This window comes from Deltaproteobacteria bacterium, assembly GCA_013151915.1.
In the GTDB taxonomy this organism is placed as follows: domain Bacteria; phylum BMS3Abin14; class BMS3Abin14; order BMS3Abin14; family BMS3Abin14; genus BMS3ABIN14.
Map to the genome: position 1 here is coordinate 1 of JAADHJ010000024.1, position 46,534 is coordinate 46,534.

The 46,534-nt window shown below is 54.8% G+C and carries 47 protein-coding genes and 1 tRNA gene; 40 read left to right on the top strand and 8 right to left on the bottom strand.

All coding sequences use genetic code 11. The features are described from left to right. The 4 genes from GXP52_05215 to GXP52_05230 all read left to right on the top strand — a co-directional run. Positions 1-374 (top strand): hypothetical protein (locus GXP52_05215; protein ID NOY86681.1); only part of this gene is annotated, 374 nt, incomplete at its 5' end. A 12-nt stretch (positions 375-386) separates the two neighbouring features. After that, positions 387-2,237 carry a HAMP domain-containing protein gene (locus tag GXP52_05220; protein NOY86682.1) on the top strand — a complete coding sequence of 617 codons (1,851 nt, stop codon included), beginning with the start codon at positions 387-389 and terminating at the stop codon, positions 2,235-2,237. A 193-nt stretch (positions 2,238-2,430) separates the two neighbouring features. Next, positions 2,431-2,808, top strand: coding sequence for a response regulator (locus GXP52_05225; protein NOY86683.1), 378 nt, complete (start codon positions 2,431-2,433; stop codon positions 2,806-2,808). Positions 2,809-2,953: 145 nt separating this feature from the next. Next, positions 2,954-3,667: a hypothetical protein gene (locus GXP52_05230; GenBank protein NOY86684.1), complete on the top strand. Its 714-nt coding sequence runs from the start codon at positions 2,954-2,956 to the stop codon at positions 3,665-3,667. 25 nt (positions 3,668-3,692) lie between these two features. On the opposite strand, the gene GXP52_05235 is transcribed toward GXP52_05230, so the two are convergent. From GXP52_05235 to dnaA, 7 genes are all read right to left on the bottom strand, one after another. Next, complete coding sequence (locus GXP52_05235; GenBank protein ID NOY86685.1) at positions 3,693-4,547, bottom strand: tetratricopeptide repeat protein; 855 nt, start codon at positions 4,545-4,547, stop codon at positions 3,693-3,695. Between the two features lies 1 nt (position 4,548). Beyond that, positions 4,549-6,993: a DNA gyrase subunit A gene (gene gyrA / locus GXP52_05240; GenBank protein NOY86686.1), complete on the bottom strand. Its 2,445-nt coding sequence runs from the start codon at positions 6,991-6,993 to the stop codon at positions 4,549-4,551. A 74-nt stretch (positions 6,994-7,067) separates the two neighbouring features. Continuing rightward, a complete protein-coding gene (gyrB, locus tag GXP52_05245) occupies positions 7,068-9,452 on the bottom strand; it encodes a DNA topoisomerase (ATP-hydrolyzing) subunit B (GenBank protein NOY86687.1) in 2,385 nt (794 codons plus the stop codon). Positions 9,453-9,671: 219 nt separating this feature from the next. After that, complete coding sequence (locus GXP52_05250; protein NOY86688.1) at positions 9,672-10,799, bottom strand: DNA replication/repair protein RecF; 1,128 nt, start codon at positions 10,797-10,799, stop codon at positions 9,672-9,674. 3 nt (positions 10,800-10,802) lie between these two features. Continuing rightward, positions 10,803-11,921: a DNA polymerase III subunit beta gene (dnaN, locus tag GXP52_05255; GenBank protein ID NOY86689.1), complete on the bottom strand. Its 1,119-nt coding sequence runs from the start codon at positions 11,919-11,921 to the stop codon at positions 10,803-10,805. 425 nt (positions 11,922-12,346) lie between these two features. Beyond that, positions 12,347-12,649: a hypothetical protein gene (locus GXP52_05260; GenBank protein ID NOY86690.1), complete on the bottom strand. Its 303-nt coding sequence runs from the start codon at positions 12,647-12,649 to the stop codon at positions 12,347-12,349. Between the two features lie 343 nt (positions 12,650-12,992). Further along, the gene (gene dnaA / locus GXP52_05265) at positions 12,993-14,399 is read right to left on the bottom strand and encodes a chromosomal replication initiator protein DnaA (GenBank protein NOY86691.1); all 1,407 of its coding nucleotides are present in this window, start codon (positions 14,397-14,399) and stop codon (positions 12,993-12,995) included. A 510-nt stretch (positions 14,400-14,909) separates the two neighbouring features. On the opposite strand from dnaA, the gene rpmH reads away from it, so the two are divergent. The 23 genes from rpmH to GXP52_05380 all read left to right on the top strand — a co-directional run bounded on the left by rpmH (position 14,910) and on the right by GXP52_05380 (position 33,635). Then, positions 14,910-15,044: a 50S ribosomal protein L34 gene (gene rpmH, locus GXP52_05270; protein ID NOY86692.1), complete on the top strand. Its 135-nt coding sequence runs from the start codon at positions 14,910-14,912 to the stop codon at positions 15,042-15,044. Between the two features lie 35 nt (positions 15,045-15,079). Continuing rightward, positions 15,080-15,415 (top strand): ribonuclease P protein component, encoded by a 336-nt coding sequence (gene rnpA / locus GXP52_05275; GenBank protein NOY86693.1) that lies wholly within the window; start codon positions 15,080-15,082, stop codon positions 15,413-15,415. Next, the gene (gene yidD, locus GXP52_05280; protein ID NOY86694.1) at positions 15,412-15,669 is read left to right on the top strand and encodes a membrane protein insertion efficiency factor YidD; all 258 of its coding nucleotides are present in this window, start codon (positions 15,412-15,414) and stop codon (positions 15,667-15,669) included. Before rnpA ends, yidD begins: the two co-directional genes overlap by 4 nt. A 23-nt stretch (positions 15,670-15,692) precedes the next feature. After that, positions 15,693-17,474: a membrane protein insertase YidC gene (gene yidC, locus GXP52_05285; GenBank protein ID NOY86695.1), complete on the top strand. Its 1,782-nt coding sequence runs from the start codon at positions 15,693-15,695 to the stop codon at positions 17,472-17,474. Between the two features lie 134 nt (positions 17,475-17,608). Continuing rightward, positions 17,609-18,976: a tRNA uridine-5-carboxymethylaminomethyl(34) synthesis GTPase MnmE gene (gene mnmE, locus GXP52_05290; protein NOY86696.1), complete on the top strand. Its 1,368-nt coding sequence runs from the start codon at positions 17,609-17,611 to the stop codon at positions 18,974-18,976. Between the two features lie 345 nt (positions 18,977-19,321). Then, positions 19,322-21,205, top strand: a complete 1,884-nt coding sequence (gene mnmG, locus GXP52_05295; GenBank protein NOY86697.1) for a tRNA uridine-5-carboxymethylaminomethyl(34) synthesis enzyme MnmG — start codon at positions 19,322-19,324, stop codon at positions 21,203-21,205. 51 nt (positions 21,206-21,256) lie between these two features. Next, complete coding sequence (gene rsmG, locus GXP52_05300) at positions 21,257-21,901, top strand: 16S rRNA (guanine(527)-N(7))-methyltransferase RsmG (GenBank protein NOY86698.1); 645 nt, start codon at positions 21,257-21,259, stop codon at positions 21,899-21,901. 639 nt (positions 21,902-22,540) lie between these two features. Beyond that, positions 22,541-23,299 (top strand): ParA family protein, encoded by a 759-nt coding sequence (locus tag GXP52_05305; protein NOY86699.1) that lies wholly within the window; start codon positions 22,541-22,543, stop codon positions 23,297-23,299. A 156-nt stretch (positions 23,300-23,455) separates the two neighbouring features. Next, positions 23,456-24,313 (top strand): ParB/RepB/Spo0J family partition protein, encoded by an 858-nt coding sequence (locus GXP52_05310; protein ID NOY86700.1) that lies wholly within the window; start codon positions 23,456-23,458, stop codon positions 24,311-24,313. Between the two features lie 56 nt (positions 24,314-24,369). Continuing rightward, positions 24,370-24,807, top strand: coding sequence for a polymer-forming cytoskeletal protein (locus tag GXP52_05315; protein NOY86701.1), 438 nt, complete (start codon positions 24,370-24,372; stop codon positions 24,805-24,807). A gap of 55 nt (positions 24,808-24,862) precedes the next feature. Next, entirely contained in the window at positions 24,863-25,246 is a 384-nt protein-coding gene (locus GXP52_05320) for an ATP synthase subunit I (GenBank protein NOY86702.1), read from the top strand. Position 25,247: 1 nt separating this feature from the next. Further along, positions 25,248-25,919 carry a F0F1 ATP synthase subunit A gene (gene atpB, locus GXP52_05325; protein ID NOY86703.1) on the top strand — a complete coding sequence of 224 codons (672 nt, stop codon included), beginning with the start codon at positions 25,248-25,250 and terminating at the stop codon, positions 25,917-25,919. Positions 25,920-26,012: 93 nt separating this feature from the next. Next, positions 26,013-26,756, top strand: a complete 744-nt coding sequence (locus tag GXP52_05330; protein NOY86704.1) for an ATP synthase F0 subunit C — start codon at positions 26,013-26,015, stop codon at positions 26,754-26,756. 116 nt (positions 26,757-26,872) lie between these two features. Beyond that, positions 26,873-27,130 carry an ATP synthase F0 subunit C gene (atpE, locus tag GXP52_05335; GenBank protein NOY86705.1) on the top strand — a complete coding sequence of 86 codons (258 nt, stop codon included), beginning with the start codon at positions 26,873-26,875 and terminating at the stop codon, positions 27,128-27,130. 116 nt (positions 27,131-27,246) lie between these two features. Next, positions 27,247-27,684 (top strand): ATP synthase F0 subunit B, encoded by a 438-nt coding sequence (locus GXP52_05340; GenBank protein ID NOY86706.1) that lies wholly within the window; start codon positions 27,247-27,249, stop codon positions 27,682-27,684. Further along, positions 27,684-28,274: a F0F1 ATP synthase subunit B gene (gene atpF, locus GXP52_05345; protein ID NOY86707.1), complete on the top strand. Its 591-nt coding sequence runs from the start codon at positions 27,684-27,686 to the stop codon at positions 28,272-28,274. The genes GXP52_05340 and atpF overlap by 1 nt, the downstream gene beginning before the upstream one ends. Beyond that, the gene (gene atpH / locus GXP52_05350) at positions 28,271-28,816 is read left to right on the top strand and encodes an ATP synthase F1 subunit delta (GenBank protein ID NOY86708.1); all 546 of its coding nucleotides are present in this window, start codon (positions 28,271-28,273) and stop codon (positions 28,814-28,816) included. The genes atpF and atpH overlap by 4 nt, the downstream gene beginning before the upstream one ends. A gap of 5 nt (positions 28,817-28,821) precedes the next feature. Then, on the top strand, positions 28,822-30,339 hold the full coding sequence (locus tag GXP52_05355) for a F0F1 ATP synthase subunit alpha (GenBank protein ID NOY86709.1): 1,518 nt from the start codon (positions 28,822-28,824) through the stop codon (positions 30,337-30,339). 15 nt (positions 30,340-30,354) lie between these two features. Then, the gene (atpG, locus tag GXP52_05360) at positions 30,355-31,212 is read left to right on the top strand and encodes an ATP synthase F1 subunit gamma (protein ID NOY86710.1); all 858 of its coding nucleotides are present in this window, start codon (positions 30,355-30,357) and stop codon (positions 31,210-31,212) included. A gap of 47 nt (positions 31,213-31,259) precedes the next feature. After that, positions 31,260-32,699, top strand: a complete 1,440-nt coding sequence (gene atpD / locus GXP52_05365; GenBank protein ID NOY86711.1) for a F0F1 ATP synthase subunit beta — start codon at positions 31,260-31,262, stop codon at positions 32,697-32,699. Positions 32,700-32,708: 9 nt separating this feature from the next. Continuing rightward, complete coding sequence (locus GXP52_05370; GenBank protein NOY86712.1) at positions 32,709-33,125, top strand: F0F1 ATP synthase subunit epsilon; 417 nt, start codon at positions 32,709-32,711, stop codon at positions 33,123-33,125. A 149-nt stretch (positions 33,126-33,274) separates the two neighbouring features. Then, positions 33,275-33,351, top strand: a tRNA-Pro gene (locus GXP52_05375). Between the two features lie 41 nt (positions 33,352-33,392). Beyond that, entirely contained in the window at positions 33,393-33,635 is a 243-nt protein-coding gene (locus GXP52_05380; protein ID NOY86713.1) for a hypothetical protein, read from the top strand. A gap of 21 nt (positions 33,636-33,656) precedes the next feature. Here the strand turns inward: GXP52_05380 and GXP52_05385 are convergent, their stop codons facing one another. Continuing rightward, positions 33,657-34,211, bottom strand: coding sequence for a biotin transporter BioY (locus tag GXP52_05385; GenBank protein ID NOY86714.1), 555 nt, complete (start codon positions 34,209-34,211; stop codon positions 33,657-33,659). A 143-nt stretch (positions 34,212-34,354) separates the two neighbouring features. On the opposite strand from GXP52_05385, the gene GXP52_05390 reads away from it, so the two are divergent. The 13 genes from GXP52_05390 to hisB all read left to right on the top strand — a co-directional run bounded on the left by GXP52_05390 (position 34,355) and on the right by hisB (position 46,510). After that, positions 34,355-34,969 carry a dephospho-CoA kinase gene (locus tag GXP52_05390; GenBank protein NOY86715.1) on the top strand — a complete coding sequence of 205 codons (615 nt, stop codon included), beginning with the start codon at positions 34,355-34,357 and terminating at the stop codon, positions 34,967-34,969. Between the two features lie 150 nt (positions 34,970-35,119). Next, positions 35,120-36,100: a sensor domain-containing diguanylate cyclase gene (locus tag GXP52_05395; protein NOY86716.1), complete on the top strand. Its 981-nt coding sequence runs from the start codon at positions 35,120-35,122 to the stop codon at positions 36,098-36,100. A 318-nt stretch (positions 36,101-36,418) separates the two neighbouring features. Beyond that, on the top strand, positions 36,419-37,672 hold the full coding sequence (locus GXP52_05400) for a transcription termination factor Rho (protein NOY86717.1): 1,254 nt from the start codon (positions 36,419-36,421) through the stop codon (positions 37,670-37,672). 95 nt (positions 37,673-37,767) lie between these two features. Next, on the top strand, positions 37,768-37,968 hold the full coding sequence (gene rpmE, locus GXP52_05405; protein NOY86718.1) for a 50S ribosomal protein L31: 201 nt from the start codon (positions 37,768-37,770) through the stop codon (positions 37,966-37,968). A 12-nt stretch (positions 37,969-37,980) separates the two neighbouring features. Then, the gene (locus GXP52_05410; GenBank protein ID NOY86719.1) at positions 37,981-38,706 is read left to right on the top strand and encodes an FAD-dependent thymidylate synthase; all 726 of its coding nucleotides are present in this window, start codon (positions 37,981-37,983) and stop codon (positions 38,704-38,706) included. A gap of 57 nt (positions 38,707-38,763) precedes the next feature. Then, positions 38,764-39,660: a DUF1385 domain-containing protein gene (locus GXP52_05415; protein NOY86720.1), complete on the top strand. Its 897-nt coding sequence runs from the start codon at positions 38,764-38,766 to the stop codon at positions 39,658-39,660. Between the two features lie 8 nt (positions 39,661-39,668). Further along, positions 39,669-40,742 (top strand): peptide chain release factor 1, encoded by a 1,074-nt coding sequence (prfA, locus tag GXP52_05420; GenBank protein NOY86721.1) that lies wholly within the window; start codon positions 39,669-39,671, stop codon positions 40,740-40,742. Further along, positions 40,743-41,645, top strand: coding sequence for a peptide chain release factor N(5)-glutamine methyltransferase (gene prmC / locus GXP52_05425; protein ID NOY86722.1), 903 nt, complete (start codon positions 40,743-40,745; stop codon positions 41,643-41,645). It begins immediately after the preceding gene. Between the two features lie 4 nt (positions 41,646-41,649). Next, the gene (murA, locus tag GXP52_05430) at positions 41,650-42,894 is read left to right on the top strand and encodes a UDP-N-acetylglucosamine 1-carboxyvinyltransferase (GenBank protein ID NOY86723.1); all 1,245 of its coding nucleotides are present in this window, start codon (positions 41,650-41,652) and stop codon (positions 42,892-42,894) included. Further along, the gene (locus tag GXP52_05435; protein NOY86724.1) at positions 42,887-43,528 is read left to right on the top strand and encodes an ATP phosphoribosyltransferase; all 642 of its coding nucleotides are present in this window, start codon (positions 42,887-42,889) and stop codon (positions 43,526-43,528) included. The genes murA and GXP52_05435 overlap by 8 nt, the downstream gene beginning before the upstream one ends. After that, positions 43,525-44,838, top strand: a complete 1,314-nt coding sequence (gene hisD, locus GXP52_05440) for a histidinol dehydrogenase (GenBank protein ID NOY86725.1) — start codon at positions 43,525-43,527, stop codon at positions 44,836-44,838. Before GXP52_05435 ends, hisD begins: the two co-directional genes overlap by 4 nt. Next, on the top strand, positions 44,835-45,920 hold the full coding sequence (hisC, locus tag GXP52_05445) for a histidinol-phosphate transaminase (protein NOY86726.1): 1,086 nt from the start codon (positions 44,835-44,837) through the stop codon (positions 45,918-45,920). Before hisD ends, hisC begins: the two co-directional genes overlap by 4 nt. Further along, positions 45,917-46,510 carry an imidazoleglycerol-phosphate dehydratase HisB gene (hisB, locus tag GXP52_05450; protein NOY86727.1) on the top strand — a complete coding sequence of 198 codons (594 nt, stop codon included), beginning with the start codon at positions 45,917-45,919 and terminating at the stop codon, positions 46,508-46,510. Before hisC ends, hisB begins: the two co-directional genes overlap by 4 nt. Positions 46,511-46,534: the final 24 nt, after the last annotated feature.

The window sequence follows — 46,534 nt, forward strand, 5'->3', positions numbered from 1 at the left end:
GGGACGAGTTTTCCAGGGGTCTGGAGGAAAAACGCTATCCCTTCTTCCGGTATGCCTGGTACGCCGACGTCCCGGACCCCGATGACTTCCTTTCCCCCCTTTTCGAGACCGGGGGGAAGGCGAACTTCACCGGGTTCAGCGATCCGGAGGTTGACCGCCTGCTGGATGGGGCTAGAAGCGAGACCGATCCGACAAGCCGCTCGAGGATGTACCGAAAGGCCGAAAGGATCATCCTTGAAAAGGCGCCCGTCATCCCCGTCCTCGATATCGCCACCCAGGTCGCCTTTCAGGGCTACGTGAGCGGTATCGATCTGCCCGCCATCGGGACACCCTATCTACCCCTCCGCCAGGTCAGGGTTTCGCCCGGTTCCTGAGGGTCATCCGCGATGCGGCGCACCACCCTCCGGAGAAGGCTGACCCTTCTTTTCGGGCTGACCATAGCCGGGATCGTGTTCATCATCGGGTGGTTCGTAGCCCACCAGGGACGAAAGATACTGATCGAACAGTCCCGCCGAACGGCCGTCGAGCTGGCACACAGCATTTCCGCCTCCTCTTCCAATGATTTCGTCAACTATAACTACGTGGCCCTGGAGCAGAAGGCCGAAGCGGCCTCCCGCAACCCGGACATCGCCTATGTCATCCTCTACGACAAGGAGGGCAAGGTGGCCGCCTTTACCGGGCAGGGTGAGCCCGGGGCGCATGAGAGGGCTGCTCCTTTGAGCAAGGAACTTCGCTCCGCCGAGGGCCCGGTCGTGGGGGGGACCCTTATCAAGGGGTACGAGGGACCGGGGTTGGACATCATCATGCCCGTGACGCTCCCCGGGGCAGCGCAGATATGGGGTACTGTCCGGCTGGGGTTCAGATTGGACAACGTCTTCAACCAGATTCGCCAGGCTAACATGGTGATCTTTTTTCTGGGGCTGTCCGGGATTCTCGCCGGCTGGTTCATCTCGGCCATGTTCACCCGCAGGATCACCGTCCCCCTCGGAAGCCTGGTGGAGGCCACCGTCCAGGTGTCTGAAGGAAACTTCGACACGCGCATCGAGACCAGGACAGGGGATGAGATTCAAAACCTGGCCGATAATTTCAACTGGATGGTGGAAAGGCTCCTGGAGCAGCGCGAAGGCCTGGAGAGGAACCTGAAGGAAATCCGAAGCCTCAAAGACTTCAGCGACCTTGTCCTTCTTTCCATAACCAACGGGCTGATTACCCTGGACGCCGGTGGGAAGATCACATCTTTCAACCGGGAAAGCGAGGAACTCCTTGGAACGAAGGATTCGCAGGTCATCGGCAGAAGCCCAATGGAAGTCTGGGGCCCGGATAACCCGCTCACCGGAATGCTGCGCGGCGGCACGGTGGACCAGAACACAGTTCAGGGAAGGGAAATCCGATGGGAGGCGGAGGACGGCACATTCAGGATCCTGGAGGTTTCCACAGCGCACATACAGGAACCCGACGGGCCATCCGTCGGGCTGTTGGCCCTCATGCAGGACCTTACGGAGAAAAAATCCCTGGAAGAAAAGGTACGGAGGGCCGACAGGCTCGCCGCGCTGGGAACCTTTGCAGCCGGACTGGCCCACGAGATCAGGAACCCCTTGACGGCGGTCCGGGCATTTGTCCAGATGTTTCCGGCGAAATACCAGAGCGCGGTTTTTCGCGGCAAGTTCAACCGCATCGTTCCGAGGGAGCTTGACCGTGTAAACGAACTCCTTGAAAATCTGCTGGACCTTGTCCGAAGGCCAAGGATGCAGCTCGTGCCCATGGATATCTTTCCCTGTGTGGAACAGGTCCTGGAGACCCTCGAACCGGAGATTCAGGCCGCGGGCATCGATGTTCGGCCCCTCGGCGGGGCCGCGTCCCTGATGGTGATTGCCGATGAATCCTACCTTACCCGCGCCATTTATAATGTGATCCTCAACGCCGTACAGGCTATGCCCCATGGCGGAAGGTTGACGATAGAGGTCATCAGGGAAGAGGAGGACGGGAAGACTCCAATCATCGCACTGCGGATATCGGATACCGGGATCGGGATACCCATGAATGATGTCCAGGAGGTCTTCAACCCGTTCTTCACCAGCAAGGAAAAGGGGACGGGGCTCGGCCTTGCGGTTACCAACAAGATCATTGAGGATCAAAACGGATCCATTGAGGTTGCCAGTGAACGCGGAGTCGGAACCACCTTCACCATTTCACTTCCTGAAGCCAAGGTTGATCAGGTCAGCCGTTTCCGGCCCTGATGCAGGCCTGAAACTGCCCACGTTCGTAGGCAGTCGTTTCGCCCGATTCGACTGTATCAATCCTAACACATTGAATTTAAAGAAGTTTTAGTAATTCCCCGGACTGGCGCGGAATTTGCTGAATTCAGGCAGACAACGGTTTGTCCGCTCTTTGTAATAACAACCTAACCTTAAGGATGAATTCCGGGAGGAAATGATGCGGGGAAAAAACCAGGCTGTACTAGTTGTAGACGATTGCCAGGGCATTTTAGATACGCTCGAAACGATACTTGGCGACGATTTCCAGGTCATGGTGGCTCTGAATGCCACCCGGGCGATGAAAATCCTCAGCCATGTTACACCGGCCATGATCTTTCTGGACTGTATGATGCCGGGATTCAACGGATTCCAGCTCCTTCGAGAGATCAAACAGATGTCCATAGAGTCAAAGATCGTGGTGATTACAGCCTCCATTTTCGATGAGATCCTCGAGGAGATCGACTGGCTTGGTGTCGATGGGTTGGTGCAAAAGCCATTTGATGTTTCCCAGATAATAGATGTCACCGAAAAACTTATGCTTCGTGCCTCGTAGGTTATTCAAGATGCAACATGATAGACATCCTACAGTATGGAAACCTCGGCCGGAAAGATGGCCCTGGCCGAATGCCCACAGACCGGTGCAAACTGCACATCCTGATGTGCATCCACAACCCCGGTGTTTTTCAGGAGATTCTACCTTGAAGAGAGTGCTTGTAATTGAGGGTGACGGCTATAATCGAAGGTATATGGGACAGGTTATCGAACGGCTGGGATATCTAAGCCTGCTCCGCGGCGATGTTGAATCGGGGCTCCGCCTTCTTCGGCTGGACATGCAGGACGCCGTTATCTGCGGCGACCATCTGGGCGAAAAGGATTCCATCCAACTGTGCCGAACCATAAAAGACGATCCCAAGTTCAGAAAATTACCGGTCCATATAGTCTCAAGTCAAACCGACGAGTTTTTCCGGAGCGCCGCCATCGCGGCCGGCGCCTACTCGGTAATGATGTGGCCCCTTTCAATCAGATCCTTTTTCAAAAACCTGGAAGGTTCCCTCTTTAAAAACCGCCGCCAGCATCTGCGATCGATTATGAATTTCCCGGTCCTGGTAACACCCGAATATCACACAGTCAGACAAGCGCCCCAACGCCTGGAAACCCACGATTTCGGTGTCGGGGGCATGTACATCAAAACCCCCGACCCCTTTCCAAACGGAGGCCCCGTTAACATGAGGTTCTCCTTGCCCTCATCCGGGTCAAAACTAATTATGAACGGCGTTGTGGCACGCGCCAACATCCAACGGGAAAACAATATCCCCCCAGGCATGGGGATCATGTTCCAGGGGATCAATGACGATCATCGCTCCCTGTTTTCCGTTTTCGTGGAGAGATATCTCGCCAGGGGAACCTTTTGACGAAACAGAAAGCTGCTTTCCGTTTCTACCTCTTCCTCGCCTTCAGCCTGTCCCTCACCCTTTCGATCCGCCAGGAGATTGCTTCCTTGTTGTCGTATTTATCGAAAATCTCCTGGTAAAGGGCCAGGGCCTCCTTCAGCTTTTCCTCCTCCTCCAGGGTCGAGGCCAGCCCGAACTCGGCATCCGTGATGTGTTTTCCCGCGGGGTAGCGGGCCATGTATGTACGCCATGCCCGCTCGGCCTCCTTAGCCTTTCCCTGCGTCTGAAGAACGGCGGCAATCTGGAAATAGGCGTCATCAACGAGGGGGCTCGCCGGATATTGGTCTATGAGGATCCTGTATTCCAGGAGCGATTGGTCAAAGTTGAGAAGCTCAAAATAGCATGCCGCTATTTGAAACTGATATTTGTCGTCATCCACTACCGTATCGAAATCGGAGATAAGTTTCTGATATTGGACAATGGCCAGTTGACAATTATCCAGCTTCTGCTTGAAAATCTCGGCAAGCGCCAGCCTGCTTTCCAAGGATCTTTTTCCATCCGGAAACCGGTCCAGCAGTTCACGGTAGTCGCTGACGGCATCCTGGTAGCGGCTCTGGTACACCTGATAGATAGTACCCCTCTGATAAAGGGCCTCCTCGACAAGCTCGCTTTTGGGGTATCGAACCAGGAACTGGGTAAGGTATTCCACCGCGGCACCGTCCAGCCCTTGATCCAGCGCCGCCATGGCTTCTTTGAAGAGAGCCTCTTCCCTGGACCGGGAGGAACACGATGAAAACCCGAACAGCAGGATTATCGCCAGAACAAGGAAAACCAGTAATGTTGTTTTCGACCCGGTATCCCATGGGATGCTTTTCATGTCCCGCACCGGCCCTTCTTTCAAACTACTCCTCGCCCTCCTGAACCAGCGCGATCGACACCACCTTTTCACCCGTGTCGGACATATCCATAAGCTTCACTCCCTGGGAGTTTCGGCCGTAAATGGAAATTCCTTTCACGGGGATCCTGATGAGACGCCCGGCATCCGTGATAGCCATGATCTCCTCCTCGGACCCAACCTGCAAAATCCCCACAAGGCCGCCGCCCTTTTCGGTTACTTTCACCGCACGCACCCCTTTGCCTCCCCTATGGATGGCGTTGAAATCCTTCATAGGCGTACGCTTACCATAACCTGTCTCGGTAACCGTGAGAAGGAATGCGGCGTCGTTGACCAGTTCCATGCCTACAACGCGGTCGCCCGGCTCCAGGTTGATTCCTCTCATGCCCCGTGCGGTGCGTCCCATCGCCCGGACATCATTCTCGTGGAACCGGATTCCCCTCCCTTTCCTGGTGGCCATCAGGATGTGGCGTACGCCATCGGTGATAACGGTGGAGATGAGCCGATCTCCCTGGTCCAGAGCAAGGGCGATTATGCCCGGAGCCCGGGGGTTTGAAAAGGCGGAAAGAGCGGTCTTTTTCACGACCCCTTTTTCGGTAACCATAAGAACATAGTGGTCTTCCGAAAATTCCCTGACCGAAAGATATGCGGTGACGACCTCTCCTTTTTCCAGGTTCAGCAGGTTCACCATGGCCTTTCCCCTCGCGGCCCTGCCCAGCTGGGGCACCTGGTGAACCTTGCGCCAGTGGAGTCTTCCACGGTCTGTGAAGAAAAGGATATAGCTGTGGGTCGATGCCACGAAGATATTCTCGGCAAAATCCTGATCCCTCATGGACAACCCCGTTAATCCCTTCCCCCCGCGATGCTGGCTCCTGTAAAGACCGATGGAGCTCCTCTTGATGTATCCGGCGTGGGAAACGGTGACAAGCATTTCCTCATCCAGGATAAGATCCTCTAACGACAGATCTTCAGTGTCGGCTACGATTTCGGTGCGTCGTTCATCACCGAAGCGGTCCCGTATTTCCTCGAGTTCCTCGATGATAACCGCGAGCAGTATGCTTTCATCGGCCAGGATGCCGCGGAGGCGGGCGATCTCGACGTTTATGTCGCGCAGCTCATGGTCGATCTTTTCCCTCTCCAGACCGGTGAGACGGGACAGGCGCATTTCCAGGATGGCGTTGGACTGACGCTCGCTGAGACCGAACCGGGTAATAAGGCCGGTACGGGCCGCGGGAACATCAGCGGACTTTTTAATAAGGTCCACCACCTCGTCTATGTTGTCCAGGGCGATCTTGAGCCCTTCAAGGATATGGGCCCTCTCCTCGGCCCTGGTAAGGAGGAACTGTGTGCGTCGGGTGACGACCTCTACCCTGAAATCGATGAAATAACCCAGCATCTGTGGGAGACTGCACAGGACCGGCCGGTTACGATGGATGGCCAGCATTTGAACGGCGAAGGTGGTTTTCATCTGGGTCATGGAGTACAATTGGTTGAGTATTACCTCGGCGATCTCGTCACGCTTAAGCTCCAGAACAATTCTCATCCCTTCCCGGTCCGATTCGTCCCTCAGATCCGAGATCCCTTCGATTTTCCTATCCTTGACCAGTTCGGCGATCTTCTCCACCAGCCTGGCCTTGTTGACCTGGTAGGGCAGCTCGGTGATGACGATCCTGGTCTTGCCTTTTTCCCGATACTCAACAAGGGAGCGGGCCCTCATCTGGATGTGCCCCCGGCCCGTGGTGTACGTATTTCGGATGCCACTGGTTCCGTAGATGAACCCCGCGGTGGGGAAATCCGGACCAGGAAGAATCTCCATGAGTTCCTCAACCGGGGCATCCGGATTCTTAATGAGGTGGATGCATGCAGTGGTGACTTCCGCCAGGTTGTGCGGCGGGATATTGGTGGCCATTCCAACCGCGATGCCCGACGAACCGTTTACCAGAAGGCCCGGGAAGCGGGCCGGGAAAACCAGGGGTTCGGCAAGTGTCTCGTCGTAGTTTGGTCCGAAATCCACGGTGTCCTTGTCGATGTCAGCAATTAGTTCGCCGGCCAGCCGTGTCATGCGCACCTCTGTATACCGCATGGCGGCGGCAGCATCGCCGTCAATGGATCCGAAGTTCCCCTGTCCATCCACCATGGGGTATCTCAAAGAGAATACCTGGGCCATGCGAACGATGGTGTCGTAAACGGCCGTGTCGCCGTGGGGATGGAACTTGCCGATAACATCACCGACAATACGGGCCGACTTCTTGTAGGACTTGTTGTAGTTGTTGCCCAGCTCGTGCATGGCGAACAGGGTTCGTCGATGAACCGGCTTGAGACCGTCACGGATATCCGGAAGCGCTCGACCCACGATCACGCTCATGGCGTAGTCGAGATACGAGGTTTTCATCTCCTCCTCGATATTCACATTTTTAATCGGCGCGTCTACCTGTTGGATTAGCTCGCTCATTTCACTCCCGGTAATGGTCCAGTTTGACAACCTCGTAAAAAGTCTTTTCGAGCTATTTCACGAGTCCATCCTGCTTATATATCAAGATTTTTTGCGCTCAGGGCGTTTTTGTCGATGAACTCCCGGCGTGGTTCGACCGCATCTCCCATGAGAATTGAAAATATATCGTCGGCGCTCACCACATCCTCAATGGACACCCTTAAAAGGGACCGGTTCTTCGGGTCCATGGTGGTCTCCCACAGCTGTTCCGGATTCATCTCTCCCAGGCCTTTATAACGCTGGATGTTGACGCCTTTCCGGCCCCTGGTCATGATGAATCTTACCAGATCATCGATTCGCGATGTGCGGAGGAGTTCCTTCTCTTTTTCGTCCTTATCGGTCCCGGTCACTACCAGCTCCGTACCAATAATCTTCAACCCTTTTGCCAGACGCTTCATCTCCTGGGTCTTCGGTCTTTTCAGGAGATCCGGGTTGATCTCGGTAACCCAACGGGAGCCGTTTTTTCTGGAGGTCACCTTGGCAACGGTGCAGGAATGTTCTTCATCCTCTATCATCTGAACGTCAACGGGTTCGGCCTCCGGGAACACCGTTTTCAGATAGGCAATGATGTTGTCCATGGCCCGTCTCATGACATCCGGGTCCCTGAGAGTCTGAATGTCCACACCCTCAAGAGTCAACGCCAAAACCACCCTCGGATCAACATGACGCTGCTCGAACCGTTCCATCAACTCGACAAATCGAGCCGCGCTGGTAAAAACCGCCCCGAGTTTGGCGTTTTCGTAGGATTCACCGGTTGAAGGCAGGGTCAACCGCAGGTCCTGCACCCCCATTTCCATGAGGTGGGCATTTAATTCCTTCTCATCCTGAAGGTATTTTTCCTCCCGGCCTTTTTTGATCCGGTAAAGCGGTGGTTGGGCGATGTACAGGAAACCTCTATCTAAAAGCCCCGGCATCTGACGGTAAAAGAAGGTCAACAGAAGAGTGCGGATGTGGGATCCATCCACGTCCGCGTCGGTCATGATGATGATCTTGTGGTAGCGCAGCTTTTCCAGGTCCACGTCACTGCCCACCCCCGACCCGAGGGCCGTTATGATGGTACGGATCTCCTGGTTGCTTAACACCTTGTCGAAGCGGGCCTTCTCCACGTTGAGGATCTTGCCCCGAAGGGGGAGGATGGCCTGGATATGACGATCCCTGCCCTGTTTGGCTGATCCACCTGCTGAATCACCCTCCACCAGGAAAAGTTCGGCAATGGCCGGATCTTTCGCCTGGCAATCGGCCAATTTACCGGGAAGGTTCGCCACATCCAGGGCGCCTTTTCGCCTTGTTAACTCCTTGGCCCTTCGGGCGGCTTCCCTTGCACGGGCCGCTTCGGTCCCTTTAAATACAATCTTCCGGGCCACCGTGGGGTTCTCCTCCATGAAAACCCCCAGTTTATCGTTTACCATGGTTTCAACCAGACCCTTGATTTCGCTGTTTCCAAGCTTGGTCTTTGTCTGACCCTCGAACTGTGGTTCGGGAAGCTTGACCGATATTACAGCGGTAAGTCCCTCTCGGATATCATCACCCGAAAGGGTGGTCTTGATATTTTTCAGGAGATTGTTTGCCGTGGCATAGGCGTTGACCGTCCGCGTAAGCGCCGCCTTGAACCCTACCAGATGACTACCCCCTTCGTGGGTGTTGATGTTGTTGGCGAAGGAGAAGAGGTTTTCGGAGTAACCGTCGTTGTACTGGAATGCAATATCTACGGTTACATCGTCCCTTTCCCCATAGATTGCCACCGGTTTTTTGTGGATGGTGGATCGATTCCGGTTCAGGTGCTGGACAAACGATACGATGCCCCCCTTGTAGTGAAATTCGTTCTTCTTGTTGGTACGTTCGTCCTCGATGCTTATGAAAACCCCGGCGTTGAGAAAGGATAGTTCACGGAGACGCCTGGAAAGGGTATCGAACGAAAAATCGATATCCTCAAAGATATCCGCATCGGGCAGAAAAGTGACTTTGGTTCCCCTCTTCCGGGTTTTGCCCACCTCCTCCAGCTTCCTGATGGGCTTACCCCGAACGTAGGACTGCTGGTATACTTTTCCGTCCATCCAGATCTCCAGGTCAAGCTTCTCGGACAGGGCGTTGACCACCGATATCCCCACACCGTGAAGGCCGCCGGAAACCTTATATGCCGAGTTTTCGAATTTGCCCCCCGCATGCAAAGTGGTCATAACAACCTCGGCGGCGGATTTCTTGCCTTTTTTATGCCAGCCCACCGGAATCCCGCGTCCGTTGTCCTCTACCACTATGCTGTTATCAACCCTGATGGTGACCAACACCCTATCGCAGTAGCCGGCCATGGCCTCGTCAATACTGTTGTCCACCGCCTCGTAGACCAGATGATGGAGTCCCTCGGCGGAGGTATTGCCGATATACATCGCCGGCCGCCGTCGAACCGCTTCAAGCCCCTCCATGACCTTGATTTCTTCCGCGGTATATCTCTGATCAGAGGTTTTTTTGTGCCCCTGGGGGGGGGTTCCTTTTCCTGTTTCGTCAGCCAAAAACAGTTCCTCCAGACGGTTTGGTTATACTTTCGAACATCGAAGAACGCTCAAGTGTTGATGACTTCGCAAAAAGTCATCAATGCGTTCACTTACGGGGCGCCCAAATCAATGACTTGCAGCGCAAGCTGTTTACATCAGTTGCGTCACACTCCCATTGTCCACGCTAAACACGGACCCCTCCTCCCTGTTTAAAAACCTGGATTCCTCAGATGTCGTGGTAATGATAAACTGCGCACCCGTCTCCCTGATCAGCTTCCCGAGGTCTTCCCTTCGCGCCGGGTCGAGTTCGGATGCCACATCATCAAGAAGAATAAGCGGCCAGACACCCCTTGTCCGCTTGATCACCTTGGCCAGGGCCAGTTTGAACGCCAGGACCGCAACCCTTTTCTGGCCCTGGGATCCGTAGCGTCCAAGATCAAAACCGCTCCCTTCCTTTTTTCCCCGTTGGGCAACAAACAGGATGTTGTCCCTGTGGGGGCCCACGATGGTATGGCCCGTTTCCCGTTCGCGCCGGTTCACTTCTTCCAGTTTATGAAGTATCGACAGGACGATTTCCTGCTTCTTCGCGTCCGGTTCCGTAATATCAATCGACGGAATATACCTGAGGGATAACTCGCCATCAAATCCAAAAGCCCGCCCCAGCTTTTCCATCACCGGATTAATGTCCGAGAGAAGATCCAGCCTGCCTTTAACGAGGGCGGCGCCGGCCTTTGCGAAAGAACTGTTCCAGCTCTCCAGCTCTTCATCCGACACGCTCCGTCTGCGCAGGAGTGCGTTCCGATGCCGGAGGACTTTAAGGTATTGTCTGTACTCCCTGACATAGGTCGGCCGGGTTTCGAAAACAGCCCGGTCGATAACCTTCCTTCTTCTGGATGGGGATCCGCTCACGATCCCCACATCTTCCGGGATGAAACTTACGACGGCCACCTCCCTGAGATACTCCTCCGGGGAGGGGATTTTCCTGTCATCGAGGAACTGTACCCGTCCTTGCGGGGTCAACGCGAAGGAGACTGTGGCGGTAACTTCACCGTATCGTATCCCTCCGGCCACCCTGCATGTTGTGCTTCCATATCGAATCATCTCGGACCGGGTGGCGGATCGGAAGGATTTAAGCGTTCCAAGGTAAGCGATGGCCTCGAGAATGTTCGTCTTGCCCTGTCCGTTCTTTCCAATGAGCAGGTTGTATCGTGAATCAAGATCAATCCGCTGCCCATCTAAGTTCCGAAATGATTTCAGATCCGTCCAGAGTAGCCTCATATTTCAGAGGCGCATGGGCATTATGACCGCTACGTAGCTTATATCGTCTTTCTGTAATATCCTGCAGGGGCTCAGATTGTCCTTGAGATCGATCTGGATCTCGTCCTCGCTCATGGAGGAAAGGGTATCCAACATGTAACGCGCGTTAAAAGTAGCCTCGATGTCATTTCCGTCATAGGCAATGGGGACGGATTCCGTTGCGGCGCCCAGGTCCGGATTATTGGTGTGAACCGTAAGGCTTTGGCCGGAGAAGGAGAATCCAACGGCTCGAGATCTTTCGGACGAGAGAATGGAGACCCTCTTTATGGCTGACATGAGAATCTCCCGCTCTATGATTGCTGTCCCCGTTTTATCGGTTGGGATAACCTGCTGATAGTTGGGGAAGGACATGTCGATAAGTCTGGTTGTCAGAACAATGGAGTCCTTTCTGAAAACACCGTGCTGCTTTTGAAAATCCAGCTCGATGGATTCATCCCCTTCATCGAGGAGCCGGCGGACTTCAATGAGGGATTTGCGCGGAATGACAACGCTCTCACCGGGTCGAATATCCCCCTTCGCCGTTTTTTCGATCAAGGCCAGCCGGTGCCCGTCGGTGGCCACCATGCGAACAATGTTGTTCCCCTCCGTTTCCTCCATTTCAAACAACACCCCGGTGAGATTGTACCGTGTTTCGTCGGTGGACGCGGCGTAGATGGTCCTTTTTATCATCTCCTTGAGTTCCGACGCATCAAGAGTGAGAAATGTGCTCTCATCATAGGACGGAAGATTGGGAAAATCCTGGGCTGACAGGCCTTTAAGCTCGAAAGATGAGTTTCCGCAGGTGATCTCCGACACATTTTCTTCATTAACACGGAAATTGATATTCGCCTCGGCCGGCAATTCCTTGATAATCTCGAAGAGCTTCCTGGCGGAGATGGTTATTGCCCCCTCGCTTTTAATGGAAGCGTCAAGATGGCCGCTGATGCCGACTTCCATGTCGGTGGCCAGCAGCTTCAACCTTTCTCCGGTTCCATCCAGCAGCACGTTGCTGAGGATAGGCACGGTATTTTTCCTCTCCACGATGCTTTGAACACGGGATAATCCCAGCAGAAAAGATTCCCTGTTAATAGAGAATGCAAGCACCTGAAACCTCCTCTTCCTGATAGGCTGCCTTTCCCCCTTGCCGCGCGGCTGAACATTTCTGCGTGAACAGCCCGCCATTCAAGGATAATAAGGGAAATCTCGACAGCCGGTGTTTATACAAACCGGCTAAGGACAATGCCCTGTCCGGTTTTCCGAAAAAACATAAAAAACTACCCAACATTTTACACACAAAAAGCTTTAGCGTAAAGCAACACTTAACACTTGTTTTATATAAAACGAGGAAAAAACGTTCAATGTTCAAAGTTCAACGGAATGAAGAAAGTTCAAGGTTCAACGTTCAACGTTCAAAGCCCATTTACCACAGCGGTGTCCTGAGCCTGTCGAAGGGCATGACCGCTCGAAGGTCACACCACCCTTCGACGCACTCCGCTTGCTCAGGACAGGTAGGGTTACACAGGGTAAAATCAAAGATCAGTAGTTTTAAACCTTATCCTAATCTCACCTCTTTTAAACCCTGTTTTTAAACCCATCTGTGGAGCAGCCTTTAAGCGGCTGCACTGTGGTGAAATAACGCGCCCTGTCGCGGCAAGCTGCTCCTTAAACTCGAAAGATTTCTGATTTTTTCCGTGTCCTCCAGCAACGCGCTTTCTCGCGGCGAGCTGCTCTTTAACCCAAAGTTTTAAGGTTTTATCCGCTTCCGGTGTTTGCCTTATCCCTTCCATCCCCTTCATCCCTGTTAAATCAGAATTTTCGCTGCGGCTCCCCATGGTCGCCACACGGGCTATGGCGGACAGGTCGTATAAGTTTCAGCTTCCGCTCTTCCCCTCTGGACTCTGGACTGATTTTACCCCCGTTGAACGTTGAACGTGCTTTGCCCCACAACCTGTAACGTATTACTATAATGTTTCTTTAAAGATATAATTCAGTAGAAGCATAAGAAGGACCTGTGATTTTGTGGAATGTTCCCATAACCTCTTACACCTGCAAGGTAATCCATGGGGAATGATTGGGGGAAGGATCTGTGGAAAACTGTCTTCGGTCCACAGGTGAATGAGCGGGAGGAAGTAAAAAGCTCTTTATCAACAGAGCTGTCAACAGGAAATACGGCCTTTATGTGTTTCCCTCGATGTCTCTTGTGAGGTTCTCGATGGTCTGTACGTAATCGGAGTCCGTTTCCATAATATTGTGTATTTTGTGAATGGCGTGCAGGACAGTGGTGTGGTCCCGCCCACCGAAGTACCGCCCGATTTCAGGCAATGAAAGATCGGTCAATTTTCGAATGAGATACATAGCGGTATGTCTGGGGAGAATAAGGGTTTTATTCTTTTTCTTGGCTTTCAGGTCGCTGATCTTGACGTTGTAGAAAACGCTCACCTTTTTCTGTATGTCCTCCACAGTGATAACCTTGTTCTTCTGATCAAGAAAGTTTTTCAGGGCTTCCCTGGTAAGTTCCATTGAAATGTTTTTTGTTTTCCTGATGGTGGCAAAGGCGATTACCCTCAGGAGATACCCCTCTAGTTCCCTTATGTTGGAGGTCGTATTCTCGGCCAGGAAAAGGGCAACCTCCTGGGGGATGGAGACCTGAAACTGCTCGCCCTTCTTCTCAAGGATAGCCACTTTTGTCTCAAGATCAGGAGGCTGGATATCCGCCACAAGGCCCCACTCGAACCGTGAACGCAGGCGTTCCTCGAGATCGGGGATTTCCCGCGGATATTTGTCGGAGGACACTACAATCTGCTTGTGAGAGTCGAAAAGGGTATTAAATGTGTGGAAAAACTCCTCCTGTGTGCGCTCCTTACCGGCAATAAACTGAATATCGTCAACCAGGAGGATGTCCATGGTACGGTATGTTTCCCTGAACTGGGGCATTCTATCGAAGCGAAGGGAGTTGATAAGCTCGTTCATGAACCTTTCGGAGGACATGTAACACAAACGAAGCTCGGGATTGCGTTCCTGAGCCAGGTGCCCGATGGCATGCATGAGATGGGTCTTTCCAAGGCCCACACCACCATAAATAAAAAGCGGATTGTATGATCGTGCCGGGTTTTCCGCCACCGCAAGAGCCGCGGCACGGGCAAACTGGTTGGAGGATCCCACCACAAAGGAATCGAAATTGTATTTTGGATTAAGGCCGCCATTGGGCATGGATCCCGACCTTAAACTTGCATCCACCTCCTTTTTATGAGCCCCTCTCGCGGATGTCGGCGCGCTCGCGGCGGAAGCCTTATTTTTTGAAACGGGGTGCTTCTTCCCGGGAGGTTTCGGGGCAGGCGCCTCATTAACGAGAATCCGCACGGACATCTTTTTGTCTGTAAGGCCCCGGATGGTCGCATTAAGGGTGTCAATATAATGGTCTTCAATCCAGTCCCGGATGAAAGAATGAGGGGTCTCTAAGAAGAGATGTTCATCATCCAGACTAACAGGCGAAAGAGGCTCAAACCAGGTGTTAAAGATCTGCGTGTTGACCTCGTCACGAAGGGAGATAAGAATTTTTTTCCAGAGCTCGGTTGCCTGCATTTTTCGTTACTTTACCTTGGGTTATGTACAGTCCAAACTATGTTTGAAATTTTTTTGTTTACACACAGGCTTATCCACACCTGTGGAAAACCGGAATAATCACGTAAAAACAATACGTTAGGTACCAAACAGCACATAATTGAAACCGTTTTTTGCGGGACCTGTTGAATTGTGGAATGGAAAGATAATAATCCGTTTTCCCGGTAACTTACCCCATGAAAGCTCCGGTGGAAAAGGAATAAAATTTCGAAACGAAACCGACGCCCGACATCCAAGGAAAAACGGGCCGACCCCCATCCGGCGATCCGTCCTACAGGGCAATGTTTCATATATCAGAAGGTTACTGTTTTATTCAAGGGAAATTGTCCATCGAGGTAGGCTGCCGAATGTCAAAAAGACGGAAAACGGCTTGAATGTAGGATGGTTCTTTGTTATATAGTCACGTTCCGTAAGAAAAGATCAACGCAATTATCAGCCTGAGCCGGCTCGTAGGCTGAAGGAGGGTATACCTTGAAGAGAACCTATCAGCCCAGCAATCTTTCAAGGAAGCGAACCCACGGGTTTCGGGTTCGCATGAGTACAAAGGGCGGCCGCCTGATCCTTAAAAGAAGACGGGCCAGGGGAAGAAAACGCCTGACCGTCTGAAAAATTATCCGTCGGTTCTCAGGTTTCCCCGGTCCATACGCGTCCGTTCCCGAGCAGATTATTTAAGGATTCAAAGGAAGGGCCGCGGATGTAGAGGGCGATATCTGATTCTACTGAACAGCACCAATAACCTGCCAATCTCACGTTTCGGGGTAACCGTATCAAGAAAGATCGGAAATGCCGTTGCGAGAAACCGTTTAAAGAGGAGGATCCGGGAAATCCAGAGGTTGAACAGGCACCGCATACTTCCCGGGCACGATATTATCGTAATCGCCAGGATCCCCGCCGGACAGGCCGAATATGTTGAGATAGAAGACGAGTTTATGAAACTGGCTTTGAAATCGGGCCTTCTCGTTAAGGCCGAACCATGAAGCGCTTTCTCCTGACCCTCCTCCTTTTCTACAGGCGCTGGATTTCACCCGGCATCCCGTCCTCATGCCGCTTTGTGCCTACCTGTTCCACCTATGCAATGGAGGCGATAGAGAAACGCGGGATTATGCGGGGGTGTATTCTGATCCTTTGGCGGCTTGTCCGTTGCCATCCCCTGTGCCGGGGAGGATATGACCCCGTTCCACCCGGGAAAAACAGGGAAACCGAGCGGGTTTTTATCCCTGAAGGCCAATAACTGATCGGAGATTAGATAATTTCATGGAAGATGATCACGGAAAACGGCTGATAATAGCCCTCGTAATTTCGATGGCTTTTTTATTGGTCTACCAGAAGTACTTCGCTCCCACGCCTCAATTGATTGAGCAGGGGACGAAGAAGGCGGCAAATGGGACCGTGGAACCCCATAATACCCCCCCCATCGAGGCTTTTGCCAACTCTTCAGCAAGGGCCGCATCAACGGTCCCATCCTTCGCGACAACAGAAAAAGTACCGGTACTGGCCGCCCGGAAGGAAACCGTCCTCACGGTCAGGACCCCTCTTTACACCGTAAGGCTTACCAACAGGGGCGGGGTTTTTAAGAGTTTTACCCTCGCAAAATTCCTGGAGGTACAAAAGGACCCCAAATCCAACGTTGAGATAATTCATGCGCCTGCCAAGGGCGATCTTCCTCTGGGCGCTGAATTTACGGGTGCGGGAGGCCCCCTGGGATTCGGGACGGCCCTGTTCGTGGTTGAGGGAGAAGACATGGTGCTCCCCGAAGGCGGCACGGGGGATATTACGTTCCGATACAGGACGCCGGAGGGGCTGGAGATGATCAAGACCTTCTCCTTCTCCGGGGATTCATACGCGGTGAAGGTGAATATAAAGGTTCTTAATCAGAGCCATGGACCCCTGGGGGGCCGATTGTCCCTTTCCTGGGCTCCCGGACTGGGCCCTGTTCCGGTTCAGGCCACCACCGGCAGCAAGCTTAAAAAACTGAGTTCCAGACGCTACGGCTACCAAGGGGCAATGGCCCTCGTCGGCGGCAAGACCCGCAAGTTCCCTGGGAAGAAGATTGAGGGCACCGAACGCTTCGATTTTCTGCCCCAGTGGATAGCCAGCATGGATATGTACTTTACGGCCGCAATCCTTCCCAACGATGGGGAAGATGGGGCTTTCGTAAAAAAGCATGAAGACGGCCGTGTAGAAATTGGGCTCTGGGCCCAGGTCCGCCTTGACCCGGGCAAGGGGCAGGAAACGGATGCCACCGTCTACATCGGACCCAAGGAAATGGCGACCCTCAAGGCCGTCGATCCATCACTTACCAAAACCATCGGTCTTGGAATATTCGGGATTATCGCCAAGCCTCTTCTGGACATGCTCAATTTCTTTAATAAATATGTCCATAATTACGGGGTATCCATTATATTCCTGACCATTCTGATTAAGATTTTCTTCATTCCCTTTTCCACTGCCAGCCACAGATCCATGAGCAAGATGTCAAAGCTTCAGCCCAAGATCAACGCCTTGAGGAGCAAGCATAAGAAGGACAAGGAGAGACTTAACCAGGAAATCATGGCCCTTTACCGTGAAAACAAGGTCAATCCTGCCGGCGGGTGCCTCCCCATCCTGGTTCAGATCCCCGTTTTCTTCGCCCTCTACAGGGCACTTCTCGGTGCCATCGAACTCAGGCATGCCCCCTTCATCTTTTGGATAACCGATCTGTCGGCAAAGGATCCCTACTACGTCACACCGATTTTGATGGGTGTGACGATGTTCCTGCAGCAGAAGATGACGCCCACCACCGGTGATCCCAGACAGGCAAAGATAATGATGTTTATGCCCGTTGCCTTCACCGCCCTTTTTGTCAATCTCCCCTCCGGGCTGGTTCTTTACTGGACGGTCAACAACATCCTGACCATCGGGCACCAATATTTCCTGAACAAAAGTTCCAAGGAAACGGAAACCGAAGCCGAAGCGATCCAGGCCAAGGAAAAAGGCAAGAAGGAAAAAGGCAAGAAGGGGAAAGGCAGGAAGGGAAAAGGGGTAGAAAAGGAATAGGGATAAGCTCCTGGTACCTTGTGCTTAGTGCCTGGGAATCAGTGTTTTTTACCAGGAAACAGAAACTGGTTAGTTAAAGGAATTAAGGGGTAAGGGCAAAGGGATAATTTGAAAGCCCTGAGCCGTTGTAACCGGTGCAAAATTCAGAGACAATAGCCGCCATATCCACCCCGCCCGGCCTGGGGGGGGTGGGAATGGTCCGCATTTCAGGTCCACAGTCCCTTGAAACCGCAAGACGTATCTTTTTGCCTGCTGCAACCTGGCGCCATTTTCCACCGACCCCCGGGAAAGCCGTTGTCGGCCGTGTCCACCCCCCGGACCGCCCCAGTGAACCTATCGATCAGGCTGTATTTCTTTTCTTTCAGGCACCCCGTTCCTATACCGGAGAGGACACGGTGGAGCTGACGACCCACGGAAGCCCTCTTGTCATGAGGGCCCTGCTGGAGGCATGTCTCGCGGCGGGCGCCAGGCTGGCCGAAGCCGGTGAATTTACACGAAGGGCATTTCTCAATGGCCGGATGGACCTTTCGCAGGCCGAAGCAGTAGCCTCCCTGATTCATGCGCGGACTGACGAAGCCCGCATGGTCATGTATAATCAGGTCGCAGGATCCATGGGGAAGGCCTTGGGAAGCCTCCGTGAGATCCTCCTGCAGGTCAAGGTTGTCTTGGAGTCGGCACTGGATTTTTCGGAGGATATCGAGGAACCGGAACTGGTCAGGATACCGGAACTCCTGGATTCCGGAGTCCGGATGACAACTGCTCTGTTGACGACCGCAAGCAGAGGGATCGCCATGGAGGCCGGTGTCTCGGTGGTAATTGCGGGCACACCGAATGTCGGAAAATCCAGCCTGCTCAACAGCCTCCTGAAAGAGGACCGGGCCATTGTTCACGAGGCGGCCGGGACCACACGGGACTTCATTGAAGGACATATGGACATCAAAGGGGTTCCTGTTGTGATAGTGGATACGGCTGGTGTTCGTATGGATGCGGATGGCGCCGAGGTTGAGGGAGTCCTCCGGGCGAGAAGGATGATTGAACGTGCCGACCTGCTGTTGTTGGTGGTGGATTCCTCCAGGGGGCTTGGTCGGGGGGACCTGTCCCTGCTCCAAGAGACCGGAGCCGCCACCCGGATCGTAGTTGCCAACAAGCTGGATCTCCCCCCCGTTGCTGAGGGTCTGCCGGAAGAAACGGTTCGTGTTTCCGCATTGACGGGGGAAGGGCTGGATCTCCTTAAGGGGGCCATTTATGAAACCTGTTTCGGGGACAAGACCGCTCCACAAATGGACGGGGCCGTCGTCATCTCCGTCCGGCAGGCCGAAGCGCTCAGGGGAACTCAGCGAAGCTGCCGCAGGGCCCTTGAGGCTTTGGCTGATGATGTTGGTCTCGAATGTGTGGCGGTGGATGTGGATGAGGCCCTTATGCACCTGGGCTATCTCACCGGTACCGTGACCACGGAAGATGTTCTCGATGAGATTTTCTCCAGGTTCTGTGTCGGGAAATGATTAAAGAACGTTCAATGCCCAACGTCCAAAAGCAGGCGATAGGCAACAAGTCCAGAGTCCAGGGTCCAGAGGGGAAAAGCGGAGGCGGGGACACGGGGAGGATAAGCACAAGGCCTGTCATCGCGCCTGTCCCGCCATAGCTCGAAGAGCGCCGGCGGAAGCTGAAACTTATACGACCTGTCCGCCATAGCCCGTGTGGCGACCATGGGGAGCCGCAGCGAAAATGCTGATTTAACCTAGACCCTGCTTCCAGGACTCTGGACTTTCAGCTCTGAGTTCTGGGCTTCCCTGTCATGAGCCTGCCGAAGAAAGCGAGTGTTTCACGTGAAACAATCCGTGCAACAGATTTCAAGACACCGAGACCCTACGCACTTTGATGTCATTGTGGTAGGGGGCGGACATGCGGGATGCGAGGCGGCAATGGCCTCCGCCCGCATGGGTATGACCACCCTCCTGTTTACCATCTCCATCGATCAGCTTGCCCATATGTCCTGCAATCCAGCCATAGGGGGCCTTGCCAAAGGTCATCTGGTCCGGGAGATCGACGCGCTGGGGGGGATCATGGCCCAGGCAATAGACGCGACCGGGATCCAGTTTCGGCTGCTCAACACCAGAAAAGGGCCTGCCGTCCGGTCGTCCAGGGCTCAGGCCGACATGTACCTTTACAAGGGCTGGGTCAGACAGGTCCTGGAATCACAGGATGGACTCCATATCAAGCAGGGAATGATGGAGGGGTTCCTGACGGAAGAATCGTCCGGCATGCCTCAAATCATCGGTGTGTACACCCAGGCCGGCCAGGAATTCACCTCCGGCGCAGTGGTTGTGGCGTCAGGCACCTTCCTGAACGGGCTGATTCACATCGGGCAAACCCGCTACCCGGCAGGACGGGCAGGGGAATTCCCCTCAGTCTCTCTCTCCGCGGCACTAAGTGCCCTCGGGCTGACAATGGGAAGGCTTAAAACGGGCACTACCCCCCGTCTCGATGCCAAGACCATCGATTTTTCCCGGACCAAACCCCAATATGGCGACCCGGAACCGAAACCGTTTTCCTTTAAAACCCTGTCCGTCGACCGGGAACAGGTCCCCTGCTGGATCACCCGTACTACCGAAAGGACCCACGAGGCTATCAGGGCAGGCCTGGACAGGTCCCCTCTTTATTCGGGCGTCATCAAGGGGATCGGGCCACGGTACTGCCCAAGTATCGAGGATAAGGTGGTCCGCTTTTCCGATCGGTCAGGCCACCTTGTCTTTCTGGAACCTGAAGGGTTGGCAACCAGGGAATATTATCCCAACGGGGTATCAACCAGCCTCCCGGTTGACATCCAGATACGCATGCTTCGGACGATTCCCGGGCTCGATGAGGTTCAGATCATGCGGCCGGGATATGCCATTGAATATGATTTTGTCTATCCTACGCAACTGGGGCCGGATCTCCAGGTCAAGTCGGTTCGGGGACTGTTCCTCGCCGGACAGATCAACGGTACATCCGGATATGAAGAGGCAGCCGGGCAGGGGATGCTTGCCGGCATAAACGCAGCCCTGATGGTGAGGAAAGAGCCGCCGCTGATCATTGGAAGGGATGAAGCCTACCTTGGGGTTCTCGTGGACGATCTTGTGACGAAAGGGGTGACGGAGCCCTATCGGCTTTTTACCTCCAGGGCTGAACACCGTCTGCTCCTCCGGGAGGATAACGCTGATCTTCGCCTCATGGAAAAGGGACACCGGATCGGTCTCATCACGGAGGAGGCAATAGACCTGGTCCGCGAGAAGGCCGAAATGGTCTCCGAAGGACTCAAAGACCTGGAAAGACACAGAGTCACGGTTGATATGGGAAAATCCCACCCCCGAGGAACACCCCTCTTGAAGGTGCTCCGTCAAACCGGTGTTGCATACGACGACCTGCAGATGTACGATCCGACATTCATCCCTATCACCAACAAAGGTGCGGCTCAGCAGATTGAGATACAGGTTAAATATGCAGGTTATATCCATCGCCAGGAGGCCATTGTCGAGAAGGTCAGGCGGCTTGAGGCCATGGCCATACCTCAGGACCTTGACTATGAAACCCTCGTCGCCCTTTCCAGGGAAGTCCGGGATCGGTTGAAGGCGGTGCTGCCCCACAATCTCGGCCAGGCCTCAAGGATCCCCGGGGTTACACCGGCGGCCGTTTCGGCCCTAATGATGTATATCGAGGGGAAGGGGCGAAGGGAAAAGGTAGGGCGGGAGTGAAGGAAAATCACCGAAAAAACTGAAAAAAGTGTCCTCAAAGGCACCATTCCATTGGACCATGACCAATTTCTTGAGGCGTTTGTCACGGGCGCAGCTCTTATCCCGATTGATCTGAACCTATCGGCATTGGACCTTTTCTACCGTTATTATACAGAGCTCGTTCGTTGGAACAGGCGCGTTAACCTCGTTTCCCGCAGGCAGCACGACTGGATAGGGACCCACTTTCTCGATTCCCTCGCCCCACTTGGGATGGGTCTGATATCCGGGCAGGAAAAAGCTCTTGACCTGGGTTCGGGGGCCGGGTTTCCGGGGCTTCCTCTCAGGATTGCAAGCCCGGGTCTTCAGGTTTTTCTGGCCGAGGCCTCGGCCAGAAAGTGTGCTTTTCTCCGCCATATCGTCCATCTGCTTGAGCTCGATGACGTGAAAATCCTGGAGGGCCGATCGGAGGCCTTCCAGGAACAGGCCGCCGGGGAGAGGCAGATGGACCTGGTTCTCACGAGAGCGGCGGCCAGGCCGAAAAAGGTTCTTGCCTGGGCGCTCCCGTTCCTGGGGACGGAGGGCAGGGTCCTGGTCTACACCAGTAAAGACCTGGTCGAGGATGGTGTCGGCAATGTTTACCCGTACCATGGATCCGATGGCCGCGGGGATCGTGTAATCTGGGAGGTGCATGGCGAGGAGATAGAATGCGCCCATTGAAGGGTGCTCAAATCAATGACTTGCGTTGCAAGTTGTTGATTTGTGAGGAAAGAGAAAATGACACTTTTCGCTTTCCGTGGAGTAAAAAGCCATTAAGGGACTTTTTACGACCCTATCATAGATTGATAACAGGGAAATTTCCTTGGACATTTTTCTTCCCGTATACTAGTTTTCAAATTTCCCTGATCAGGGATCGAAGTCCCGGATACACAGAAGGCAAAACGATGAATGAGGCGCACCGTGCGGGACGGATCGTTCCCTGGGGAGACAAAGTTTTTTTGGATCATCCTGAAAATGAGTACCTGAAGGATGACCGGATTTTGTGAAAAGCTAATTTAACACAGGGTGCACAGAGTTTCATCAGCCGTCGCTGAAACTATAGCCGGCAGGCTGTGGTAAATCAGCTTTTGATCTTTTCAGCTTCGCCCGGGATTGCCGCGTCACTCTCATCTCCCTCGATGTTCCTCGCAATGACGGCAAAATAATAAAGGTACGCATTATTGTGATGAACCGTTTTTTAAAGTTAAGCATTTGAAATCAAACAGGATTTTGCTGTGACTAACGTGTTGTCCATACCCGCACCCTCAAAAACGCCGCTTCCGGGTTCTGCCGTGTGGAGAAGGAATATGGATTGAATCCATGGGGAAGATAATAACCATCGCCAACCAGAAGGGTGGAGTGGGAAAAACCACCACGGCCATTAATCTTGCGGCCTCGCTGGCTGCCGCCGAGCGGCGCACGCTTCTGGTGGACATGGATCCCCAGGCCAATGCTACCAGCGGTCTGGGCGTAGACGCGTCCGGTTTTTCCGGTTCGGTATACCAGGTGCTTGTTGAGAACCAGGCGATCGAAGGAACCGTCATGGATACGGCCCTTGATTTTTTAAAGCTCGTCCCCTCCCACGTGGACCTCATCGGTGCAGAGCTGGAACTGGTCAGCGTTCTTTCCAGGGAAACCCTTCTCTCCCGGGCCTTGCAGGGGGTAAAAGAACAATACCGCTACATTATCATTGACAGCCCACCGTCCCTTGGTCTGCTGACCTTAAATGCCCTGACTGCGTCCAATACCGTACTGGTGCCGCTTCAGTGTGAGTATTATGCCATGGAGGGCCTGGGAAACCTCCTTAATACCATCAGGCTTGTCAGGTCCGCCCTGAACCCCGACCTGGGGCTTGAGGGGATACTCCTGACAATGTTCGATCCAAGGAACAACCTGTCCCACCAGGTTGCCACGGAAGCGAGAGCTTTTTTTGACGACAAGGTATTCCGGACGGTGATACCCAGGAACGTGCGGCTCAGTGAGGCTCCAAGCCACGGAAAACCGGTTATTCTTTACGACATCCGATCCGCCGGGTGCAGGGCCTATCTGGATCTCGCAAAGGAGATCCTTAAACGTTGACGATGGTAGAACCTGGATGACCTCGCAAAAAGCCATCCCCCGGTTTTACCCTGTGTAACCCTGTGGTGTGACCTGTAAATGGTCACGCTGTGGTAAATTAGCTTTGGAAATTGGACATTAGACACTGTCGGTTTTTAACCCTGGGGACGAAAGGCTATGACGACTGAACGGAAGAGACAGGCCCTTGGCAAGGGATTGGGCGCCCTGATTCCAGGCATCGAGACCACCGCGGAGCAGGGGGAGTTTCTCGTTGTTTCCGTTGAGGAGGTCTTTCCAAACTCCGACCAGCCGAGGAGGGCCTTTAACCGGGGAGCAATGGCCGAATTGGCCGCCTCGATCCGGGAAAAGGGAATTCTGCAGCCCCTGTTGGTCCACAGGGTGCCGGGGGGGTATGAGCTGCTTGCGGGTGAGCGGCGCCTGAGGGCCGCGAAGCTCGCCGGCCTGAAAACGGTACCCGTTATTCTAAAGAGGTATCCGGAGGACCAGAAGCTGGAGTTGGCGCTCATCGAGAATATTCAGCGCGAGGACCTGAATCCGCTTGAAGAAGCGGGAGCCTATGGAGATCTGCAGGGGCGTTTCAAATATACTCAGGAACAGTTGGCCGCCCGTCTTGGCAAGGATCGCGCAACGGTGGCAAATGCTCTAAGATTGCTCAAGCTTCCGGAATTCGTAAAGGAAAAGCTGGCCGAAGGTTCCATATCAGCGGGTCATGCCCGTGCCCTGCTGGGGGTTGCGGACACGGGCGAAATGCGGGCCATGCTAAACAGGATACTTAAAAGAGGATTGTCGGTTCGGGAGGTGGAACGGGCCGTAAGAAGAGGGCGATCCTCCCCGGGGAAAGTGTCCGGGAGTCCTGATGTTTCTCACGAAACAAGGGCTCTCGAACGGCGGATGGAAAAAAGCCTGGGCTCGAAGGTTCGCCTCAGGATCGGTAAAAATGGTGGCCGAATCGAGATCATCTGCACCAGCGCCGAGGAACTCGATGGTGTGATCGACAGAATTCTGAAGGGATGATCGATAAACCCGCCGAAAGTACTTTTTACGAGGGTATCTGGAATGGAGGAAAAAAGATGAACGGAAAGAAGGAAAAGCCCAACAGCGCGACAAGGGGTGAGATCAAAGCCTTCCTGGGGGAAGGAACTGATTTCAAAGGCATCCTCACTTTCGAGGGGACCGTCCGGGTGGACGGGAAGATGGAGGGGGAGATCTTTACGAAAGACACCCTGATCGTGGGCGAAAGCGCCGCCATTAACGCCGAGATCCAAGTGCATACCATCGTAATAAGCGGCGTGGTTAGGGGGAACATCAACGCAACCGGAAAGGTGGAGGTACATAGCCCGGGAAAGGTCTTCGGCAACATCAAGACCCCCAGACTCTTCATTGAAGAAGGGGTAATCTTTGACGGAAGCTGTGTCATGACCCAAGGGGAGGCCAACATTTCTTCCATCGGTCCCCTGAAGGAAAACAGCGCCAAAAGTGAAAAATCGGCAGCGCTAAAAACCGATTGATGAAAACTGTGGGATACAGTATATTGCATACCGATTTGTGAGCAGCGTGGTACGGATGTTCGCTAAATTTGTCAGGAAAATTTTTTTCAGGACCCTTGTCATCATACTCCTGTTAAGTGGTGTTTTTGTCCTGATGGGTCACAGGTCCTGGGCCAGAGGGGTTGCCCTGGGTGGGGCCGCGAGCCTGGTAAATTTCCTGGCAATGGCCGGTCATATACCTCGGCACGCCGTGAAGGTGGGACCCGGGGGTCAGCGATCCGCTGCGGGGCGTTACGCTTTGAGGATGGTAATCGCCGGTGCGGTCCTTTTTGCAGCTGCTTCGATGGACAGGATCGCTCTTTGGGCGGCTATACCGGCGTTGTTCATCGCCCAGGCGGTCCTTATCGTCGGGGAGTTGACCGGGGGAACAGACCGGAAGAACGAAATGGAAACCAGGTGACATGGAAGACATGACCTACATCCCCACATATTCATTTGATCTGTTCGGTCTCCACCTGACGGTTAACACGGCCACACTGTTCAATACGTGGGTCGTCATGGCTTTTCTTATAATCGTTGCTTTTCTGGCAACAAGGAGGCTGAAACAGATCCCGGGTCCCCTCCAACGGATGATGGAGGTTTATGTTTCCAGTATGGACAAGCTTGTCAGGGACACTCTTGAGACCACCAGCCGGGGCTACCTTCCGTTGATCGCGACCATGTTTCTCTTCCTGGTTTTGTGCAACTGGCTTGGGATCATACCGGGCCTTGAAGAACCCACAAGAGACCTGAACACACCGCTGAGCCTTGGAATCATGGGTTTTGTCCTCACCCATTTCGCGGCTGTCAGGGAAAAAGGAATAGGGACCTACCTCAAAGAGTACGCCGAGCCTTTCTTTGTAATGGCCCCGCTGAACATCATCGGAGAACTGGCCAAGGTTATATCCATCTCTTTCCGACTGTTCGGCAATATCATGGGGGGAGCGATCATTATCATCGTGGTTTCCCACATGGTTTACAACCTGGTTTTGCCGCCGTTTCTAAACGCCTTCTTCGGGCTTTTTGTCGGTACCATCCAGGCCTTCGTTTTTACCATGCTTACGATTACGTATATAGCTGTGGCGACTAAATAGGATGGACTCGCAAAAAATCCATCAAGCAGGATGTACGCGAAGCGAAAAGACTTCTTGCGAGTTTGTCAAACAGGGGTTGTAAAGAGGGGGTTTATGGATCCAATCGCAACCGCAGCGATCGTCAAGGCCCTGGCCCTCGCAGGGGCCGGGCTGGCTATCGGTCTCGGCGCCATCGGTCCGGGAATCGGCGAGGGTCTATCGGCCGGCAGCGCCTCGTTGGGAATCGCCAGGCAGTCCGCGACATCCTTCGACCTGTTTCGCATCATGCTTGTCGGCCAGGCGGTGACGGAAACCTCGGGTATCTTCGCGTTGGTGGTGGCCATCCTGCTCCTTTTCGGAAACTATCAGGGTGTTCCCCTTATTGACGGTTTCAGCGCGCTGGGTGCCGGCCTCTCCATTGGAGCGGCATCCCTGGCCTCCGGTGTGGGAGCGGGGTTCCCCGCTGCGCGGGCCTGCGAGGCTATTGCACGGCAGCCATACCTCAGAAGCAGCTTCACCACCATGATGCTCATAGGCCAGGCAGTAAGCCAGACCCCGGTCATTTTCGCCCTGCTTATTTCGTTTCTGCTTATCTTTCTCCCGGCAAGACCCAATGCCGGCATCGTCGATTTTGTGGCCATGCTTTCAGCGGGGCTCTGTATGGGGTTCGGGGCCGTGGGACCATCCATCGGTTCCGGAATTGCGGCCGAGTCGGCCATCATCGGAGTCAGGAATCACAGGGACCCGCCCAGTTCGGTAGGCCTGCTGACCAGGGTCATGCTCCTGGGCCAGGCGGTGGCTCAGTCCACAAGCATCTACGCCATGGTTGTGGCGTTTGTACTGATAATGTTGAGGTAATTGCGAACAGGATGTACGAGAAGCGCGCATCCTGGGGTGGGGGTGGAGCCATGCGGATTCACTCCGACCGACGAGACGGTCAATGTTTAAACTGAATTACTTCAGGAGGAACAAAAATGGATGGAATAAGCGGAGCGGAATTGATCAGAGCGGCAGCCTTACTCGGCGCGGGCATCTCCATGGGGTTCGGCGCCATAGGCCCGGGCGTCGGTGAGGGTTTTGCGGCCGGCAAGGCCTGCGAGGCTATCGGTAAAAACCCGGATGAGGCCGGACTCCTTACGCGAACCATGCTGGTGGGACAGGCTGTTTCCGAGTCCACCGGGATCTACGCCCTCGTGGTAGCCCTTCTCCTCATCTTCGTAGTCAAGGGATAGGATGCCGCAGCGGGCTTCGAGGGGAAAAACTGTTGACAGGCAAAGGCCGTTTTATTACTTTTATGCACTCTTTGATCCCCATTACGTATTTTGTGCCCGGATAAGCGGAGGCGCGCTTGGTTAGCATCAACTTCACCTTATTTGTCCAGCTGGCTAACTTCCTGATTCTGCTGGTTGTTCTCAACTTCCTGCTATTCAAGCCGATTCTCCGGGTGCTTGATGAACGTGAGAAGCTCGTGAAGGACGCGGCGGAGATCAAGGAACGGTTAAGCGGGCTGGCGGATGAAAACATTGCCAGATACGAATCACAACTCCTGTCCGCCAAGCAGGAATCCATGTCCATAAGGACGGCTTCCCGGAGCGAGGCGCTTGGTGAATTCCGCAAGATTCTTCAGGACACCAAGGAGGAAAATGCAAAGGAGCTTGATATCGCCCGAAAAACATTGGCTGCCCAGGCCGAGGAATCCAGAACAGTGCTCAAGACGGAGGCAGAGAACCTGGCCGACAAGGTCGCCGCAAAGCTGTTGGGCCATAACATGGGAGGAAGGGCGTGATGTCAAAAAGAACAGTCCGGACCCTCCTGCTGGTAGCCTGCTGTCTTATGATCCCCGCCGTCTCCATGGCTGCGGGAGGTGAAGGTGCCGATGGGGGTGGAGGCGGGCGGGCGATTTACGATCTTGTCATGCGGTTCGTGAACTTTGCCATCCTGCTCGGGGTCCTTATATATTTTACACGTAAACCTATTGTGGAGGGCATCAAGGGGAGCATAGAATCGATCCGCAAGCTTCTCAATGAGGCCGAGGTGTCCAGAAAAGAGGCCGAGATCAAGATGAAAGAGGCCGAGGAGCGCCTGGCGCGGGTGGATCAGGAGACGGAGGCGCTTATCCAGGCCGCCAAGAAGGAAAGTGAAATCGAAAAGGAAAGGATCCTGCGCGAAGCGGAGATGGCGGTGGAAAGGCTCAAGAAAGAGGCCAAGCTGTCCATCCGGCAGGAACTGAAGAAATCGCAGGAGATTCTGAGGAAAGAGGTCGCCGACACAGCCGTGACTATCGCAGAGGAGATCATACGGAAAAAGATAACCCCGGAGGATCACCATAGGTTTGTTGACGAATATCTGAATGATCTGGAGGCAGTCAAGCAGTGATCGGTCAAGTTCTCGCAAGGCGTTATGCCCGGGCAATAATGGATCTGGCGACGGAAAAGGGTCTTGTCGGCGAGATCGGGGAGGACCTGAAAAACATCGCGAGTCTCTTTACCACCAGCCCCGATCTGGAAAATGTCTTCTCCGATCCAACCGTTCCCCATGCCGCAAAGGAGAAAGTCCTCAACAGTATCTTCGAAAAGATCAACGTCAGGGAGTTGGCCGGAAGGTTCGTGTCGGTACTGCTTGAAAAGAACAGGATCGACGGGATCGGCGAAATTGCGGAAGCATACCAGCATCTTTACGATCTGGAAGAAAACCGTATCAGAGCGAGGGTGGTCGTTGCCGCGCCTCTTGGCGATCGTGATACGAAAAGGGTCCATGACGCGCTTTCTAAACTTTCGGGCAAGGAAATCGTCCTGCAGGTTGAGGTTGACGAGAGCATTGTGGGAGGAATGGTGGCCTACGTTGGGGGCCGGGTTTACGACGGAAGCATAAGCAATCAGCTGCAGCAGATAAAAGATACCCTAAGCACGGGGAGATAGACCGAATGCGAATCAGAGCGGAAGAGATCACCGAGATAATCAAGAAGCAGATCGAAGGGTTCGAGAAATCCATCGATGTAAAGGAAACCGGAATCGTCCTGTCTACCGGCGATGGCATCGCCCGGGTGCATGGCCTTGAAAACGCCATGGCCGGAGAGCTCGTGGAGCTGCCCGGCGAAGTCTTCGGAATGATTCTGAACCTGGAGGAGGATAACGTCGGCATCGTTCTTTTTGGTGAGTACCAACTCATCAAAGAGGGCGACATCGTCAAACGTACCGGCCGGATCGTAGAAGTGCCGGTCGGCGAGGGGCTGTTGGGCAGGGTTGTCAATCCTCTGGGGCAGCCAATAGACGGGAAGGGGCCCATCGAGACCGATGCCACCCGCCTGGTCGAGGTTATCGCGCCAGGTATTGTCAAGAGGCAGCCGGTCAAGGAACCGCTCCAGACAGGTTTGAAATCGGTTGACTCCATGATTCCCATCGGCCGCGGTCAGAGGGAGCTGATCATCGGTGACCGTCAGACGGGCAAGACCGCTATCGCCATCGATACCATTATCAACCAGAAAACCGCCGCAGACCCCGTGATCTGTATCTATGTTGCCATCGGGCAGAAAGAATCCACAGTAGCGCGGGTTGTCGCCGACCTGGAGGAGCGCGGTGCCATGGATTACACCATCGTGGTTTCCGCCTCCGCGAGCGAGCCGGCGCCTCTTCTGTTTATCTCGCCATTTGCAGGATGCGCCATGGGAGAGTATTTCCGAGACAAAGGGGAGCACGCTCTCCTTATATATGACGATCTTTCCAAACACGCTGTTGCCTATCGGCAGATGTCCCTTCTCCTAAGACGGCCTCCGGGGCGCGAGGCATATCCCGGAGATGTTTTTTACCTGCACTCCAGGCTGCTGGAGCGAGCTGCCAAGTTAAACGATGAGATGGGTGGAGGTTCACTGACGGCGCTCCCGATAATCGAGACCCAGGCCGGAGATGTTTCGGCATATATCCCCACAAACGTCATCTCCATTACCGATGGACAGATTTTCCTGGAGTCGGATCTGTTCTACTCAGGGGTCCGCCCCGCCATCAATGTTGGTATTTCGGTCTCCCGGGTAGGTGGGGCGGCGCAGGTCAGAGCAATGCGGCAGGTCGCAGGTCGACTGCGCCTGGAATTGGCCCAGTACAGGGAAATGGCGGCTTTCGCCCAGTTCGGATCCGACCTTGACAAGACGACCCAGAGGCAGCTCGCACGCGGTGAACGACTGGTGGAGGTGCTCAAACAGGACCAATATGTTCCCATGCCGGTGGAAAAGCAGGTTCTGACCATCTTCTCAGCGACAAACGGGTATCTTGACGACTATCCTGTGGAGGTTATCGGCAAGTATGCTGAGGAGATGGTGCGTTTTATGGAAAACCGCCACCCTCGCATTCTCAAGGATATCAAAGAAAAAGGAAAGCTCGACGATGACCTTCAGGCCACGATGAAAAACGCCCTCGATGAGTTCAAAAACGAGTTCGTCTACGAATAGGGAGAGAGTTTTACCATGGCGAACTTAAGGGACATACGCCGGCGCATTGACTCGGTAAAGAGCACACAGCAGATCACCAAGGCCATGAAGATGGTTGCGGCATCCCGGCTTCGCCGGGCGCAGGATTCTATTCTTGCCTCCAGGCCCTATGCCCTCAAGATGCTGGAGGTCCTGTCAAGCCTGGCCCTGAGGACCAATCCCAATGCCCATCCTCTTCTCGTGACGCGCGATCCCAAAAAGGTCGAACTGCTGGTCATCACCTCTGATCGCGGGCTATGCGGAGCTTTTAATTCCAGCATCCTGCGGTCGGCCGAACGTTTCATGGCGGAACATCCCGAGTGGGAATTCTCCTTGAACATCGTGGGCCGAAAAGGGATGGACTTCTTTAAAAGGCGCAACATAAAGACACGAAAGGTGTCCGTGAACATCCTGGCGGACGTTTCCGTTCCCATAGCGGCGGCTATCGGCGAAAGTCTGGTGGAAGGATACCTGACCGAGGAGTTCGATCAGGTCTATATGGTGTATAATGAATTCAAGTCGGCCATTCAGCAGCGGGTCGTCGTCGAACAGCTGTTGCCCATAAAGCCCATGGACATTTCCGAAGATACCTTCATAGTGGAGTACACTTACGAGCCCTCTGAAGATGCCATTCTCGAGGAACTCCTCCCCAGGCACGTCAATATCCAGGTTTTCCGTTCGCTCCTGGAGTCGGCGGCCAGCGAGCATGGGGCCCGGATGACGGCTATGGATGCGGCATCCAAGAACGCAAGCGATATGATAGATAAACTCACTCTCCTGTATAATCGCCAGAGACAGGCCGCCATCACCAAGGAACTTATGGAGGTAGTCAGCGGTGCGGAGGCCCTAACTTAGGACCCGGGAGAAAACCGAAAAACCCGAACCTGTTCAGGTAGCCAAATATGCCTCAGGATAAGGAGGTACAGTCTGTGAAGAACATCGGCACTATTACCCAGATAATCGGCCCCGTGGTGGACATAGAGTTTCACCCGGGCAAACTCCCGGCCATCTATAACGCCGTTCGAATTCAGAGAGAAGACGGGGGACAGAAGACCAGCCTGATCACCGAGGTCGCCGCTCATCTTGGAAACAACGTTGTGAGAACCGTGGCCATGGGTGCCACCGACGGCCTCGTTCGCGGCATGGAGGCCGAGGATACAGGCGGTCCTATCACCGTTCCCGTGGGGCGTGGTACCCTTGGAAGGATCATGAATGTAATCGGCGAGCCGGTGGACGAGATGGGACCCATCGAGAGCGATATCCGGTATTCGATCCATCGGGAGGCCCCTTCACTTGAGGATCAGAGCACGGAAAATGAGATCCTTGAGACGGGGATCAAGGTCGTCGATCTCCTGGAGCCCTATCCCAAGGGCGGAAAGATCGGGCTGTTCGGAGGCGCCGGCGTTGGGAAGACGGTTATCATCATGGAGCTTATTCACAACATCGCCATCGAGCACGGTGGATTCTCCGTCTTTTCCGGTGTGGGAGAGCGAACCCGTGAGGGAAACGATCTCTGGCTTGAGATGAAGGAATCGAAGGTTCTGGATAAGGCCATCCTGGTCTACGGACAGATGAACGAACCTCCAGGGGCCCGTCTGAGGGTCGGTCTTTCAGGTCTGACCGCCGCTGAGTACTTCCGGGACGAGGAAGGGCAGGACGTGCTGCTCTTCGTGGACAACATCTTCCGCTTTACCCAGGCCGGGTCCGAGGTTTCCGCTCTTCTGGGGCGAATCCCAAGCGCGGTGGGCTACCAGCCGACCCTGGCCACCGAGATGGGCGAACTTCAGGAACGCATCACATCCACCAAGAAAGGTTCCATTACCTCGGTGCAGGCCATATATGTTCCCGCCGACGACCTTACCGATCCGGCTCCGGCCACGGCCTTCAGCCACCTTGATGCCACTACGGTCCTTTCAAGACAGATCGTGGAACTGGGCATCTATCCTGCTGTGGATCCCCTCGATTCCACCTCCAGGGTCCTTGATCCCAGGATCGTTGGTGAGGAGCACTACCAGGTGGCGCAGGACGTCCAGTTGATCCTGCAGAAATATAAGGACCTCCAGGATATCATAGCCATTCTGGGCATGGACGAACTTTCAGAGGATGACAAAGTGATTGTCTCCCGGGCAAGAAAGATACAGAGGTTTCTCTCTCAACCGTTCTTCGTGGCCGAGCAGTTTACCGGAACCCCCGGGAAATACGTCAAATTGGAGGATACCATCAGGGGATTCAAGGAGATTGTCGCCGGACAGCATGACGACCTTCCCGAGCAGGCATTCTACATGGTTGGCACCATTGAAGAGGCCAGAGAACAGGGCCAGAAAATGGCCGAGTCCGCCTGATCCAACGCCATGGCCGAGCCGAGCAAAAACAAACTGTTTCTCGAGGTGGTCACACCGGACCGGGTTGTTGTATCCTCCGAGGTGGATGAGGTGGTTCTTCCCGGAATTGAGGGCGAGTTCGGGGTTCTGCCGGGGCACGTTCCCTTCCTTACCGCACTGAAGGTTGGGGAGATGAACTATCGGACCGCAGACCAGACGGAACATCTGGCCGTCTCCTGGGGATACGTGGAGGTGGCTTCCAACAGGGTTATGGTCCTGGCCGAGACCGCCGAGAGGGCCACGGATATCGATCTTAATAGAGCCCAACTGGACAAAGAGCAGGCCGAGCAGATTATCACTGCCGGTGGGGAGGATCCCATGTACGAGAAGGCCAAGGCTCGTCTGGAAAAAGCGGTAACCAGGGTTCAGGTAGCGGGCAGAAGATGACCCGGCAGGGCGCATATCGTTTTTAAAAACACCCCTTGTTCAGGGGTGTTTTTTAACGCCCGTTCTCTTTTGACTTTTCAAGCCTTCCGGTTATAATAATCTGTCTTCTTCGAGGGGAGCCGCCTCCCTGAAAGCGCGGAATTCAGAATCGGGATGTGGCGCAGCTTGGTAGCGCGCATGGTTCGGGACCATGAGGCCGCGGGTTCAAATCCCGCCATCCCGACCATTTCTTTCGGCCTGGTGTAACCAGGCTGTATTTTCCGGCCCATGCTCTATTTTCTGACCTTCGGTTTCTTCATAGGATACCTTGTCTTCCTGTCGAGTCTGCTCTGGATATTCGTCCATCGTTTTCTCGCCCCCAGGATCGGCGCCGGCCGTGGTGAGGCGCTCATCATTTTTTACTGTTCACTGATGGTTGGCCTGGTCTTCCTGATCCTTGTGAACTACTACACCGGGTTTCTCGCCGAGATCTACCGGTTCTTCAGCAATGAGTTCTTCGGAGGGCGGTAAACGGGAATAGTCCCCGACATATCAGGGGCGCAGGTCCTTTATAACCCTCAGGATTGGTGGAACCACCCAAGTCCCAAAGAGGATCTTGAGAAGGTCCCCGGGGAGAAACGGGATCATACCCATCATTATAACGGCCCTGGTGCCCACCTCCTTATGTTGGATCCACTTCAGGTTAAGGCCCAGATAAGGCACCCCCACGAGGTAGATCAAAAAGGTCCCGAGAAACATGGCCGCTCCAATCCTGCGCCGATGGACTTTTGGACCTTCGCCCCTGAGAACGAGCCCCACGACGGCCGATGCCAATGGAAACGACAGGAGGAATCCGAAGGTGGGCGAGAGAATGTATTGGGGGCCTCCCCCTGAGGTGAAGACGGGAAGGCCGGCCAGCCCGAGAACTAAATAGGCGAACATGGCCGTTGCCCCCAGCAAAGGGCCGAGGACCGCGCCTGAAAGAAGGACGAAAAAGGTCTGAAGAGTAATGGGCACCGGACCTATGGGGATGCGAAGGTACGCCCCGGCCGAGGTCAGTGCCACCGTCAGGGCTACAAGGACGATATCTTTCGTTCTCGACTTCAATTCCAGACCCCCTTTGTGTAGGATATAGGATAAGGACGTTAATTGATGGACTCGCAAAGACTTTTTACGAGGTCATCTTAATGGCACTGGTGGAACTGGATTGATAGTAAAATCGGGTATAAATGTCCAGTAGGAAAGGCGGCATGATCGTTATTGCAATTACCGGCGGACTCGGGTCAGGCAAGTCCACTGTGCGGCGGCTTTTTGAGGAGATGGGCGCCGTAGGGGTTGACGCAGATGAAATCGCCCGCCGGGCCGTCGAACCCGGAACGGAAGGGGCGAAAAGAATCAGAGCCGCCTTCGGCCCCTCTTTTTTTGACGGGGAAGAACACCTGAAACGCGAAACAATGGCCTCCCTTGTCTTCTCCGATCAGACTGCAAGGAAAAAGCTGGAAAGCATCCTCCATCCCCTTATCCGGGCGGAGGAGGCCCGTATTATCCAGGATCTCTTCCGGAAGTGTCCGGACGCCGTCGTTGCCATGGAAATCCCCCTTCTCGCGGAAGGGAAAGGCCGGGCCGGCTACAGGGCTATCCTCGCAGTCACCGCCCCGGAAGAGCTAAAACTAGACAGGCTTGTTTCCTCAGGAAGGTATTCAAGGGCCGATGCCCTGGCCAGGATGCGTAATCAGGCGACGGATGATGAGCGGATCCGGCTGGCGGACTTCATCGTGGACAATGGCGGGAGTATCGAGGAAACAAGAAAGCAGGTCGCCGTCATTATGGATGCCCTTCTGCCGCAGGATAAAGCCCGGCAATAGCAATAGCCTTTTGAAAACCAGAGTTTTTTGATATAATTTTCAGTGCCGGGTTTCTGTCTGCCAGGTATTCTGGAAACTGTTTTTGATCGCGGGTCAACCCGCAGCCATGGGAAGAAAAAGCCCCGGTTTGTCCGACGGGAGGAGGGAAAATTGAGCCCACAGAATGAGCTGAATCTGATTCGCAGCATCCTGAAAAAGCTCAACACGTCTTTGACCAGCGAGGAGGTTCTGAGTTTTGCCCTTCAGCGGGTCAAGGATTCCTTCGAATGCCTGGCCTGTGCCATTATCCTGCTGGACCCTGCCAGGGGCCGGCACAAGGTGCTTATCTCCAAGGGGTGGAGCAATGCCTTCATAAAGGAATTTCACCGGAGACCCTTTGAGGGTTTCCTGACTGAGGCCGCATACCTTAAACAGCCCCTTCTCGTTATCTCCGGCGAAAAGAAAGACGAGGCAAAGACCCATACCTTCGAGCATCCCTACGGATCATTTCTGGCGGTTCCCATGGGCATACGAGGGAAAAACATCGGTATCCTTTACCTGTCCTGTTCGGGCACCGACACCTTTTCGGAGAAGACGCAAAACGTCATGGTTGACCTGGCGGCCCTGTTCGCGTTGATTATGGATGACGGCCAGATGAGTGACAGGTTGGTGACACTCTCCGGGGTCGATCCCCTGACGAACCTGTGCAGCTTCAAATATTGGCATGAACAGCTTGACCGAGAGATAAACCATGCCGAAAAGGTCGATTACGACATTTCTCTCATGGAGGTTCGCCTCAACCGGTTCAGGGAATACAATTCGATGTACGGCCACGTCAAAAGCGACCAGTTGCTGATGGAGATTTCCGAAATCATACTGGATAGACTCTGCAATCTGGATGTGCCCTGTCGCATAGGACCCAAATGGCACATACTCCTCGTTGGGGAGGATGAGGATGCCGCCAAAAAGATCGCCAAACTGATACTTGCCGATATGGACGCCCTGCCGAAGAGAGGAGATCCTCCGGTGAGTTTAAGCATCGGGATCTCGACATACATCCATGGAGAGGGTGAAAAGGCCATAATACAGAGGACTGAAAATGCGCTCAGAGAGGCCAGGCGACTGGGGGGGAACTCTTTCAGGGCGGAGTGAGGCTTCCGATAGATTGTCTGTTGGGGGTTGACATCTCGTTTCCTTACAGTTAAGTTTCCTGAGTCCAATCCTGAATTCAGGAGCCTTATCCAAAAAACAAGCCTTTCATGTGTATCCCGGTGACGAAGCCCGCTGACCCCGGCATTTAAGATTGAATTTCAATTGCCCAACTGATGGGCGTTTCAAAACTGTTTACCTGAGGACTTATCGAACAACTCAATCCCACAAATACCGGCGATACCACCTGCCATATCTGAAGAGCCACCTGCCATGCCTAAAAAAGCACAAAAAAATGATGACCCAAGGAGTAGTAAATCTATGGACTTGACGGAACTGAAGGAAAAATCCATCAGTGAGCTGACCAAGATGGCAGCTAAAGAATTCAAAATCGAAGGCGCCGGCAGTATGAGGAAACAGGACCTCATCTTTGCAATCCTGCAATCCCAGGCCCATCAGAAAAAATCCATTTACGGAAGCGGGGTGCTGGAGATACTGCCGGATGGTTTCGGATTTCTTCGCTCACCCGACTCAAACTACCTACCCGGTCCGGACGATATATACGTTTCCCCTTCCCAGATCAGGCGTTTCAACATGAGGACCGGGGATACCGTTACCGGCGAGATCAGACCCCCAAAGGAAGGGGAGCGATATTTCGCCCTCCTGAAGGTCGAGAGCCTCAACTTTGAGCCGCCCGAGGCCTCCCGCGGGAAGATCCTCTTCGACAATCTCACGCCCCTTTACCCCGAGGAGAGGATCACGCTTGAGACCGACGATATCAAGAACTATTCCAGCAGGGTGATGGATATTATCACCCCCATAGGCAAAGGTCAGCGGGGGCTTATTGTGGCGCCCCCCCGTACCGGTAAGACGATGCTTCTGCAGAACATCGCCAACAGCATCAGCATCAACCACCCTGAAATTTTTCTGATCGTTCTCCTCATTGATGAAAGACCCGAGGAAGTGACGGACATGCAGCGATCCGTCAAGGGAGAGGTCATCTCCTCAACTTTCGATGAGCCGCCCACCCGGCATATCCAGGTAGCCGAAATGGTCATCGAAAAAGCCAGAAGGCTGGTTGAACACCAGAAGGACGTTGTGATTCTGTTAGACAGTATTACCCGCCTTGCCAGGGCCTACAACACGGTGTCGCCCCCAAGCGGAAAGGTGTTGTCCGGCGGTGTTGATTCCAATGCTCTGCACCGGCCCAAAAGGTTCTTCGGTGCCGCCAGGAATATCGAGCAGGGAGGCAGCCTGACCATAATCGCCACCGCGCTTGTGGATACCGGGAGCAGAATGGACGAGGTCATTTTCGAGGAGTTCAAGGGAACCGGAAACATGGAACTTCATCTTGACAGGCGGCTTGTCGAGAAGAGGATCTTTCCGGCTATCGATGCCAGCCGATCCGGAACCAGAAAAGAGGAACTCATCGTTGCCCCGGATATTCTCAACAGAATCTGGGTGCTGCATAAGGTTCTGGCCCCGATGAACACCATCGACAGCATGGAATTCCTGCTGGACAAGCTTCAGGGAACGAAGGATAATCAGGAATTCTACGACATGATGGACAAATAGAGGACCCCATAACATATTTGCCCTGATGGGTAAATTATGGTAAAAAGATCCGCTTGCCAGGGGTGTTTTCCCTGGAATTGGGAGGAAAAAAAGTCATGAAAAAAGACATCCATCCGGAATATAAGGAGATGACATTTTCCTGCGCCTGTGGAGCGGAGTACAGGACGAGATCAGTCATCGACAGCAGGAACATAGATATCTGCTCCAACTGTCACCCCTTCTACACTGGAAAGCAGAAGCTCGTGGACGCCGCCGGCCGCGTCGAGAAGTTCAAGAGGCGCTACGGTCAGAAATAGCGCGCCGTGACCATACAGGTTTGTCTGCTTTCCCACACCCCCGACCCTGAAAAGGCTGTCGCGCGGGCCATCAGGCTCTGCTATTCGCCACGGAGCATCCTGGAGCTTGACAGTTCTCTGGCGGGAAAGGACCTGTCGGTCCTTCTGCGCAAAGTCATATCCCTCGGACACCACTCCGTTCTGGAACATGCGTCCTTCACCTTCGGAATAGAGGGTGTTTCCCGGGTCATGACCCACCAACTGGTTCGCCACCGGCTGGCATCCTATTCCCAGCAGAGCCAGCGATACGTTGAGTTCAAGGACTCCCTTGAGGTTGTAGTGCCTGAATCCATCAGACGGGACAGGGGATTTTACCGGCGGTATCTTGAACACTGCAGGGAGGCTTTCTCCATTTACAGGGACATGTGTGAGGGTGGTATCCCTGCGGAAGATGCCAGATATCTTTTTCCATCGGCTGCCCAGACGAAGATTATTGTAACCATGAACGCGAGGGAGCTGCGGCATTTTTTCCGCATTCGCTGCTGTGAAAGGGCCCAATGGGAAATCCGTGGTGTGGCCGAGAGGATGGTCGGCCTGGTCCGGGATGTGGCCCCGTCGCTTTTCGCCGATTCGGGCCCATCGTGCATCGGGGGGCCATGCCCGGAGGGGGACATGACATGCGGAAGGATCAAGGAGGTCAAGGCCAGATACAGGGCCCTGAAAACAGCCCCGAGCCCCAAGGCTCAAGACCCCGTTTAATAACCATTGCAACCCATGTGTCCGGATGTGGGGCATGGGTCGACAGTCCGGTGAAAAATGCTGCATCAAAAAGATCATAAAATAGGTGGTCAGGCCGTTATCGAAGGGGTGATGATGCGTGCCCCCAAGGTCATGACGGTGGCGGTTCGCCGCCCATCGGGGGAGATTGTCGTCAAGGCCCAGAGGTTGCACCTCCTGTCGGATCGATTCCCTTCCCTGAAGCTCCCCTTTGTCCGCGGCACGGTATCACTCTTTGGGACGGTCGTCCTGGGTATAAAGGCGCTTAACTTCAGTGCGCAACAGGCCCTTGATGAGGATGAAGGAGAAATCGGACCGTGGGCCATGGCGGGGACCATGGCCGGGGCCTTAGGGCTGGCTATCGTGCTTTTTATCCTGTTGCCCCTTTGGATGACCCGTCTTTTGCAGGGACATGTCGACTGGATAGAGGGACGATGGGGATTCAACCTTATGGACGGCATCCTCAGACTGGGGGTGTTTCTCCTCTATCTCGCATCCATAACCCTGATCAAAGACGTAAAAAGAATCTTTCAGTACCACGGCGCTGAACACAAGAGCATATATGCCATGGAGGCGGGGGATGATCTGACGGTCGACAATGCCAGAAAGTACAGCCCGATGCACCCTCGCTGCGGGACCAGTTTTCTGCTCATCGTTATGGTGTTATCCATACTGGTCTTTGCCCAGATACCACATGCCTGGCCATTCTGGGGGAAGGGGTTTGCGCGGATCGGGCTGCTGCCGATCATTGCGGGGCTTTCCTACGAGTTGTTGAGGGTTGGGGATCGGTACAGGAATCGGGCGGCCTTCCGGGTGTTTCTTCTCCCCGGTCTCATGCTGCAGAGACTTACAACCAGAGAGCCCACCGACGATCAGCTTGAGGTTGCCCTGACTGCCCTTAAAGAGGCTATAATTGAAGAAGGAGCTGATGGCTGATGGACCGGTTGATGAGTCGCCTTGCGGAAATAGAGAAAAAATACGAGGAACTGGGCAGAATGCTCAGCGATCCCGGGATTGTCGCCAGTCTGGACAATCTGAGGGTTTATTCCAAGGAGCACTCCGACCTCACACCCATCGTGGAGGCATACAGGAGATACAGGTCCCTCCATGAGCAGCTTGCCGAGGTTGAGGGGATGATCAGGGAGGAAAAGGACTCGGACATGGTCGCCCTGGCCAGAGAGGAGAAGAATGGTCTGGCCGGAGAGATGGCTGACCTCCAGGGTCGGCTTAAACGCCTCCTGATTCCAAAGGATCCTCTCGATGAGAAGAACATCCTTCTGGAGATCCGGGCCGGCACCGGCGGGGACGAGGCATCCCTCTTCGTGGCCGATCTGATGCGCATGTACATCCGATATGCGGAACAAAAAGGCTGGTCCGTGGAAACATTAAGCTCCAGTCCCACGGAACTGGGCGGTTTTCGGGAGATTATCCTCCTTTTCAAGGGCAGCAGAGTCTACAGTGTTCTTAAATTCGAGGGCGGCGTCCACCGGGTCCAAAGGGTTCCGGAGACGGAATCCAGCGGCCGGATCCACACCTCCGCCGTCAGTGTGGCCATTATGCCTGAAGCCGAGGATGTGGAGGTCCAGATCAACCCTGAGGATGTCAGAGTGGACGTTTTTCGGGCCACCGGATGCGGCGGGCAGTGCGTAAATACCACCGATTCAGCGGTTCGCCTGACCCACCTTCCCACAGGAATCGTGGTCTCCTGCCAGGATGAGAAGTCTCAGCATAAGAACAAGGCCAAGGCCATGAAGATTCTCAAGGCCAGGATCTTCAAGGTCAAACAGGACGAACAGCGGGCGGAGCAGGACGGGGTTCGGCGGAGCATGGTGGGATCCGGGGACCGCAGCGAACGCATCAGGACCTACAACTTTCCCCAAGGCCGTGTCACGGATCACCGCATCAATCTGACACTTTATCGATTGGAGGCGATCATGGATGGAGACCTTGACGAGGTCACCCAGGCACTGGTTGCTTCCGATCAGGCTGAACACCTTAAATCCATGGAAGTGGCCTGAATGACCGTGGACAACGCTGAACTTATCAAGACAGGTGTACAGGGCTGCTCCCGCCGGGAAGCCTTCCGATCGGGGGCAAAGGCCTTGTCCGAAGCCGGCGTATCCAATCCGACCCTTGATGCTGCAGTACTCCTCGGTTTTGCGGCCGGCATGGAACCGGACCGCGTTATTATGGAAGGGGATGAACCCATCGGGGCGGAGGAGCTCCATCTGTATGGAAATTTTATTTCGCAGCGGTGCGGGAGGATGCCTGTAAGCCGCATTGTCGGGTACCGTGAATTCTATTCCCTCCCCTTCAAAGTCAGCCGGGATGTACTTACCCCGCGGCCGGAAACGGAAACCCTCGTCAGCATGGCGGCAGACTATCTCCAGGCGCTGGGTGGGAACAGCCGTGTCCTTGATATCGGCACCGGTTCAGGGGCCATCGCCGTGGCACTGGCATCACTTGTGCCTGCCAGCAGAACCATAGCCCTGGACATCAGCCCCGGGGCCCTGGCTGTAGCCTCACAAAACGCCCGTAACAATGGGGTCGGTGGCCGCGTGTATCTGTGCTGCTCGGATCTGGGGGACGCTATATCCGCTCCTCAAAGGTTTGACCTGGTTGTTTCCAACCCTCCATATATCCCTGAATCTGAATTTGAGTCCCTGCCTGCCGAGGTGCAGAACGGCGACCCCGCAATTGCCCTGATCGCCGGACCGAAGGGAACGGATTTCTACGGGCCCATTGCCCGGATTGCCATGGAAACCCTCAGGCCCAACGGATCTATTATGGTGGAAGTCGGCTGGGGAATGGATGGGGAGGTTTCGGAAATATTTGATCGAGCCGGCTTTTACACCATCCGGACGGTTCCCGACCTCGGAGGTACATCGCGGGTTGTCATTGGGAGGAAAGCCGTTGCCTGAAAGAATGATTGTCGAGGGCGGAGCCACCCTCCGGGGGGAAGTGCCTGTCAGCGGAGCGAAGAACGCGGCGCTCCCGCTCATGGCGGCATGTCTTCTTGTCCCAGGGGAGATGATCCTTGAAAACATCCCTGGTTTAAGGGACGTTCATACCATGATCCGGCTCCTTGAGCATCTCGGCGTCACCTGCGAGGGTAATGGGACCCTGTCCCTGGATTCATCCCGTGCGTCACGGTGGGAGGCCCCCTACGATCTGGTTAAGACAATGCGGGCCTCTGTCCTGGTTCTTGGCCCTCTCCTCGCCCGCTTCGGGAAGGCCAGAGTTTCTCAACCGGGTGGGTGCGCCATAGGTGCCCGCCCAATCAACCGCCACCTGGCCGGACTCGAGGCCTTGGGCGCCACCATCAGCCTGGAGCACGGATACGTAGTGGCCGAGGCTGATAAGCTCGTGGGGGCCAAGGTGGTCTTCGAAGCGCCCACCGTTACCGGAACTGAAAACCTCGTCATGGCTGCCGTGCTGGCGGAGGGAAAGACCACTCTGGTTAATGCCGCACGAGAGCCGGAGGTGGTGGATCTGGTCAACGCCCTGAACGCCATGGGCGCAAGGATCAGCGGAGCGGGAACCGGTGTCATCGAAATTCAGGGGGTCGCGGCCCTGTCGCCGGTCCGATACCGGGTGCTGCCTGATCGCATTGAGGCCGGGACCTATCTCGTTGCAGCCGGGGTGACTCATGGTAATATCACCATCAAAGGGTGTGTTCCGGATCATCTCAGAGCACTGATTGACAGGCTCGGGAAGGCGGGCCTGGAGATACAGGAGGGGAAGGACTGGATACGCGCGAGCTGTGCGAGGGATATAAGGGCGGTGGATATCAGGACAGACCCCTACCCCGGGTTTCCCACGGACATGCAGGCGCAGTTCATGGTCCTCATGTCGGTGGCCAGGGGCCTTTCCACCATCACCGAGGCGATTTTCGAACAACGGTTCATGCATGTGCCTGAACTTTGCCGCATGGGTGCCGACATTACCCTCTCTGAGAGAAGGGCCGTCATTAAAGGGGTGCCCCGTCTTTCCGGTGCCCCGGTAATGGCAACGGACCTTCGGGCCAGCGCCTCCCTGGTGCTCGCGGGCCTGGCGAGCCGCAAGGGGGTGACGGAGATATCCCGTGTCTATCATCTGGACCGGGGATATGAGAATCTGGACAGGAAATTGTCCGCCATAGGCGCCAGGATCTGGAGAACCCGTGGATAAGAATGCCATTACCATCGCCATTCCCAAAGGACGGCTACTGCCCGAATGCATGGAGCTCTTTTCGGGCATCGGCTTGACCGTTAAGGAGTCTCTGGACGGGTCCCGGAAGCTTCTTTTCCCGTCGGCAGATGGATCGGTGAGGTTTCTTATCGTTAGGGATAAGGACCTGCCGACCTACGTTGAGTATGGGGCCGCAGACATGGGAATTGTGGGAAAGGACGTACTTATGGAGGTCGGAAAGGATCTCCTGGAACCCATCGACCTCGGATTCGGCTTCTGCAGGATCGTGTTGGCCAAACCGGCCGCCGCCGTGATGGACCCAACAGGGTGGGGCCACATCCGGGTTGCCACGGGTTTTCCAAAGATCACCATGGATCATTTTGCAAGGAAAGGCGAGCAGGTGGAGATTATTCCGCTTTACGGTTCAATAGAATTGGCCCCAATGGTGAACCTTGCCGACCGGATCGTGGACCTCGTCTCCACCGGGGAGACGCTTCGGCAGAACAACCTGGTGGAGGTTGAGGAGGTGATGCAGGTTACAGCCCGGCTTGTGGTCAACAGGGCCAGCTTCAAGACGCGCTCGGATCGTATTGTGCCGTTGATCGAGGCGATGAGAAAAGTGGTGTCGAAATGAGAATTGTTCATTATGGGAAGCCGGGCTATGAGGCAGCCATCCAATCCCTGGAGCGTCGGGGTCAGGACATCCCCGAAGGAATCATGGCCCGGGTCAACGATATTGTGGAGGATGTCCGGATTCACGGTGACGCGGCCCTCATCAAGTACACGGAGAGGTTCGACAAGGTGGATCTCGGGACTTCCGGCATGGAGATCGGGCGGGACGAACTGGCCCGTGCCCTGGACGCATTGTCCGCTGAGGAACACGGACTTCTGGAGACAGCCGCATCCGCCATCAGAGATTTTCACTCCCGCCAGAAGGAAAGCACCTGGACCTATGAGCCAAAACCCGGGGTCACCCTCGGCCAGAAGGTCACCCCCATAGGAAAAGTAGGTCTTTACGTGCCTGGAGGGACGGCGGCATATCCCTCCTCTGTCCTGATGAATGCAATCCCCGCTAAGGTAGCGGGTGTTGAGGAGCTCGTTATGGTCGTCCCTACGCCCATGGGAAAAACCAACGGGGTTGTCCTGGCTGCTGCTGCAATCGTTGGGGTGGACAGGGTGTTTCGGGTGGGCGGAGCCCAGGCGGTGGCGGCCCTGGCCTTCGGGACGAAAACAATTCCGAAGGTGGACAAGATTGTCGGGCCGGGGAACATATACGTAGCCATGGCCAAGAAAGTTGTTTTCGGGGTGGTTGATATCGATATGATAGCAGGCCCAAGCGAAATCATCGTGCTGGCCGACGGGAAGGCGAATCCGGTGCTGGTGGCGGCGGATCTCCTGTCCCAGGCGGAACACGACCCGCTGACCTACCCCATTCTCGTAACGGATGACCGGGCGGTGATTGAAGCTGTGGTCGGCGAGATCTCCAGTCAGATGGCCTGTCTCCCCAGAAAAGAGATCGCCGCGCAGGCCATTGAGAACAATGGGTGCCTGATCCTTGTGCCGAATCTTCAAGAGGGTGTAAGCGTGGTCAACCGGTTGGCCCCGGAACACCTGGAACTGGTTGTTGAAGACCCCGATTCGGTCCTGGAAAAGGTCACATGCGCCGGGGCCATTTTCATGGGTCAATATACCCCCGAGGCGCTTGGGGACTACATGGCCGGGCCCAACCACGTACTTCCCACCGGCGGGACGGCGCGCTTCTTCTCTCCACTGGGAACCTACGACTTCATCAAAAAGAGCAGCATTATCCGTTTTTCCCGTGAGGCCCTGAAGGAGATGGCATCACAGGTAGCAGATTTGGCGCGCCTCGAGGGCCTGGAGGCCCACGCAAGGGCTGTTGACCTGCGCATCGATCCCGGGGCGATGAGAAAATGGGAAAGATGATCAAAGACCTTGTCCCCCGGGAAATACGGGACCTGTCGGCCTATCGTCCACCCGAAGGTGGTTTCGGGATCAGGCTTGACGCCAACGAAAGTCCGTTTCCCCTTCCCCCCGATGTGCAGACGAAAGTTGATTCTGCATTCAGGCAGGTCTTATCGAACCGATATCCCGACCCCTCGTCCCGTCGCCCGAGGGAAGCCTTTTCATGCCTTTTCGGGTGCGGCCCGGAGGAGGTCCTGGCCGGCAACGGTTCCGACGAGCTTATCTCTCTTATCCTGTGGACCTTCAGAAATACACGGGACACGTCGCGCCCCAGGATACTCATACCTGTCCCCACCTTCTCCATGTACTCAATCGCCGCAAGGGCCGCAGGGTACGATGTGGCGGGTGTTCCCCTTCAACGTGACCTTACCCTCGACCGGGCCGCGTTCCTGTCGGAAATCGCCGGGACCGATCCGGGCATCATCTTTTTGAGCAACCCCAACAACCCTACAGGGTCATTTTTCGGCAAAGAGGACATAGATGCCATCCTGGGAGCCAGCCGGGGGCTGGTGGTGGTTGACGAGGCCTACGGGGATTTTTCCGAGGAAAATTCGTGGGCATCGAGGATTGGGGATTACGGGAATCTCGCCGTCCTCCGGACTCTTTCCAAGGTGGGGGCCGCCGCCCTGCGATGCGGATTCCTGGTGGCGAATCCATCCCTCATCGGGGAGATTAACAAGGTCCGGTCCCCCTTCAACGTCAACGCCTTCACTCAGGCGGCCGCAGAGGTCATCCTGGAAGAATTTACCGGCATCAGGGAGCAGATCTCCACCGTGGTCAAGGAAAGGGTTCGAGTGGCCGGAATCCTGAAGGAGTGTGGACTCGAGGTCTTTCCATCCCGGGCCAATTTCCTTTTTGTCCGGGCAGGCGACAGGGAGGAAGCCCTGTGGACCTTTTTGAAACTGCATGACATTGTGGTAAAGTTTATTGCCGGAAACCAGGTGACCGGCGACGCATTGAGGGTGACCATTGGGACCAGGGCCCAGAACGATATGTTGGCTGAAAAGGTGAAGGACTTTTTTCGGGAAGGAGACCGGGGATGAGACGCGGTGAGGTCCAGAGGGAAACAAAGGAGACCAGGGTCGAACTGTCTATATCGCTGGACGGAAGCGGCCTGTCCGAGGTGAGCACCGGGGTGCCGTTTTTAGACCACATGCTGGAGCTGGTCGCCCGTCACGGGCTGTTTGATCTCAGGGTTCGGGCCGACGGGGACCTTGACGTGGACGCCCATCACACCGTCGAGGATGTGGGGATATGCCTGGGGCAGGCGGTCCGACAGGCGCTGGGCTCTGGTGAGGGCATACGGCGTTACGGGTGGGCTATCCTCCCCATGGACGAGACCCTCGCCACCGTCGCCCTGGACCTTGGGGGGCGCCCCTACCTCTCCTTTTCAATCCCGACTCTCGACGGGGGGATGGGGGATTTCTCCATGGAGCTTCTTCCTGAGTTCTTTCAGGCGTTCTGCAATAACGCCGGGGCCAACATGCACATCAGGGTCGATTCGGGACGCAACCGCCACCATGTGGCCGAGGCGATATACAAGGCTTTCTCCAAAACCCTGGACCAGGCGGTCAGTGTTGACCCGAGGGTTAAAGGGGTTCCGTCCACCAAGGGGATGTTGATTGAAACGTGAGGGCGGAACCTGGAACCCGGGAAA

Coding starts and splice junctions, on each gene's coding strand:
- murA (NOY86723.1), top strand. CDS start 41,650: ATGATTGTCGAGGGCGGAGCCACCCTCCGGGGGGAAGTGCCTGTCAGC.
- yidC (NOY86695.1), top strand. CDS start 15,693: ATGGAAGATGATCACGGAAAACGGCTGATAATAGCCCTCGTAATTTCG.
- GXP52_05320 (NOY86702.1), top strand. CDS start 24,863: ATGTTCGCTAAATTTGTCAGGAAAATTTTTTTCAGGACCCTTGTCATC.
- yidD (NOY86694.1), top strand. CDS start 15,412: ATGAAGCGCTTTCTCCTGACCCTCCTCCTTTTCTACAGGCGCTGGATT.
- gyrA (NOY86686.1), bottom strand. CDS start 6,993: ATGAGCGAGCTAATCCAACAGGTAGACGCGCCGATTAAAAATGTGAAT.
- rpmE (NOY86718.1), top strand. CDS start 37,768: ATGAAAAAAGACATCCATCCGGAATATAAGGAGATGACATTTTCCTGC.
- GXP52_05250 (NOY86688.1), bottom strand. CDS start 10,799: ATGAGGCTACTCTGGACGGATCTGAAATCATTTCGGAACTTAGATGGG.
- GXP52_05415 (NOY86720.1), top strand. CDS start 38,764: ATGCTGCATCAAAAAGATCATAAAATAGGTGGTCAGGCCGTTATCGAA.
- atpG (NOY86710.1), top strand. CDS start 30,355: ATGGCGAACTTAAGGGACATACGCCGGCGCATTGACTCGGTAAAGAGC.
- atpD (NOY86711.1), top strand. CDS start 31,260: ATGCCTCAGGATAAGGAGGTACAGTCTGTGAAGAACATCGGCACTATT.
- GXP52_05355 (NOY86709.1), top strand. CDS start 28,822: ATGCGAATCAGAGCGGAAGAGATCACCGAGATAATCAAGAAGCAGATC.
- GXP52_05315 (NOY86701.1), top strand. CDS start 24,370: ATGAACGGAAAGAAGGAAAAGCCCAACAGCGCGACAAGGGGTGAGATC.
- hisC (NOY86726.1), top strand. CDS start 44,835: ATGATCAAAGACCTTGTCCCCCGGGAAATACGGGACCTGTCGGCCTAT.
- GXP52_05260 (NOY86690.1), bottom strand. CDS start 12,649: ATGGGGAGCCGCAGCGAAAATTCTGATTTAACAGGGATGAAGGGGATG.
- GXP52_05310 (NOY86700.1), top strand. CDS start 23,456: ATGACGACTGAACGGAAGAGACAGGCCCTTGGCAAGGGATTGGGCGCC.
- atpF (NOY86707.1), top strand. CDS start 27,684: ATGTCAAAAAGAACAGTCCGGACCCTCCTGCTGGTAGCCTGCTGTCTT.
- atpB (NOY86703.1), top strand. CDS start 25,248: ATGGAAGACATGACCTACATCCCCACATATTCATTTGATCTGTTCGGT.
- GXP52_05370 (NOY86712.1), top strand. CDS start 32,709: ATGGCCGAGCCGAGCAAAAACAAACTGTTTCTCGAGGTGGTCACACCG.
- GXP52_05220 (NOY86682.1), top strand. CDS start 387: ATGCGGCGCACCACCCTCCGGAGAAGGCTGACCCTTCTTTTCGGGCTG.
- GXP52_05305 (NOY86699.1), top strand. CDS start 22,541: ATGGGGAAGATAATAACCATCGCCAACCAGAAGGGTGGAGTGGGAAAA.
- GXP52_05390 (NOY86715.1), top strand. CDS start 34,355: ATGATCGTTATTGCAATTACCGGCGGACTCGGGTCAGGCAAGTCCACT.
- dnaA (NOY86691.1), bottom strand. CDS start 14,399: ATGCAGGCAACCGAGCTCTGGAAAAAAATTCTTATCTCCCTTCGTGAC.
- GXP52_05225 (NOY86683.1), top strand. CDS start 2,431: ATGATGCGGGGAAAAAACCAGGCTGTACTAGTTGTAGACGATTGCCAG.
- hisD (NOY86725.1), top strand. CDS start 43,525: ATGAGAATTGTTCATTATGGGAAGCCGGGCTATGAGGCAGCCATCCAA.
- prmC (NOY86722.1), top strand. CDS start 40,743: ATGACCGTGGACAACGCTGAACTTATCAAGACAGGTGTACAGGGCTGC.
- gyrB (NOY86687.1), bottom strand. CDS start 9,452: ATGGAGGGGCTTGAAGCGGTTCGACGGCGGCCGGCGATGTATATCGGC.
- GXP52_05400 (NOY86717.1), top strand. CDS start 36,419: ATGGACTTGACGGAACTGAAGGAAAAATCCATCAGTGAGCTGACCAAG.
- hisB (NOY86727.1), top strand. CDS start 45,917: ATGAGACGCGGTGAGGTCCAGAGGGAAACAAAGGAGACCAGGGTCGAA.
- GXP52_05380 (NOY86713.1), top strand. CDS start 33,393: ATGCTCTATTTTCTGACCTTCGGTTTCTTCATAGGATACCTTGTCTTC.
- atpE (NOY86705.1), top strand. CDS start 26,873: ATGGATGGAATAAGCGGAGCGGAATTGATCAGAGCGGCAGCCTTACTC.
- GXP52_05330 (NOY86704.1), top strand. CDS start 26,013: ATGGATCCAATCGCAACCGCAGCGATCGTCAAGGCCCTGGCCCTCGCA.